Origin of the sequence: Viridibacillus sp. NPDC096237 (genome assembly GCF_050278625.1) — a bacterium.
Taxonomy (GTDB): Bacteria; Bacillota; Bacilli; order Bacillales_A; family Planococcaceae; genus Viridibacillus.
Genome location: NZ_JBNNTI010000018.1, coordinates 1 through 57,671 on the forward strand (window position 1 = coordinate 1; position 57,671 = coordinate 57,671).

Below are 57,671 nucleotides of genomic sequence, written 5' to 3' on the forward strand. Positions count from 1 at the left end.
GAAATAACCCACCAAGCCCAATTCCAAGTAAAATAGAAGGGATCCATGCTGTAGTCAATGGATATATCATGAGTGACAAACCTATTACCACAAAAACCTTAGGGGGAACAAACAGATGAAAAACTGGAAGTACTTCATGATGACATCAATCGTAGGCTCGGCACTTTTGTTAGGAGCATGTAGCAGTGACAAAGAAGAAGGAAGTAAAACGTCAAACAGCGGTGCTACTAGCCAAGAAACAAATTCTGGTGCAAGTGAGCAACTAGAAGGAAAAATCGCAGGAGACGGTTCTTCAACTGTAGCGCCAATCATGGAAGCGATCGTAGAGGAATATACAGCTGTTCAACCTAAAGTACAAGTTTCAGTAGGTGTCTCTGGAACTGGTGGAGGATTTGAGAAATTCATAGCAGGTGAAACTGATTTTTCAAATGCATCTCGTGAAATTAAAGAAGAAGAGGCTGCTAAGTTAAAAGAAGCAGGCATTGACTATACAGAAATGAAAATTGGCTATGATGGTTTATCTATCGTAGTAAATAAAGAGAATAATTGGATAGAAGATTTAACGGTTGATCAATTAAAACAAATTTGGACTGAAGATGGTAAAGAAAAGAAATGGTCTGATATCAATCCATCTTGGCCTAAAGAGAAAATCGTCTACTACTCACCAGGTACTGACTCAGGAACATATGACTACTTCGATGAAGTTATTTTAGACGGTAAAGATTTAGCAAAAAAAGCAACTCTATCAGAGGATGATAACGTACTAGTAAAAGGTGTTACAGGCGATAAAAATGCTATCGGATACTTCGGTTACGCTTATTACTTAGCGAATAAAGATAATCTTAAAATCGTAAAAGTAGGCGGAATTGAGCCAACAAATGAAACAATCAAATCTGGTGAATACTCACCGCTATCTAGACCGCTATTCACCTATGTGAAGAATAGCGCAGTAAAAGAAAATGCAGCATTCTATAACTTTATGAAATACGCTCTTGAAAATGCTGGTGATATGGCAGAAGCTGTAGGCTATGTTAAAACACCAGACGAAGATTACAAAAAAGACTTAGATGCATTAGAAGGCTTGAAATAATCACTAAAGCTAGGGGAGCGAGTAGCAAAACGCTACCTGCTCCCATTTTTACTGAAGGGGGACTTCAAATTGGCTTTAAAAGAATCGACGGAGAAGCTGTCTGTTCAAGATTTAATCGCACAATCACGAGGTAAGGGATCAAAAAAAATGATAGAGAAAGTGATGCCAAACTTATTATTCATCACTGCTCTAATCTCAGTTTTAACAACGTTTGGTATAGTCTTTACGCTCATTTTTGAAACGTTTGAATTTTTTAAGGAAGTACCTATCCTTGATTTCTTATTTGGAACGGAATGGCTCCCATTCTCTGGAAAGGAGCCAATGTACGGTATCTTGCCACTTATCTTAGGAACATTAAAGGTAACTGTTATTGCAGTTTTAGTAGCTGTTCCACTAGGTATTGCAGCAGCAATCTACCTTAGTGAATATGCAAGTGATCGTACACGACGCGTGATTAAACCAATACTAGAAGTGTTAGCAGGTGTTCCGACAATTGTTTATGGATTTTTTGCTCTGACATTTGTTACACCTATGTTACAAGAACTGATTCCAGGACTGAAAATCTTCAATGCACTAAGTCCGGGAATTGTCGTAGGTATCATGATTTTACCGATGATTGCATCGCTTTCTGAAGATGCAATGACATCTGTACCAAATGCGATGCGAGAAGGTGCTCTAGCACTTGGTTCAACAAAACTAGAAGTAGCATTAAAGATTGTTTTACCAGCAGCATTATCAGGGATATTGGCTTCGGTAGTACTTGCGGTGTCTCGTGCAATCGGTGAAACAATGATCGTATCTCTTGCTGGAGGTGCAACGCCTACATTTGACTTTAGCGTGACGGATTCAATCCAAACGATGACCGCATATATTGTTCAAGTTTCGACAGGTGATGCAGGTTATGGAACTACGATTTACTACTCAATTTACTCAGTAGGATTTACATTATTCATCTTCACGTTGCTAATGAATCTACTCGCACATTTCATTTCAAAACGCTTTAGGGAGGAATACTGATGGTGAAATATGTTGATCATACGCAAGTTGTGAAACGCATGAATGGACGACTAGTTGTAAACAAGCTTTTGAAAACAGTCTTCCTCCTAGCAACACTTTTTGCCTTAGCAACGCTTGGGGTTTTAGTTTACCGTATGTTTGATCAAGGTTGGGGTTATTTAACGGCAGATTTTATTTCAAACTTTGCTTCTAGGTTCCCAGAAAAAGCAGGGATAAAGGCTGCACTTGTTGGTTCCATCTTTTTAATGTTAGTTGTGGCACCAGTTTCTCTATTCCTTGGGGTAGGAACGGCTATTTATTTAGAAGAATATGCGAAGCAAAATAAAATAAATGCTTTCATCCGCATGAATATCTCAAATTTAGCAGGAGTTCCTTCTATTGTATTCGGGTTACTCGGTTTAACGATTTTTGTTCGCTCGCTCGCTTTAGGAAAAAGTGTATTAGCAGCAGGACTTACGATGAGTTTGCTTATCTTACCGGTCATTATCGTAGCATCACAAGAAGCGATTCGATCTGTACCAAAGGAATTACGGGAAGCATCATACGGTATGGGTGCGACAAAATGGCAAACCATTTTAAAAATAGTCTTACCATCTGCGGTGCCGGGAATTTTAACAGGAAGTATTTTGGCGCTATCACGAGCTATAGGTGAAACTGCTCCTCTTGTTGTGTTAGGTATTCCAGTGATTGTACATTTCTTACCGAATGGCATTTTGAGCGAATTCACTGCTTTACCAATGCAAATCTTTGACTGGGCAAAACGCCCGCAAGAGGAATTTCAATATGTCGCAGCGGCCGGTATTCTAGTCTTGATGACATTCTTGGTCATCTTAAATTCCATTGCCGTCTTTATTCGAAATAAATTTCAGCGTCGTTATTAAAAACTAGGGGGCTTCAATGATGGTTAAACTTCCAGTAAATGAAGTATATGAAACAAAAGGGAAAAACTTAAAAGTAATATTAAACGAAGGCAAACGAACGGTGTATCATTCTAAAAACTTGAATTTATGGTACGGCGAGCATCATGCCTTAAAAGATATAAATCTAGAAATGAAGGAAAATGAAGTAACGGCCATTATTGGGCCGTCTGGTTGTGGTAAATCAACGTATATAAAAACGTTAAATCGTATGGTAGAGCTTATTCCATCTGTTCGTACAGAAGGTAAGATTTTATATCGTGAGCGTAATATTCTAGATAACAAATACCAAGTTGAAGAGTTACGCACTAAAGTCGGTATGGTATTCCAAAAACCAAATCCATTTCCAAAATCTATTTACGATAACATTGCTTATGGTCCTCGTATACATGGTATTAAAAATAAGAAAATCCTTGATGAAATTGTGGAAAAAAGCTTACGTGGTGCAGCGATATGGGATGAAGTTAAGGATCGTCTGAACCAAAATGCATATGGGTTATCAGGTGGGCAACAACAACGTATTTGTATCGCAAGATGTCTTGCAATTGAACCAGATGTTATTTTAATGGATGAGCCAACGTCAGCACTAGATCCGATTTCTACATTAAAAGTAGAAGAGCTAGTGCAGGAATTAAAAGAAAACTATTCGATTATTATTGTGACACATAATATGCAACAAGCAGCGCGTATTTCTGATAAAACGGCATTCTTCTTAAATGGAGAAGTTATTGAATATGCGGCTACGAACCATATTTTCTCTACACCAACGGATAAAAGAACTGAAGATTATATTTCTGGTCGATTCGGTTAAGGAGGAATAGTATAGATGACGGTTCGTGAAAAATTTGAAAATGATTTAAAGCGAGTGCAAGGTCTCATGTTAGATTTATGCCACATGTCCATTTATGCTTTGGAGAAATCAGTTGAGGCTCTTTTTGACCAAGATATAGATGCAGCATTACTATTAATAGATCAAGATCGTTTTATTAACAGGTTAGAGGAACATTTAAATGATGAAGTCATTTTATTAATCGCCAAACAACAACCTGTCGCGACTGATTTACGTCGCTTAATTGTCATGATTAAAGCCGCTTCTGATATGGAGAGAATTGGGGATTATGCTGTGAATATTGCCAAAGAGACAATTCGTCTTGGCGATACGAAAGTGGTTTATCCTACAGAGAAGATTGCTCAAATGCGTGATCAAGCAATTGCTATGTTAAAAAATATGGTACAAGCATTTATCGAAGAAGATATGAATAAAGCAAAGGAAATTGCGCTCTTAGATGATCAAATCGATGCTTTATATGGAGAGGCAATTGTTGAAATCCTTAATACGCCGACAGAAAATATGAAAGATATTGGCCAAGTTGCTCAGCTATCATTTGTTTGTCGTTATTTAGAGCGTTCGGCCGATCATGCCACTAATTTAGCAGAGTTGTTATTTTACCTAGTAAAGGGTAAACATTATGAATTAAATCAATAGCCAGTTCATATCAAAAAGCAAGCTGACTAACTTGTCTGCTTGCTTTTTGATATCGTTATTCTAAAAGTACTTCTATTATGAAAGTTCGATTGGATAAAATTCGACCTTTTTAACTTGATACCTATTTTGTTTCAATTCGTAGGAAATATGAAAGCTACCTATATATCCACCAACCGGGGTAATTTGCGCGCCTAGAATAGCGGTCAATTCATTATCCAAAACTTTAAAGCGAATTAAATTGCCTGTGACGATATCTGGAAATAAGTTTTTAGGGGCAATATCTAATTTATCGATTTTAATAACGTTTTTTTTATTTCCTATAGTAATAATTGCTTCTGATTTTGTTATATCTGTTTCTACAGTTTTTAGAAGGGTGCTCATTGGGTTATCAACGGATACTTCTCTGTAAACATCGCCGATATTGGTTTTAGTTTTATGAAGTACATGGACATTTTGGTGAATAATCCTAGAACCATAACTCGTTGTTAATATTATTATTAATTCTTTTTCTCCATTTTGATTGATATCATTATAAATAAGTTGTGGGCTATACGCCTCGTTAGATACATTCTTCCAAAAAGGAAAATACTGAACTGCACCATTCACGTCTAATCTGAACTTTTCTAAATGTCCTTTTCTCTCGGTAGCGTATAAATTAACATTCACATCTGGTGATTTTCCGACAACTAGTTCTTTTGCTCGATGATTAAAGGCTTTGGTCGTTAGCGGAACTAGAATAACTAACATAATGAAAAATAAAGAGAGCTTTTTTATCAGCCTATCCCTAATATACTCCTCCACTTCAATTGCATTTGAATAGTATGGATAGAATGTCCTTTAATATTTATAAGAAAATGCAATTTCAATGTCATTCATATTTTCCTCATGCTCTTTCTAATTTCCGAACAAAATGAAATGAGACTTTAAATAGAAGAATGCCCATTAAGTTAATTTTACACTTAATGGGCATTCTTCTATTTAGATAATTTTATTAATTACTATACATGCAGTTATTTACTACGGGTAATTTTCTTGACGATTTCAGCAGTACTCATTTTGACGTTTATATCGTAAGAGCCAATTTGAAGATTAGATGCCTTGTCGTTTTTGATGACATAAAGCTCAAAGTCACCAGCGTCTTTGATCATACCGGCTTTCTCTAGAGCTGAACTTACTTCTGAAGTACCCATGCCTTTTTTGATAACGAGTGTAAAAGACTTTACTGATTTCTTAGCTGAAGCATTTACAGCTACGGTATTATTTTTTAATGCACTGTAATCTGTTTGGATTTTAGCAAGCTGTTCTTTTGCTTCCGCTGCTTCTTTATTGATCGCCTTTAGTTCGTCTTTTTTAATAAGGATAGTACCTTTAGGAACATTAATATTTGCAGCTTCCGTGTTAGCATCTTGTGTTAAGAAATCCGCGAAAGCAAAACTAGCACCCGCTACAAAAAGAGCGATGCCAAATGCTCTGATGGATGATTTTCTCATACGCGACTGCCTCCACTTTGAAGGACTTCTTGAACTTGCTCTATTGATAGAGAAGAGCGCTTACTAATTTCTGGGATAGTATAGCCCTGTTTATGTAGCGTCTGCACTTGACTGACAATAATTTGATGAATACGAATACCTTTAGTGGGTGCAATTACCGGAGACGCTGTTTTTTTAGGTTTTCCTATCAATTTTGGCTCTAATAATAATTCTTCCTCAATTACTTTTAAGCGACGCTTTAATTGATGTGTTTCTTGATAAAAATTAAGAGAAAGTTCTTCAACATCTCCCTCGATTTGTGTCGAATGATCTTTGATGAAAAACGAAGCGATTATTACGATAATCCCAATAATCATTAATATAGATGATAATTCCAAAATCCTTCACCTCAATAGGTTTAAATAGTTGTGATTCTATTTTATCATAAAGTAGTCCATAATACTCCCACTCATGAAACAGTATCCCACGTTTAGCCATGGATTAGACGAAATTTCCAAAAGAAATGACAGTAGATTTTTTTCGAAGTTATGATATAATAAATTAGTCGTATAAATCATGCTCACTAAAGACATTTTATTCTTGATATAGAGTGGGAGGGGTAAAGATGCGCGTTAATATTACATTAGCTTGCACTGAATGTGGCGAACGTAACTACATTTCTAAGAAAAACAAGCGTAACAATCCAGAACGTCTTGAATTGAAAAAATATTGCTCTCGTGATAAGAAGAACACTCTTCACCGTGAAACGAAGTAATAACTGTTGCCAAAACCACGAGTGGTTTTGGCTTTTTCCGTTCTATGGACTAAAAAGGAGTGAACCCCTTGGATAAAAAAACACTACGTCAAGATATGAAAGCACAGCTTGCCCAAATGTCAGGAGCACAATATAATACAAACTCTTTGCAAATTCACGATCAATTATTAAGAGAATCTTCTATTAAAAAAGCAAAAATAATTGGGTTAACCATATCTGCCTTTCCTGAAGTGAATACAATGCCGTTAATTGAAAAACTCTGGTCACAAGGCAAACGAGTAGCGGTTCCTAAATGTGAACCTAAAACACGTGCTATGATATTCTATGAAATTACATCATTCGATCAATTAGAGACGGTCTATATGCAACTGAAAGAGCCAATTTCTGCTTTAACAAAAGAGATGTCAAAGGAAGAAATCGATTGTTTGATTGTTCCGGGTGTTGTATTTGATCCGTTTGGTTATCGTGTTGGCTTTGGTGGCGGTTACTATGATCGGTATTTAGCCAATTACAACGGTGAACGAATCACTTTAGCATTTGCTTTGCAGCTCATACATAAAGTACCGACAGATCAATTTGATTTACCGGTGCATAAAATAATTACTGAGACAAGCATTATTAATTGTCTTGAAAATCGAAAGGAGTCACAATCAGTCGATGAAAACAGTATATGATGTGATGCAATTTTTGAAACGCTTTGGTACATTTATTTATACAAAGGATCGAATTGCGGATTTAGAACTAATGGAGGATGAGATCCGAGAACTCTACTCTTCACATTTAATAGACATAAAGGATTACCAAATGGCTTTGGTAATTTTACGCCAAGAAATTTCGAAAGAGAAAAGGAATAGACAATAAATGTAATAAAGTGGTAGAATATATTTTCTACTACTTTTTTAAAAGTTAATGAAACTTTTACATGACTCATCCGTCTAATAAAGAGTCGGTAATAAAAGCGAGAAATTGGCTATATAATATTGGATGTAATAATTAGATGTAACATTTTTGTTGCGTTGTTGTAAAAAAAGGATTATGATATATTTTGTTTCTTTCATATATGAAACTAAAATTGTAAAGAAAGAAAGTAGGAGGATGTATAGGAATGAATTTTAAAAAAGTACCTAAACATTCAATTTTGGCTTTTGCGATTCTGGCCACTTGGATTAAAACGTATATAACCTATCAAACAAGTTTTGATATGAAAATTGAAAATACAATGCAACAACTAATTTTGTTTATCAACCCACTTAGTTTCTTGCTGTTTATATTTGGGTTATCTTTATTCTTCAAAACTGCAAAAGCGCGTAATCGTTATTTAATAATTACAAGTAGTATACTAGCAATTATTTTATATGCTAACGTAGCAGTGTATCGATTCTTTGATGACTTTATAACATTACCAATGCTGTTCCAAACTAATAATTTTGGTGATCTAGGAAACTCTGCATTATCTTCAATGTACTTTACCGATGTTTTCTACTTTACTGATGTTATTTTGTTAATATTAGCAATTAAGTTTTTACCTGTTGCTAAAGAATTTTTCGAAGTTAAACCAAAAATACGTCGTACGTATTTTGTCTTATCATGTGCAATGTTATTCTTAAACCTAGGTTTAGCTGAAACAGAACGTCCACAGTTATTAACACGTAGCTTTGACCGTGAAATTTTAGTAAAGAATATTGGTACTTACAATTACCATTTATATGATATTTACATCCAATCAAAATCACATGCGCAACGTGCATTAGCTGATGGTAGTGAGTTAACAGAAGTAACAAACTACGTAAAATCAAATCAAGCTAAAGCAGACGATAAAATGTTTGGAATTGGAAAAAAACGAAACGTCATTATTATTTCAGTTGAATCAACCCAAAATTTTGTTATTAATAATACAATGAATGGTCAAGAAATTACACCATTCTTAAACTCTTTAACAAAAGATAAAGATACATTCTACTTCGATAATTTCTATCACCAAACTGGTCTTGGAAAAACGTCGGATGCTGAATTTATTGTTGAAAACTCATTATTCGGAACAGGTCGAGGTGCTGTTTTTTTCACAAACAGTGGGAACACATTCAACTCAATGGCTGAACGTTTAAATGGTGAAGGCTACTATACTTCAGTGCTTCACTCAAATAACAAAAGCTTCTGGAACCGTGATATGATGTATCATGCATTTGATATTAAAAAGTTCTATGACATTGATTCATTTGATGTAAATGACGATAATACCGTTAACTGGGGATTAAAAGATATTCCGTTTATGGAACAGTCAGTAGATATTATGAAAACAATGCCACAACCTTTTTACACACGTATGTTAACTTTAACTAACCATTACCCATTCACTTCTGATAAAGAGGATCAATTGATTGAACCTTATACATCTGGAGATGGTACTGTTGACCGTTATTTCCAAACAGTACGTTACACAGACGAAGCAATTAAAAAGCTGTTTAATGATTTAAAGGAAAAAGGTTTATATGATAATTCAATTATCGTAATGTATGGTGATCACTATGGTATTTCAGAAAACCATAATAAAGCGATGGAAAAATATTTAGATAAAGAAATCACACCACTTGAAACAGCACAATTACAACAAGTACCATTCTTCGTGCATATTCCTAACTCAGGTGTTGGTAAAGTAATGCATGACGTATCGGGTCAAATGGATATTCGACCAACAATTTTACACTTATTAGGTGTTGATACATCTAATGACTTACAATTAGGTGCAGATTTATTCTCGAAAGACCATGAAGATTTCGTCACATTCCGTGATGGTCGTTTTGTAACTGATAAGTTGGTTTATGCTGGTGAAGTTTGTTACGATAAAGAAACTGGAGAGAAAACGGATCAAGCAAAATGTGAACCATTTATCGAAAGGGCAAATAAGAAATTAGAATACTCCGACCGTATTATTAATGGTGATTTACTTCGCTTTTATGATGAAAAAACTGGAGCTCTAAAATCAAAATCAGAAGAAACTAAATAAATTCTATTTGAAAACCTACATGAATCTATTCATGTAGGTTTTTTTCATTAAATCCATATTTTTCTACATATGACGAAACCTTTTTAGTTTATAATCGTATAATAGATAGGTGAAGAGGAGGCACAATATGAAAAAAATTATTATATATCTAGTCCTCGCTTGTGCCATTTTCCTAGTTGGGTGTAATAAAAAAGAAGGTTCACAACCAAATTTAGATGATTCAAATAACCCTGAAGCGGTTGAGAAAAAAAGGGTTGCATCAGAAGTTCTTGATTATTCTATGAAAACAGAAGATTTACATAGTATTGTTGGATTTCTATCTGAAACAACGATTTTGTATGTTGCTTATGAATCAGACAATTTCCATCTAGTAACTTATAATTTAATTACAGGTGACAAAGAGACGATTTATTCAGAAAAGGACCAAATTATCCAAGTGATGATTCACCCTTCTAAAAAGCAAATTATCGTTCAATCTTCAGCAAACTCCTCATCTGCAACAGTTAAGATGATTTCGTTAAAAGGGGACGTCCTTCATAATGTCAATATTCTATCCTCTGAGTTGTCAATTATGTGGAATCCTAACAACCCTCAATTAGTCGCCTTTACAGCATTTCAAGGAGATTTCTCGTACCAATGTTATGTCTTTGATGGTGAACAAGAAAAGTTGCATGAGATAGATCCAAGTAATCCGTTTTTAGTTTGGCAATCCGATGATATTTTACTGTATAACCGTTGGACAGCTCGTCAGCTTAATGGAGGTAAAATAGTAGAATTGAATTGGAAGACTGGTCAGGAACAACCGACTGATTTGAAAAAAGTAGTCTATTTAGATACGGACAAGGATGCTAGATTAACAGTTCAAATTGATTTTGAAACAGAACAGTTTTCTTATTTACTAAAAAACAAAAATAAGGAAGTCACTTGGCAAGCACCTGCTTTAAGTAATTATTCACAATGGTTTGTACCAGATTTAGTTTGGTTAAAGGATCAATCAATGATATCTATTGTACCAACTGAAGGTGGTTTGCTGGATAATTATTCCGGGAAATTTAAGTTAATGAAAGTTTCAGAAGAGAAAGTAGAAGAGCTAATAACACTTGATGAGTATGCAATGATAAGTTGCTCTCCTAAAGGCTCACTTTGTTTATATGGCAATGATTTAGAACAAGTTATGTCGTTTGAACCTTTTAAAAAGAAAAAATGGTTAACCCTTGAATAGAAGACAAAAAAAAGCTGTGGTATAAAAACCACAGCTTTTGTTGTCCCACTTAGTATTAGTGAAGAGTTGGTGGGTAACCTTGATTTAAGACAGTCATAAATACGAACCATCCAAACACTACAAATGCAGCAAAGTTAAAAGCAATTCCTAGAATGCTTTTTTCTTTGATAGCTTGTACAGTGCCAACTAGACCTAGAATTGCGACTAGGCCAAAAATAACCATTAATAAGTTCAATATAGACACTCCTTTCGACATCCGAAAATGAATGCCGCAAACAATATTCCTCTTCTATTGTAAAGCTAATTGGTACGTTTGTCGAGGTTAAAAAGTGACGGATATTTGAACGAACGATGACAGTGTATGTATATCATTTCGTTGCGAAATCTGTATAATATAGTGGAGGTGAAATGAATGTTAAATATTCGAACATATACATTAGGACCAGTGCAGACGAACTGCTATATTATTTCAAATAAACAAAAAGAATGTCTTGTGATTGATCCAGGTAGTGAAGGCGAGAGACTTGTACAGCAATTAAGAACATTGAATTTACGTCCGTTGGCTATTTTGTTAACACATGCTCATTTTGATCATATTGGTGCTGTGGATGCTGTAAGAGATGCTTTTAAAGTACCTGTTTATGTACATAAGGCGGAAACTGATTGGTTACTAGATCCAATGAAAAATGGTTCTGGCCGTTATGCTGAATTGCCAAATATCACAGCGCGTCCTGCAGATCATGTGATTGATCAACCGCAAGAATTAACTATAGGACAGTTTGAATTTGAAATTGTGCACACTCCAGGTCATTCTCCAGGCAGTATATCATTTATATTCAAAGATGAAGGATTTGCAATTGTTGGTGATACATTATTTCAAGGGAGTGTAGGTCGCACAGATTTATTAGGTGGTAATGAAAAATTGTTATTAAAGTCTATCCATGATAAATTGTTATCGTTAGATGAGGATTTAATCGTGTATCCAGGTCATGGTGACGCTTCTACTGTTGGAACTGAGATGGAGCAAAATCCATTTTTGAATGGGTTTTTGTAAAAGCTTAAGTACTGAAATTAAGAAGACCGATTTGTAAGTAAAAACCTTACTAGTCGGTTTTTTTGTATTTTTTTAGTACAGTAATGAATATCAATAAATGAAAAGTGTTTGTAACTACTGTTAAGTATAAGTTTGAATGATTTATGATTATAAACAATTAGTGGATTTTTCAAAATGCATGGCCAATTTATTGCTTTTTGGAGAGAAGAGAGCAAGGCTCCAAATATGAGTAAACTAGAAAGAATGGCAAAAAAAGAATCATGCATTATTCTTAAAGGAAGCTAATTATCAGTGGGTTCTTTTTAATGAAAATGATGCATTACGTGGTATGGAATAATTTGTTTTACAGATGAAAGGAACAATGAAAAAGTTTAAAGGTATGGTTATTGACATACGAGTAATAATCAAGCTGAGGTATTTTACGAACTATTGATAAAACGAGTTGGGGAATTAGTTTCAAGACTATTTACAATTGAATAATGATGCTTATAAGGAAATAGTTGAGTACATTAATTAATGGAGAAAAGTCATGAATCATTAATTGTTAAAATTTATTTTACAGTATAGGGTACTGCTTAAGCCTAGAAAATATCGAATATAAAGACGTAAATATTCTGTTAAATAACAAATGATTGAGTTAGCGCAACAAACATCCGGGTTAGCGCAACAAATATCCGAGTTAGCGCAACAAACATCCGGGTTAGCGCAACAAACATCCGAGTTAGTGCAACAAACATCTAAGTTAGCGCAATAAACAAATGTATGTATAGGTTTTTCACTAATTGACGGGTCTCCTTCAGCTTTTAGGTGCATAAAAAAAAGAGGCTATGGAGGCCTCTTAAATAGAAGATATTAATCTTCTTCATCTAGGGGATGTTTCTCACCATATATATGGAGAGGGTTAAAGTTAAGCTACAACTATAATTATAACAATCATTAATAAGGTGTCAATAGTGAAAATGCACAAAATAAAAAAGACAGCTTTGAGACTGTCTTTTCTATTTACTATTAATGTCCAGCACCTGCAACATGAATGAATGTAGTATAGTACGAGAAGCCTGCGAAGAAAACTGTTAAGTAAGCACCGAAGATGTACATATACATACGTTCTGTTAGGTTTAAATATCCTAATAGAAGGAAAAACCCTGTGTTAGCTAAGAATAATAGTGAAACTTCTGGCATATCACCTAAATAAAACATAACTGCGAAAATCCCTGTCCAGAAGCCCATTACTTTATACATATTATCCATGTATGATTCCCTCCTTTTGCGACGACACAATAATCTCTTATCCATTATAAATGATTTGAAACCAACATGTAAACCGCAACTTAGGTTAACTTTGTGACAAAGCCGTGTAAAAATTAAATATCAATTCGATATGTACAGTATTTACAGCTTTCGACCATGCTATCAATTTGACCGAATTCTTGTACATCAAATAAGTATTCAAATTGGCCTTTTAAAAATGATTCATGCAAGTCACAAACTAGTGTTGCTTGTTTCTCGATTTGACTATGGAAAGGACAATTGTATACTGCAAAATTGATTGTTTTTCCATCGGGCTTATCGAGAATTATTGGAACATAACCAATTAATGAGGCTGCTTCTGTAATAATTTCTACTCGCTCATCAAATGATAAGAGCGATTTGTCCCTTTGGTGTTTAGATAAAATTGATTGAATTTGTTCGGCACCTTTTTTGTAACAAATCTTTTTACCAATAGTATTAGCATCTTCACCTAGTTCTATAATTATTTCTAGAACCCAACCTAACAATTCTTCATAATTTCGTTGAGGGAAAGTTAGAGCGACTCCATTAGAAACCGCTTTATATTTTCTTCCAGGACGTCCACCCCTTCCAGTTTTTTCATATTCAGACGTAATGACATCTATTTCGTTTAATTTCGTTAAATGAAGGCGTGCTACGTTTGGATGAATTTGAAAGTGGTCGGCGATGTTTTGTACTGAGAAAGAATCTTTTTCTTGTAACATGTATTGATAAATTGAAAATCTTGTTTCATCTGCTAGTGTACTTGTAATTTTTAATGGATGTAACATGAAAAGGTTCCACCTCCTGTATAGTTATCTTTTATTATAAAACAATATGAAATATCCACCAGTATAAAAACTGATAAATATAAAAAAATAAGTAGAATAATGTAAATTAGTGAAAGGTTATTAGTCTTTTTTCATTGAAATTTCATTTTTAGCTAGTAGAAAAGCTTTGAAATTGAGTTTTGAGCACTTTCAACAGTGTACAATATTAATTTGAATAATTGTATATATTTTCTTGTTTTTGCGGTGTATAATTTCGCTAACGGATAAGGAGCGGTCGTTATTCGTCGTGGTAGAAAGGGGGCAATATGTCATTTACTGAGACAGTTGTGGAGCGGAAAAGTGAGCATCTATTGTTGAAGGCAATACATTTTGGCGCATCTGACTTACATCTAATGCCTAGTGAAAATGACTATTTACTATACTTTCGAAAATATGGCCAGCTCGTGTCTGCTGGACAACTTCCCCTAGAATTGGGTGATCGTATGATTTCCTACTTTAAATTTCTCTCCTCTTTAGATATTAGTGATAAGCGTAGACCCCAAAGTGGTTCGTTTCAGCAAGTTTTAAATGAACAGCCAATTGCTTTTCGTGTCTCCACTTTACCTTCCAATTTTTCTAAGGAAAGCTTGGTCATTCGTATAATGTTACAAGATCATGCCATTCCAATATCTGCCCTATGCCTATTCACTGAATCAGCAAAACATTTATTGCAATTAGTGAAAAAGAGACAAGGCATCTTATTTTTCACTGGGCCAACTGGATGTGGCAAATCTACATCATTATACTCACTTCTACATTATTGCTCGAATGAATTAAAAAAGCACGTCATATCCTTAGAAGATCCAGTGGAAAACAGTCAATCCAATTTATTGCAAATTCAAGTAAATGAAAGAGCCGGTGTTACATATGCAACCGGATTGAAAGCTATTTTAAGACATTCTCCAGATATTATTATGATTGGAGAAATTCGCGATCGAGAAACAGCTAAAATCGCTATTGAAGCTGCGTTAACAGGGCATCTTGTGTTAACAACCATTCATTCAATGGATACAGTCGGCTGTTTATTCCGTTTACTAGATTTAGGTGTGACCTTAGAAGAGTTAAGGCAAACAGTAATTGGAGTAGTAGCACAGCGTTTAGTAAAGAAAGTAAAATCTCAAGGCGAAGAAAAATTATCAGCTATTTATGAAATATTATCAGAAGAAAATTTAGCAGAAGCTATAATACACGTTAAGAACGATAAAAAATTCAGATTACCACTAGAACTCTCTTTAGAAGGACAGATGAAAAAAGGGGTGGGTTTAGGTGCAATTACGGCTCAACCTTCACTGGTTTAGTAAGAAGAGTGAAACTTTACCAAAGATGAAAGATAAGGCAAGCTTTTTGAAAAAGATGAGTGTATTGCTAGGGGAAGGTTATATATTTCGAGATTCCTTGTCGATGTTATTGCCGCATCATGTTGAAGAACTTTCAGAAGTTGAATCTATGGTAGAAGAAAAATTTCGAAATGGCTCTAATATGAGCGAAATTCTGCAATTGCTTGGCTTTCAGAAAAGCTATTTAATGACCATTCATGTAGCTGAGCAACAAGGAAGAGTTGTAAGAGCCCTTGATTCTATAGCAAGTCAAATGATAACGAAAGAAGAAACTCAAAAAAGACTACAAAAGTTATTGGTCTATCCTGCTATTTTGTTTGTCTTTTTAGTTCTGCTCTTTTTGGGGTTTCGAACCTACTTTTTACCAAATATGACTTCGATGATGCTTTCTAGAGAAGGCGATGCAAGTATATTTAAATTAACACTATCCTCTTTTTTCTTGCATATTCCAGATGCCTTGATTATCTCAGCCTGTGTAAGTATCTTTCTTGCATTTATAGCATGGAAGAAAATAAGCAAAAAAGAGATTGGTCATCAAATGATTGTGTATTTGAAAACCCCCATTATTTGTCGATGGTTTCGTCTACAATTGACACGCCAATTTGCTTATGAATTGGGAGGGCTTTTAGAAAGTGGTCTTTCGATGCAAGAAAGTTTAGTCATATTACAGCAACAAGATTTACAACCATTTATGTCGAGAATAGCAGGTGAAATACGTGAACGTGTTATTTTTGGTGATTCACTTTCTACAGCAGTAAACCATATGAAGATTTTTCAAAAAGGTTTTAACTCACATATCTTACATGGAGAAGAAGGTGGGAATCTTGGTAGAGAACTTCAAATCTATAGTGATTTTTTAACGGATAAAACCGAAACGAATATGACTAGAGTGCTGGCTATTATTCAACCATTACTTTTCTGTATTATCGCTGTTTGTATACTTGGAGCTTATTTAGCAATTTTATTACCAATGTACGAAATGATGGAGATGGTTTAAGAGAGGAGAACTAACATGCAATTGTTAAAACAACAGAAGGGATTTACTTTAATTGAAATGCTCATCGTTTTGTTTATCATTACTGTATTGATTTTGATTGCAATACCAAATGTGACAAAGCATTTTAGTACAGTAGATGATAAAGGATGTAAAGCATATGTCAGTATGGTGCAGGGACAAGTTGAAGCGTATCGTATTGACGAAAAAAAGTACCCAACTTCAATTGAAATGTTGGAGGGCGCAAAGTATTTAAAGCGAGATTCAAATGCATGTACAGGGAAAAAGATTCAAATTTCGGATGGAGAAGTTACTACAATAAATGATTAACAAAGAAGCTGGGTTTACTTTCATCGAATTGTTACTAGTGTTAACGGTAACGATGATAATTTGTTCTTTAAGCATTGCATTGGGTAAAGCAAAGTTGGATGAACGAATGGTTAATCAGTTTTTATATCAATTAATGCTTGATATTGAACAGGTGCAAAGCGAGTCAATTGGTAGTGGGGTTTTTTCATATCTGGAGTTTATCGAAGGTGGAAAGAAATATAGGGCGTATACGCTGGTCGGTTCAGAAGGGGGAGAAAATTCGCATCTTATTACAAGACGCATTTATTTTACACGTGAACTACCAGAGGGAGTTACTTATAGTTACAGTAGTCCTTTACGTCAGATTAAAATTGATCCCCAAGGTACATTCTCGAGTTTTGGCACATTGGTTTTTGTAACACCAACCGGAATTAAATCACTTATTATTAATATTGTTAAAGGAAGGATGAAAATTGTGGAATGATAAAGGGAACGCATTACCAGAAACATTACTAACTTTAGTTATAATATTGACGTTATTCGGAACTCTTTTGCCGGCATTGCAAATGATGAAGGCTACTTTGAATAATAAGAAAATGGCGATGCATGCGGCTGAAACGGCATACCAAGCTACTTTGCGTGTCGATCAGGGTGAGCAACTTCAAGGTAATCGAACTATAGAAAATGTTAACTATCAATGGTATTTCACAAATAATGAAATATGTGTGTTTTATGATAATTTAAAAGGACAACAGCAAAAATGTATCCAACAATAAAACGTCTACTGGAAAATTGCTCTGGTTATACATTAGTGGATGCCCTTCTGCAACTGATGATCCTTATATTGTTTTCGCAGTTATTTATGCTTTTCTACCCGTGGTATGAGGAGTCATATAGAACTTTCTATCAACGGCAAGAAATTGAGTGGGAGCTGTTTACGTATGACTTGCAATCGTATTTATTAGATATAAAAACCATTGGTATAGGTTCAAATGCTAACTTATACTTAGGGAAAAATAATCGAAGTATCGCTATTAATAGATCTAGCGCTGTCGTGCGCATGCAAAAGGAAAGGCAAGGAAATGAGCCAATGCTAATGAATGTTTATGAAATTCAGTTTTTTATTGATGCAAATCGTACAACTTTAACAACTAAAGTTTTGTTTACAAATGGCTTGAGGAAGGAGAAAGACTTTGCTATTACGTATGTTAAAGAGTGAGAAAGGTATGCTCCTTCCGGTAGCGATGATTCTGTTGTTTTTTTGTACGAGCTACCTTTTGGGAACTGTAATGTCTTATGAATCTCATTTTCGAACGTATAATTCATTGGAATCAGCGTATGTTCGTGCTACTATAAATAAAATACAAGAAATTGAAAATAGCACAGAGTAACAGTCGTCGTTGATGAGAAGGTGAAAAAATGAGAAAAGTATATTTAGTAGGGTTTATGGGTTGTGGTAAAAGCGCAATTGGTAGACGTTTAAGCTACTATCTGAAAATGCCCTACTATGATATGGACCAAGAAATTGTAAGAAGAGAGAAAATGACGATTCCTGAAATATTTGAAAAGTACGGAGAAGAGCACTTTCGTCAACTGGAGACAGATTTTTTAAGGAATTTCCGAGATGAATTTTGCATTATTTCTACTGGTGGTGGTGTAGCCATGAATCCTCAAAATCGTAAAATAATGCGTCAGACAGGACTTGTCCTCTTTTTAGATGCGACATTTTCAGATATTTGGAAGAGAATCCATAAAGATAAAAACCGTCCAATCGTCCAACGTTCTACAAAACAAGAATTAGAAGATTTATTTTATAAACGCCGAAAATTTTATAGAGAAGCAACTCATATCACAATTCGGACAGAAAATCGTTCACTGAAACAAATTGTTGAATATACAGCTTTTCAAATAAAACGACTAAAAGGCGAATGAAATAGAAAGTAACGCCATTTAATGTTCGTCTATAAACTATTTTACGAAAGTTATTGCATGATACCCCTATTCAATGTTAGGATATAGACGAGACGTATTGTTATAGAACAATGACATGGAAATATAACCAAGATTCCATCTTGGGCGGATGATTGTACGGGGAGAGAACGTCTGGAGACGTCGCCGAAGGAGCAAATAACAAAGGTTATGAATCTCTCAGGCAAAAAGACTCGTACGGGACGCAACTCTGGAGAGAGCTGTATTGAATACAGCCACCAAAGAGGACAGCCGTAATGGTAAAACTTTCAGGTGCATGGACAGAGAATCCTAATTATAGGATTTCTCTGTCCATTTTTTTATGTCCTAAACAAATGAGGAGGAAGATTAGTGGCTAATGAATTAAAAAGAACGCCGTTATTCGAAGAGTATTCGAAGTATGGTGGGAAAACAATTGATTTTGGTGGTTGGGAATTGCCTGTTCAATTTTCTTCTATTAAAGCCGAGCATGAAGTGGTGCGCACAAAAGCTGGACTATTTGATGTATCTCATATGGGGGAAATCTTCGTTGAAGGTTCAGAAAGTTTAGCATACTTGCAAAAGCTTGTTACTAATGATGTATCGAAAATTGCCATTAATCAAACGCAGTATACTGCGATGTGCTATGAAAATGGTGGCGTTGTAGATGACTTACTCATTTATAAATTAGCAGAAGATCGTTATTTATTAATCGTTAATGCGTCGAATATTGAAAAAGACTTTGAGTGGATGAAGACATTAGTTTCAGGTGATGTAAAGTTAACAAATGCATCAAATGAATACGGTCAATTAGCATTACAAGGTCCACTTGCAGAAAAAGTATTACAAACATTAACTGAAACACCATTACAAGACATCAGACCATTCCGTTTAGAACAAAATGTAACGATTGCGGGTTATGACACACTTATTTCACGTACAGGTTACACAGGTGAAGACGGCTTTGAAATTTATGCAGCACCTGAAGCAATTATCGCTTTATGGAGAGGGATTTTAACAGCAGGCGAAGCTGACGGCGTTGTACCATGTGGTTTAGGTTCACGTGACACATTACGCTTTGAATCTTGCTTACCTCTTTACGGTCAAGAATTATCAAAAGATATTTCACCACTTGAAGCAGGTATTAATTTCGTTGTGAAATTAAATAAAGAAGAAGATTTTGTTGGTAAATCTGCATTACAGGCTCAAAAGGAAAATGGGGTACCACGTAAGAGTATCGGTATCGAAATGATTGATAAAGGTATTCCGCGTCACGGCTATCCAGTGTTTAAAGGTGATACTCAAATCGGTGAAGTAACAACTGGTACACAATCACCATTAACGAAACGTAATATCGGTTTAGCGTTAATCGATAGTGAGTATGCGGATCTTGGGCAAGAGCTTGAGATTGAAATCCGTAACCGTCGCTTAAAAGTGATTACTACGGCAACACCATTTTATAAACGCCAAAAATAATTTTCATGAAGAGAGGGTTTTTTCGAATGAAGCATCGGTATCTACCTATGACTGAGCAGGATCAAAAAGAAATGCTAAATGTAATTGGCGTTTCTACTGTTAATGAATTATTCTCAGACATCCCAGAAAAAGTTCGTTTTAAAGGAAACTACAACATTAAACCTGCAAAATCTGAATCAGCATTGTTAAAAGAGTTAGCTCAACTTTCTAAACAAAATGCAAATAGCGATGAATATGCATCGTTCTTAGGTGCTGGAGTTTATGATCACTATAAACCAGTTATTGTTGACCACGTTATTTCACGTTCAGAGTTCTATACAGCTTATACACCTTACCAACCAGAAATTTCACAAGGTGAATTACAAGCTATTTTCGAATTCCAAACTATGATTGCAGAGCTAACTGGCATGGACCTAGCAAACTCTTCTATGTATGATGGCGGAACAGCTCTTGCTGAAGCTGGTATGCTTGCAGCGGCACATACTCGCCGCAAAAAGTTATTAGTTTCTGGTGCAGTTCATCCAATCTCAAATGATGTAGTTAAAACATATGCACTTGGTCAATCAATTGAAGTCGTGAATGTTCCTTTAAAAGATGGTGTCACTGATCTAGATGCTTTAAGAGAATTAATCGATGCAGATACAGCTGCTGTGATGGTTCAATATCCTAACTTCTATGGTCAAGTAGAGAACGTACAAGCAATTGCAGACGTAATCCACGAAGCAAAAGGCTTATGTATCGTATCTTCTAATCCATTAGCACTTGGTATTTTAACACCTCCAGGTAAGATGGGTGCGGATATTACTGTTGGGGATGCTCAACCATTTGGTATTCCAGAAAGTTTTGGCGGACCACACTGTGGTTACTTCGCTGTTACAAAAAAACTAATGCGTAAAGTTCCAGGCCGTTTAATTGGCGAAACTATCGATGATGAAGGTCGTCGCGGTTATGTATTAACATTACAAGCACGCGAGCAACATATCCGTCGTGAAAAAGCAACTTCAAATATTTGTTCAAATCAAGCGTTAAATGCACTTGCAGCTTCAGTTGCAATGACGGCTCTTGGCAAAAAAGGTGTACAAGAAATCGCTACACAAAATATTTTGAAAACACACTACGCAAAAGAAGCTTTTGAAAAAGCAGGTTTCACTGTAGCGTATAAAGGAGCACATTTCAACGAAATAGTTGTGAAGTGTAATACATCTGTTTCTACTATTAATAAAGGGCTTTTTGAAAAAGGCATTATTGGTGGCTTTGATTTAGGTAAAGTAGATGCAGTACTTGAAAATCATGCACTAATCGCTGTTACTGAACAACGTACAAAAGAAGAAATCGATGCACTTGTGCAAGAAATGGGGGCTCTCCATGCATAACGACAATCAACCACTAATTTTTGAACTAACTACAGAAGGTCGCGTAGGCTACAGCTTATCAGAACTTGATGTACCAGCAGTAGATTTAGCTGCCATTTTACCAAGCGAATTTATTCGTACAGAAGAAGCGGAACTTCCTGAAGTATCAGAACTTGATATTATGCGTCATTATACAGCGCTTTCTCGCCGTAACCACGGTGTGGATTCAGGTTTCTATCCACTTGGTTCATGTACGATGAAATATAATCCGAAAATTAATGAATCAGTTGCACGTTTTGCAGGTTTTGCTAATATTCACCCACTACAAGATGAGTCTACTGTACAAGGTGCACTCGAGTTAATGTATGATTTACAAGAGCATCTAATTGAGATTACTGGTATGGATGAAGTAACGCTTCAACCAGCAGCTGGTGCTCATGGTGAATGGACAGCATTAATGATGATTCGTGCTTTCCATGAAGCAAACGGTGACTTCCAACGTACGAAAGTACTTGTTCCAGACTCAGCTCATGGTACAAATCCAGCATCAGCAACTGTTGCAGGATTTGATACAGTAACTGTGAAATCTGATGAAAACGGTCTTGTAGATTTAGAAGACTTACGTCGTCTAGTTGGGGACGATACAGCAGCACTTATGTTGACTAACCCGAATACATTAGGTCTTTTTGAAGAGCATATTCTAGATATCGCTGAAATCGTCCACTCGGTTGGCGGTAAAGTATATTATGATGGTGCAAACTTAAATGCAGTAATGTCAAAAGCACGCCCTGGTGACATGGGCTTTGACTGTGTTCACTTAAACTTACACAAAACTTTCACTGGTCCTCACGGTGGTGGTGGTCCTGGTTCAGGTCCAGTTGGCGTAAAAGCAGACTTGATTCCATACCTTCCAAAACCAGTTTTAGTGAAAACAGAAAAAGGCTATCAATTCGATTACGATCGTCCACAATCAATTGGTCGCGTAAAGCCATTCTACGGTAACTTTGGTATCAATGTTCGTGCATATACTTATATCCGTTCAATGGGTCCAGATGGTCTTAAAGCAGTTACTGAAAATGCAGTAATTAATGCAAACTATATGATGAGAAGATTAGAACCATACTTTGATCTACCTTACAACCGTCATTGTAAGCATGAATTCGTATTAAGTGGTAGCCGTCAGAAAAAACTTGGCGCTCGTACACTTGATATGGCAAAACGACTGTTAGATTTTGGCTATCATCCACCAACAACTTACTTCCCATTAAATGTGGAAGAAGGTTTAATGATTGAACCAACTGAAACAGAATCAAAAGAAACTCTAGACGCTTTCTGTAACGCAATGATTCAAATTGCGAAAGAAGTGGAAGAAACACCAGAAGTAGTACAAAATGCACCACATACAACTGTTATTGGCCGTCTTGATGAAACAAGAGCAGCTCGTAATCCAGTGTTACGATACGAAAGAGAAACAGTAGAAGTATAATATATTCGTATATTGAAAACCTCTAGCACTTTGCTAGGGGTTTTCTCAAATTTGTATATAAATAGCTTAATGAAAAGATCATGTTAGTTATGGAAAAAATCGCTTGGACATAGACAGATGACTTTAAAATTGCTATGCTAACATAGATGCAGTATGAATCAATGTGTGAAAAAAGGGGAGTTTTCATGGCTTACTTTAAAAGTATTAATGATACAACTAATGATCAAAATGACTTGCTAAAATCCTTAGAAGAGGATTATAAGGAATATACGGTTGATGAATTAATTTCTGAATTGTACATAAAGCAACAAAAAGAACAAAGTACATTAATCTATTTCACTCCAGATGCGCATACAAAAGCGCTGATGGAGTACGAAAAGAAAATTATCTATGATTTGTTACATAAACATGGTTTAACGAATCGACAAATTTTGCAAGAAATTAATAAGCAAAAAACGGTTATTGATTAATACTGCAAGCTTGGTAATCAAACCTGTTATTAAACCATATCCGTAAAAAACACCCTCCTAGAGATTGATTGGACCTTTCTCTAGGGGGGCGTTTTCTTAGAATCCTATATTTACTTCATTTCTTTCCCAATCATTACTTAAGGCATTTTTACGTTGTTTTTGTAAATCCTTAATACATTTCTCGTAATCGAGTTTTTTATCATAATGCCAATTTAGAGCGACCGACATATATAATTCATTGAGTTGTGAAATAGAAAGACCTTTTGCTAGTTTAGCAGCATCCACTAGCTCGTCTTCTGTGAAAATATGCTGAATATCTAACTTGCGTAAATATGTAGCACGTATTGCAGCTGTTGGATTCATAATCTCGTAAGCTCTATCAAATCGACCCGCACGATTGATTAAAGCGGGATCGATGCGGTCAGGATAGTTGGTTGTACCAATTAAGAAGATACCCTCACGTGATTGTGCGCCGTCTAGAGTATTTAAAAATAATGAGCGTGTATATTCTGGCATCGAGTCAATATCTTCAATAACTAGTATTGCAGGAGCTAGACTTGTTACCATGCGGAAGACCTCTTCTATCGATTCACTTGATGTATGCTCTGTAATTTGCCAATACACTACAGGAGCTGTTACAGAGCCTGTGATGGACTTTACAAGCGTAGTTTTACCGTTTCCTGGTGAGCCATATAATAGTATTCCTCTTTTATAAGGAAGACCATAATGTTTGAAGAAATCGCCATCTCCCTTAAAAAATTCATCAATCGAACGGAAAATCTCCCGTTTAAGCGAAGGTTCTAAGAATACATCATCTCTTGTGATTTGCTTTCCTTCGCCATAGCTCCGCCGTTTTATACCAGCCTGAACATCAACTAAGTAGGTGACGGTTTCCATTAGCATTTGACGTAACTGTTCTTGAATAGCTTCGATAAAATCCATCATTTTCTCTGCACTTGTTGTGAAATAGAAAAACTCAGGCCATTCTGAATCGGAGCGGAATACAGGTATATTAGTAATAGCTACTTCATAATCAGGGAAGTAGATTAAAGAATTACTAAATGTCTTGATTGATTTCAACTTATTATCTAATTGATCTTCTGCGACAGAATTTAAGACAATACTAGGTAATGCAGCATATATATAACTCAAATTTTCGTAGCGGATTAATTCTTTGTCCATCATTTCAAGTAAATGATGATGAAATTGTGAATTATTCAGTTCGACAGTCACACCACGAAAATTGCATAGGTGTACTTCATTTAATTTTTTTGAGATGCGTTCAAAAACCTCTGATACATCTGCATAGTTAGGGATATCGGGTCGTAAATCTTCGTGAAAAGTATATAAGAATTTTGTCATTATATCCTCCTTTATAGACGTAGCTATAAGCATGTATAATTAAGAAAAAAGAGAGCCATTTCTGTTTAATATAGAAATGACTCTTTTTATTTGCAACGTAATCAACTTTATTTCACTTTGATTTTGCCTGTCCAATTTTTATATCCACCTTGTAATTGGTATACTTGATCATAGCCTTTTTTCTTTAATAACATAGCGGCACGTGCACTACGGCCTGCATTTTGGCAATACAAGTAAACAGGTTTGTCTGGGCGAATTTCTTTATGACGTTGACGAAGTTGTGAGGTTGGGACGTTACGAGCGCCTAGAATATGACCACTGTCAAACTCTTTAGGCTCACGCACATCTATTAATTGTGCTTTACGATAACCCTCAATAAATTCTTCTTGTGTTAAAGTTGTAACTGCTTTTTTGAAACGAAGAGCGTTCACTAAAGCGTATACAATTACCACAAATAAAACAATTGCTAATGTATATAACCAACTCAAATCGTCTTACCCCTTTCTATCTACAGTAATATTATAAAAGAACATCTAGCGATAGTCCAATGAGTTTGTTAAAATAGATAAGTTGATTATAAGGAGGAGACCAAATGAAAACAACATGGTATTTTATTAATTCAGGTCCGTGTAGCCCTGCATTCAATATGGCATTAGATGAAGCGCTCCTACATTGGCATAGTAAAGGTTTAATTCCACCAGTAATACGATTTTACGAATGGAATCCAGCAACACTTTCTATTGGTTATTTTCAACGTGCTGAAAAAGATATTGATTTTGAACAATTACATAAATTAAATTTAGGGTTTGTTCGTCGTCCGACTGGAGGGCGTGCAGTTTTACATGAGCATGAATTAACATATAGCATTATCGTTAATGAAGACTACCCAGATATGCCTAAAACGGTAACAGAAGCTTACCGAGTATTAAGTGAAGGCTTATTACTAGGCTTCAGAAACTTAGGGTTAGATGCATATTTTTCAATCCCTGATTCAGAAGAAAAACGAGCAGACTTGAAAACACCGAAGAGTGCAGTTTGTTTTGATGCACCAAGTTGGTATGAATTGGTAGTAGAAGGTAAAAAGGTAGCGGGTAGTGCGCAGACGCGTAAAGAAGGTGTCATTTTACAACATGGAGCAATCTTAATTGATCTCGATGATGAAAAATTGATCTCCCTTTTTAAATTCCCATCAGAAGCTTCAAAAGAACGCATGCGCAAACATTTACCACAAAAAGCGGTGGCTATTAATCAGCTAGCTCAAAAACCTGTCGATGTTGAAACGTGTATATCTGCTTTCCACAAAGGATTTGAGGACGGATTAGACATTGAACTTGTACCTTACACATTGACTGATGAACAATTGGATTTTGTTAATAATTTAGCTAAAACGCGCTATGAAAGTGATGAATGGAATTTTAGAAAATAGTAGTCTTTTTGACTTATTTTAGTTTGATGGAAATTGAAAAATCGCTTCCAATGTTGTTAAATCAACATTTTGCTCAGAATCACCCTATTTGCTTTTCTTATCAATATATAGTATCGTAATGTCTTGAATAAACACCATATGTAGTGTTTAATGCGCGATTTAAATAGGGAGGCGAATGATAATGGTACTTGCTTCACAGCATCATAATCAGACGATTAATGTACAACAACTAAACAATGATATTCAACAATTTCCACAAGTTCATGCCATCACAGAGGACATGCATATAACACATAAAGGTGTGTCTCGCTTAGTCATGATCGACCGTTATTCTTTTAAAGATACAGAAAAGAAAACGCTAAAAGCAGGAGATTTTGTTGTTTTAACGGTCAAAGCTGACCCTAAATTCCCAGCACGTGGTCTTGGTTATATCGTTTCAGTTAACTCAGAAAAGAAAACAGCAGAAGTGCTGATTGAAGCAGATTATAGAAGTGCTATTGATGATGATGCTGAACAACAAACAGGTATTGTCACACGTTCTTTAGACGTTATAGAAAAGCCTCTTGAAGTCTATTATGAGCAAATTGCAAAACGTAATGCAACTGGCCTAGCAGCCGTTGAAAAAACAGCAGAGAAACGCCAAGAATGGTATGAGAAATTTTACGAGCAATTAGTGAAGTTAAACTTTATTCCAGCGGGACGTGTTATTTACGGAGCAGGCGCAGGAACAGATGTTACTTACTTTAACTGTTACGTAATGCCATTTGTAGCAGATTCTCGTGAAGGCATTAGTGATCACCGTAAACAAGTAATGGAAATTATGAGTCGCGGTGGTGGTGTAGGAACAAATGGTTCTACATTACGTCCGCGAAATACGCTAGCTCGTGGTGTTAATGGTAAATCATCAGGATCAGTGTCATGGTTAGATGATATTGCAAAGCTAACTCATCTTGTTGAACAAGGTGGATCACGTCGTGGTGCACAAATGATTATGTTAGCTGATTGGCATCCGGACATTATTGAATTTATCATTTCAAAAATGCAAAATCCTCGTATTTTACGTTTTTTAATCGAAAATACAACGGATGAAACAATCCAACGTCTAGCACAAGAAAAACTGAAATTTAAACCCTTAACACAACAAGAAGAAGCGATGTATCAAGGTATCACTAACTATAAAACAATCCCAGGTGTCGGTGGTTTTAATGAAGCGATTATTCGCGACGCTGAAACGAAATTACGCGACGGTGGAACATACAGCGTGCATAACTCTGAATTCCTAACTGGTGCAAATATTTCTGTTACAATCACAAATGAATTCATGGAAGCTGTAGAAGCTGACGCTGAATTTGATTTACGATTCCCAGCGGTTGAATCATATAATGCAGAAGAAATGAAAGTTTATAACGATACATGGCATGAAGTCGGTGATGTTCGTGAATGGGCAGAAATGGGACATGCTGTACGCACATACCGCAAAGTGAAAGCTCGTGAACTTTGGAACTTGATTAATATCTGTGCTACTTACTCAGCAGAACCAGGTATTTTCTTCATCGACAATGCAAACGACATGACAAATGCAAAAGCATACGGTCAAAAAGTTGTAGCTACTAATCCGTGTGGTGAACAACCACTTGCACCATATTCGGTTTGTAACTTAGCAGCTGTAAACTTAGCGCAATTCGCTCAAAAAGACACGAAAACAGTGGACTTTGAAGCGTTGAAGGAAACAGTTCGTGTCGGAGTACGTATGCAAGATAACGTAATCGATGCTACACCTTATTTCCTTGAAGATAACCAAGTGCAAGCATTAGGTGAACGCCGTGTTGGACTTGGTGTCATGGGAATGGCCGATTTACTAATCTACTGTGAAAAAGAATACGGCTCTGAAGAAGGTAACATCCTTGTCGATGAAATCTTCAAAACGATTGCGACAACTGCATACGAAGCTTCTACTGAACTAGCAAAAGAACGTGGCAGTTTCCCATTCTTAACAGGTGAAACAGAAGCTGAAACATTAGCTCTTCGCAAATGCTTTACAGAAACAGGCTTCATGCAAAAAATGCCTGAGCATATCCGTGAGGCAGTACTTGAGGGTGGTATTCGTAACTCGCACTTACTAACTGTAGCTCCTACAGGCTCAACAGGAACAATGGTTGGTGTTTCTACTGGATTAGAGCCATACTTCTCATTTACTTACTACCGCAGTGGTCGTCTTGGTAAATTCATTGAAGTAAAAGCTGATATTGTACAAGAATATTTAGCTGCTAACCCAGGTGCAGATGAAGCAAATCTTCCTGAATGGTTTGTTACTGCTATGGAGTTAGCTCCAGAAGCACATGCAGATGTACAATGTATTATCCAACGCTGGATTGATAGCTCAATCTCTAAAACAGTAAACGCACCACGCGGTTACACTGTAGAGCAAGTACAGAAAGTGTACGAACGCTTATACAATGGTGGCGCAAAAGGCGGTACAGTTTATGTAGATGGTAGCCGTGATTCACAAGTATTAACTCTAAAAGCAGAAGAAAACGTTATGGACGAGGACAATCTACAAGAAGAACAAGTAGCTGATAAACGTCCAGTTGTTTTAATCGACACTATTCAAGACTTACGTTCAACAAACGTAACAATTGGCTCTGAAGTCGGTAACACATGCCCAGTATGTCGCAAAGGAACAGTCGAAGAACTAGGTGGCTGTAACACATGCACAAATTGCGGTGCACAACTTAAATGTGGCCTTTAAGTTCTAAGGATGACGTTTCTATGTCGTCTTTTAATAAAGATTGATAATTAATGATATAGTTTGATTAATATCATCTCACCTCTATAGATTTCTAGAGGTGAGATGATTTTTTTGTTGGATATTTATGTTAATATCACTATAAAGATTGTGAAGAAATGTACTTTAACTACCATGAAAATTAATTTCTTCAAGAAAAGAAAAATGACAATACTTAAGAAGACCCTTGCCTAATCGTTAAAAAAAGAGGAGAGCGGACATTAATAAGACTATTGTTTTCGGTAGACTATTAGTATTGACTCCACTAACCATTTTCATTCTCTGTGGTGCAGGACTATTTTGTGCTGCATGGATGGCTAACGGGACAGTTTACTTGAAGAAGAAGGTTCAACTCAAAAAAAATTGGCACTACTTTTGTTGAACTTACTAAATTAACGGGGTGGTTAGTAGAAGACCGTTGAGCTGTTCAGACAGCTCTTTCTTACCTCCAGTCAAGGACTTTTGAAAGAATTTTATAGATGATTTTAGTTTTTCGTAAGGTCAAATATGAAATAGTTAACGAAATCAATTACGAACAGGTTGATGCTGTTTTGTAGTCATAGGTTATTTCGTGTGTAATAAGGTGAAATGCCACTTTCAAGAACTTATTCATACACGCTACGGACGCAACTTTATGAGGTTTCCTCTGAGGTTGCGTTTTTAATTTGTCGTAATACTCCACAAAATGGTTCATTGTCTTTTGGCGAAGTGTAATCATCGTTTGAATCATAAAACAGAATCTTTCGTTGTTGAACTTTTTAAGGTTAAGATACTAGAACAAAGCACGGTCTTTTCACGGCTGTGCTTTGTTTCGGCTGTATCCATTACTCAACTATTATCTTTCCAGAGTACATATTCATTCCACAATGAAACGTATATAAACCTGGTTTTTCTGGTGTGAATTCCACCAGGTTATCACCTTTATCGAGATTTTTTTCTAATTGGAAATCTTCTATAATTAGGAATGATAAGCATCCACCTGTAAAATTCTTTTGAAAATGGAGTTTGACAGGGATTCCAGCTTTTACTTTTACATTCTCGGGTGTGTATCCAAATGGTTCTACCTACCATTATGACAGCTTCTTGATAGTCTTCTTTTTGCTCTGCTTGTACTTCATTTATTTTTTTAGAAGAATCGTCTGAAACCTGAGCAGTATCCCCAAAAAGATCTCTGAAGTAATGAGAAATGGGTTTAAAGAATACAACAGATACAACTAGTAATAGGGTTATCATACACAAAAAAGTTTTATTCCAATTATTTTTTTGGGAAGTTAACGTTTTTATATCAGTTCCTTTAACTTCTTGTCTAATTAATTTCAATATAAGAGCCATGACAATGATGAAAATTACATACGCAAATATCAACATTGCGATAGGATCTTGAGAAAAAACCCTTACCCCTAACATTGCACCCATCATACCACCCATGACAATAGTCCATCTAATGAAGCTAATAAACTAAATGGGCGCCCAATAATATATCCAATAATCATACCAAAACGAAATATCTATAGTAACTCTATGTTTTATTTGATATATTTTTTAGAATGACATCGTAAGGGAATGACCTAATTGAAACTAATTAAACGATTTATTTTAAACCGCCCCGCTGAAAAGCGACTTGCATATTTTTATGGTATGGTTGCAACGGATGAACAGGTGTGGTTACTACGCGACGAAAATGGCGACTTATTACTAATAGAAGACGAAGACGACTATCCATTATTACTACCTGTTTGGCCAAGCCGAAGCTTTGCTGAAATGATGGGTGCCAATTTAGAAGAGTCATACGAAGCGTTCAACATATCACTTTCGATTTTTCTAGACTATTTACTTGTTGATGTTGAAAATGATGGTGGTACCGCATCGATTTTCCCAAACGAAAACGATACAATCATTCAAACACGTGATGAAATAAAAGAAATGATTCTCAATTTATAACAAGCAGGATACTGCCTCAAATAGACCAGTAACGAGTTGTGATTGTGTAATAAAAGCAGTCGTTTATTTCGTTAACGGGGCAGCATAGTTGAAGAATAAATGATAATATTTGTATAGCAAATTGAACATTGGGACGTGATTAAAATGGATAAAAGGTTATTGGAGATATATGTGGAATGGGAAGATAAATTAGACAAGGATGAGTGGTATTTTAGTAATTCTTTTGAATCAATTACAAAGGAAATGTCTTCTGACGAAGCATTTAACTATATTCCGATTGTCGTTGAGGTCTTAATGAAGTTAGATGATGACTTTTTGATATGGGAAACCTTTTATTTTTTAATTAAACTGTATGGTATTGCTGATACCACTCAAATACATCCATTTCTTGATGAAAATTGGTCTATTCTAACAAATCATAATCAAGAAATTTAAAGACTCCTATGCTACTCCATTTGCGGAGTTCAAAAGGAATTTAAGGATTAAATAATAACTTTATTCTTATTGTGCTAACGGAGCAGGTTAACAGGTAAGATGAATATGGTCTTTGCATTATCTATTAACTATAGAGATTGATGGTCAAAATAGAAGTAATACAATTTAATATTAGCTTCGATGAACCGTACTATTAGTAAGTGCGGTTAGCAAAAATAACCACCTAGAACGTTGATCTTCCAATGGTTTAGGTGGTTATTTAAGTATCAGTAAAGAATTATCCAAATTCTACGATTTCGACTGTTATAAAATGAGGAAGCATAGAAATGATTCTAAACCAACACTACTTGTAGGTTTGAAATAAAGTCGTACCGTTTATAAAAAAGATGTACCGTTTTAAATAAAGTTATCCCGTTTTATCCCTTTTTAACGGGGGCTATAGTGCAACAAAGGGTTTCAAAAATAATTTTTTTATAAAAAATTTAATCTACCAAATTAAATAAGAGCATGTTTTGATCAAACTTTATTACAAACCTACATGTTGTGTACCTATACATAAAAATAAAAACAGCCCATAAATGCCTAAAAATACTTTTATTTTTTCTACGATCCCGGTGGTAATCAAAACAAAAATACCCCATCCTATAACAAACAAAAGCAAAAAAGCTTTTGGTGTATAAGATGGGGGCTTATAAGCATCTACAAATATAACTTCCCTTGTCATTATTGAAAATGGGTACCCATGCAAACCGGCCCAACTTCTTATCAATATTTACATGAAAAATACCGTTTAGATGTAGCAATTGGAGACAGGGAACTCGATTTAATTCCGGCGAAGAAAATCGGTCTCAAAACTTTTATTTTTGAAGGTAATTGTAAAGCAGACGACTTTCAAATAAATGATTATCATGATTTTATTAACATAATAAAAATAAACAATTAAACATTTTTGCTTATAATTTCTCTAAAATGCAAATATTCATGATAAAATGAAGAGAATTTGTTAGGAGTGATTATGTGGGTAATAAAATTGCGGGTATTTTTTTCCCGGCGTTTGCGATGTTAGGTGTTATCGCAATGACTTTGACAGGAGCTTTTGGAAGTGATGAGGCAAACAAAGCCTATTTCCTTCTTAGTCTAGTCATTATTTTTCCTTTAACTTTTCTAGTGCAGGGAATATCATGTGCTTTAAATAATATTAATCCTTGGATTGCATTGGCAGTTTCTTATATTGCTTTTATCATTATCCTATTCACGGTATTAAACAGCTCTGCATGGGGATATGGCTTATACTTTCTTGTGTTTTGGGCCATTGGTTATTTTGGAACAAAAGGCATTAAAAAGCTACGCGCTAATAAAAACAAATAAATCTGTGCAAATTCTGCGCAGATTTACTTCTTATAGGCATTTGCGCAAATTTCTTCACTATGTTTTCCCTTTTTAAAGGATCGAACAACTACTGGATTCTCTTTGCAAAATTGAATGATTGTTTTATCTTCTTTATGTAGTCCGTAATAATAAGTAATTTGAGGTTCATCTTTGAATTCCAATTGATATAACCCTTGATAATAATCTTTGTGAATTAATTGTTTGGGTTCTAAGTAACCAGAGTTATCCGGAATTAACATATCTCTCGTGATCTCATTTCTATCCATATGTTTATTCATATGATATTGTACTAGAAGATTCGTATAAGGATTGCCTTTTATAATAACTAATAAATATAGAAAGGATAGACTACTAATAAATATAACCACAGCAAAAATAAGAAAGAGTCTTTTCTTCAATCTAAAGAACCTCCTTTATTAAAATGTACCAAAAAAATACATTTATGTAAATGTGTTTTCGAACAAAAATAGAAACGCAGAAGAACTCTTGAGCTCTTCTGCGTTTTTTGTTAATTTACTGTTATATTCTTAGGGTCTTTCTCGATTTCTAATAATTTATTAAATGAAGCGATAGCGACTTCTACTTGATCGTCTTTCGGTTCTTTTGTTGTAAGTAGCTGTAGCCATAATCCAGGATAACCTAAATAGCGTAGTACTGGTACATTACGACAAGCATTTGTCCACTGTAGAACTTCAAAAGCCACTCCGAGTACAACTGGAATTAATAAAATACGATCTACAATTCTTAGCCAAAACGGATCTGTTGGTACTAGGAAGTAGATGAACATACCTACGATAACTGTAAATAACATAAAACTACTACCACAACGGTAGTGTAAACGAGACTGCGCTTGTACATTTTCTACTGTTAAAGGTAGGCCGTTTTCATAACAGTTTATGACCTTATGTTCAGAGCCGTGATATTGGAAAACACGTTTAATAAGTGGAGTCAGAGATACAAAATAAATATAGCCAAGTAGCAATACTAATTTAAAACCACTCTCTAACAAAATTTGTGCTACTTTTCCTGGAAACCAAGTATGAAGAAGTTGTGCCAAAAATACAGGGATTAATGTGAAAATAAATTTACCGAAAAGGAAGGATAGTACGCCGATTGCAGCTACACCTAATATCATTTGTAGCTTCGAACCTTCTTCAGTCGGTTCTTCTACTTCTTCGCCTGGATTTACATCATAACGATCACCGGCAAATTGCAAGTGCTTGGAGCCATTAGCAGCAGATTCAATAATGGCAACTATTCCCCGAATAAATGGAATCTTCTTTAGCCTTTGAAGTGCTGGCTTTTTCTCTTTTTTGACATAGAAATATTCAATTGAGTCATCATTACGGCGGATTGCGGAAACAGTATGTTCTTTACCGCCCATCATAACGCCCTCAATCAGTGCTTGCCCCCCGTAAATCGGAGTCTTAGGTTGATCCTTCACTTGCTACACCGCTCTCTTTTTGTTTATTCAACTGTTCCTATTGTACTAAAAATTATAAAAAAGCTCTAGGAAAAGAATAGCTTTTGAAAATGAGGCAATGCTTGTGAAAAAGGAGTGTTGTGTTTTGAAAATTCATGTCTTGTTTTGGACATCAGTTTTAAGTGCAATATCATTCACGTTTTGTCTGCGATTTCTAAAACTATTTTCAATAATTCATTGGAGTCCAATCGGTTGGTCTAAGCGATGGCACTTATTTAGTGGGCATACGCCATTATTTAAATGGACTACATTAGCAATCATGTTGTTTGTTTTAGCAATAATAATTTTTTATTTAAGCCAACTATGTATAGCTATTCGAGCGGATATTGCGGCGATTGGACTGAGTATCATTATGCTTTTTGGGTTACAGTGGTGGATGTTCGGTACGGTAGAGTTAAAAAAAGTATCGATTCCAATCTTCGTAATAATTGCTATGCACTTACGTTTTATAGTAGAAACTGCTATGTATCATAAAAAAGCAAAAAGTTTAGACTCCCGAAGTAAAATGCCGTATAATACTGATGTGGTAGAATAAATTTATCTCATTGGGAAGGAGGAGAGATATGAAGTACTTATGTTTAAATGGACCTAATTTAAATCGATTAGGCAAGAGAGAACCAGGTATATATGGTTCGGAAACTCTTCAAGATATCGAAAATGACCTTCAAAAGCTAGCGGGCGAGTTTGGTGCCACAATTGAGTTAAAGCAGTCGAATCATGAAGGCCAGTTGATAGACTGGATTCATGACGCTGAAGACACTGAAACTGCAGGCATTGTCTTTAATCCAGGTGCATACACACATACAAGCGTGGCGATACGTGATGCCATTGCCGCTGTAAATGTACCTGTCATAGAGGTGCATATCTCGAATATACATAAACGTGAAGAATTCCGTCACCACTCATATCTAGCGCCAGAGTGTGTGGGACAAATTTCGGGATTGGGGACTAAGGGGTATCAACTTGCATTACGTATGTTTTTAGAAAAATAACGGGGGGATTTGATTATTATGGAGAAACTAAAAAAAATAAGAGTAGCATTACAAGAACAGGGGCTTGATGCAATACTTATTACAAATGACTATAATCGCCGTTACATGACAGATTTTACAGGAACTTCTGGAGTAGCAATTGTTTCTCAAAATGATGCAGTATTTATTACAGATTTCCGATACACTGAACAAGCTGCAAAACAAGTGCAACATTATCGAATTGTACAACACCAAGCTACAATCATTGAAGAAATTGCTAATCAAGTACAAGAGATGGGAATCAAAACATTAGCATTTGAGAAAGAAGACGTTAGTTATAGCACTTTTGAAGTATATTCGAAACATCTAAAAACCGATTTAGTAGGTGTATCAGGTTTAGTAGAAAAAATCCGCTTGATTAAGACTGAACAAGAGATTAATATTATAAAGGTCGCTTGTGAAATAGCGGATGCGGCATTCGAGCACATACTAACATTTATTAAAGCAGGCAAAACAGAATTAGAAGTATCAAATGAACTGGAATTCTTTATGCGAAAACAAGGAGCGACTTCATCTTCTTTTGATATAATTGTTGCATCAGGTGTACGCTCGGCATTGCCACATGGCGTTGCAACTGATAAAATAATAGAAAATGGTGATTTTGTCACTTTAGATTTTGGTGCGCTCTATAATGGCTATATCTCTGATACAACACGTACAGTTGCAGTTGGAGAGCCTTCAGATCAATTGAAGGGAATTTACAACATTGTATTAAATGCTGAGTTACTTGGATTAGCCCAATTTAAACCAGGTATGACAGGTATTGAAGCTGATGCAGTGACACGTGATTATATTAAAGCACATGGATATGGTGAGGCATTTGGCCACTCAACAGGTCATGGAATTGGTTTAGAAGTACATGAAGGTCCTGGATTATCATTCCGTTCATCTACTGTATTAGAACCAGGTATGGTTGTGACATGTGAACCTGGTATTTATCTACCAGGAATCGGTGGTGTCCGTATTGAGGACGATACATTAATCACAGAGACAGGTAATGAAAAACTAACTCATTCCACAAAAGAACTAATCATTTTATAAAGTAATATTGGAGGAACATTCATGATTTCAGTAAACGATTTTCGTACAGGCCTAACAATCGTAGTAGACGGTGGACTTTTCCGTGTACTTGATTTCCAACACGTAAAACCTGGTAAAGGTGCAGCTTTTGTACGATCAAAACTTCGTAATCTACGTAACGGTTCAGTAATGGAAAAAACTTTCCGTGCAGGTGAAAAAGTAGAAAAAGCTCAAATTGACAACAACAAAATGCAATATTTATATGCTTCAGGTGATAATCATGTGTTCATGAACACTGAAACTTATGACCAAATTGAAATAACTGAAAACCAAATTAAAGATGAATTAAAATTCTTACTAGAGAACATGGAAGTTTCAATCATGTCTTACGAAGGAGAAATCCTTGGTGTAGATCTTCCGAATACAGTTGTTCTAGAAGTAATTGAAACTGAACCAGGTATTAAAGGTGATACTGCTTCAGGTGGTTCTAAACCAGCAACAGTTCAAACTGGATTAGTTGTACAAGTACCATTCTTCGTTAACGTTGGTGACAAATTAGTTATTAACACTGATGAAGGTTCATATGTATCTCGTGGCTAATTTAGCCTTTCTTTATAAGAGACTCTTATAGCTTATGCTATAAGGGTCTTTTTTTGTTTATTCGGATGTTTATATGAATAAAAATCATATCTCTCCTTGACCTTGCATAGATTAAGTTATACAAGAGGAGGGGCAGCTACGGAACTTCAGGACATTCTTCGCATAGCCGGAATTGGACTTGTGATTGCGCTTTTACATATCTTTTTTGAACAAACCGGCAAAAAGGAGTTTTCTTTTTTTCTTTATTTTCTAGCCTATATGTATATCGCAGCGGAATTACTTCATTTTTTACGTTTGTTCTTTGATGAAATTCTTACCTTCTTCCAATGGTTAACGGCTACCTAAGCTTATGACGATATTATTTTACGCTGTGATTATGCTAATTCTTTTAATGTTCATTCAAATGGCAATTCCTGCACTGCATCGTGTCTTATATACGGTGTTTTTTTTCTTATTAATGAGCTTTTTATTAATGCGTTTATTCATCCCGTTTCTTCAAAGGTTATTGCATGCATTTCCAATTGAGATTCCATTTTTATCGCTCATTCTAGGCAGTGCATTTATATATTTCGTTTCAACGGCCGTGTCACAACATTTAACGGACCAGGATTATGAAGCACTTGCCTTGTTATCACATACAGCGGTAAAACTGATTATTTTATCTCTTTGGTTAAAAGAGATAATTGAATTATTTTCAATTTGGCAACGTTTAATAGAGCCTTAGCAGATGAAGATTGTCATTTTTATGGACAAACTCAATTTAATAGATGAAGATATTTTGGATAAACGTCAATAAAGATAGGAGGGTAAGATTGGATTGGTTACAGGAGATTTTGGTCGCTCCCTTCAAGGACACATTATTCGCACTCATTTCATTGCTTTTTTACGCAATACTTTTTTTGATATTAAATTTTATAATGCCACAATTTAAAGAGTGGACAAGGGTGTTCTTTTTTATCGCTATACTTACTACTACATTAAAGCCTGTTTATCAATCCTTTACCATGATGCAGGCATTATCTGAGAATATGATTGCATTCTTTAGTGCCCTTTATCCAATATTAATGTCTGCAATGGCCATTTCAGCTGGTGCTATGTCATTAATGGCGTGGCATCCTATGCTATTATTACTCATTCAATTTGCAGTGTTTTTGACGGGGCGGTGGTTAATCCCTCTGTTAACGGCATCCTTGATTTTTGATTTTCTATCGCGTTTTATGCCCGAGATATCTTTTGCAAGAATGGCTGATTTTATACGAGTACTTGTATTAAGTGTCGTTTCAGCTACGGTCATGTGTTATTCGATGTTTTTAGTAATGAATAGTGTAGTTTCAGTATCTTTTACCGGAGCTGCACTCGGACCTTTAAAGAAGATGATCCAGCAAAATATTCCGTTTATAGGTTCTTTCATAACTGAGAGTTTAAGCACTTTTAGAAAATATTCATCTACTACTGCAACGGTAACGAGTACAGGCTTAATGATAGGTATATTTACTGCTGCTATCATTCCAACATTAAAAATTTTAATGACAGGACTAAGTTTTCGGTTCCTGTCCGCATTAATGGAGCCTTTTTCGGATAAAGATATTGCAAGTTTTTTAGATGATATAGGTAAAACACTATTTGTTTTGTGTGCAGTATCTTTTATTATCGCATTTGCTTTCTTTTTCACTGCAATTTTAGCAGTTATACTTCTGAAACTACAAATACAAGAAGGATAGGATTGGGGTTGTGGAAGCATTTTTACTTGGTTTAGTCGTCATTATATTCGTTGGTAAAATTGTAAGTTTGCTACTAGAAGACCCGGAAGAGTGGGTTATTCTATTGAAAATGATCGTTGCAATATGGGTTTTACAGTTTGTTTTTAATTTTTGGCGTTAGTATCTCATAGATTAGGATTGTGCTTCATATAATGATGTAGATAACAGGAAAGATGTGAAGAGGGGGATGACTAGCTCGGGCGGTGCAGAATATGAAAAAAACGTCAATTTACTATGTAGGAATATTGATGGCAATTGTCATCATTATCGTGGGTATGTTTTCATATAATAATGCAAATCCTATGAAAACATCGTCTAAAGGAGAAAATGTATCAACTAATGAAGCGGAACAGCTAGCGACCATTTTATCTAGGATTGACAAAGTTGGAAAAGTTGAGCTCTATTTTTATGCAGGTGGACAAACGGAACAAAATGTAAAAAAAGATTCTACATCCTTAGAGAATTATTTCAGCTGGTCTAATACAGCTGGACAAGAAAGTGGTCAAATAACTGGAGTATTAGTTGTTGCGGAAGGAGCGAGTGACAGCGCGGTAAAGAATGAATTAGTAATTACGCTGACAAAAGTGCTGGAAATACCAGCACACCGAATTGTTGTAATGCCTATGGAAAAGAGAGGGGAAATAAAATGAGAGTAAAAAAGAGAGCAGTTTGGTTTTTAACATTATTGAGTTTAGCAGCTGTAATTTCAGTGTACTACCTAATGAATCCAGCACAACCATTTAATGGACTGAAAATATTCTCAGATAGAACGTTAACTAATACCGCAGTTGATGATATTGCTAAACTAACAGGTAATGATAAAACACCTGTCACAGCACGGAGTGACTTATTTGAAGAAATGCGTATGGAGTTACTAAATGAACGTAGTCAATTGAAAAAAACACTAACGCTAAAAGCAGCTTCTGAAAAGTATACGGCTGAAGAAAAGAATGAAGCGTTTAATGATATTGATGTTATTGTAAAGAAGGAATCCAATGAAGCGATGTTAGAAATGCTCATTAAAACTTTAGGCTATTCAGATGCATTTGTAAAAGCTGAAGATGATCGAATTCGTGTTACAGTACAGTCTGCTGAATTATCAAAATCTAAAGCTGATGAAATTGTTTACACTGTGAAAAAAGAGATACCTACAGCTGGTGAAATAGTAGTTGATTTTAAATCTGAGTCTTTTTAACGAAAAAAGAGTGATCTTATCTTGAATAACTCCTATTTTCAATTATCTATTTAAAAAAACCCCAAAACAAGATAGAATATGTAGTGTATTATATTTCACGAAATTAAGGGGAGTAATGTATGTTGAAAATTCAGGAAATTCGAGAGATTATTAAACTAGTAGATTCATCTTCAATTGACGAGTTCGTTTATGAGGTAGCAGATACAAAAGTTAAACTTAAAAAAAATGGCGGTGTGGCAGTTGTAACTGAAGCGCCAGTAGTAAAAGTAGCTCCAGTAGCAACGCCAACACCAGTCGTGGCTCCAACAGCACCAGTAGCAGAGCCAACTGTAGTTGCTGAAACAGCGCCAGTAGCTGTTGATGCATCATTATACAAAATCACTTCACCAATGGTAGGAACTTTCTATCAAGCTCCAAATCCTGAATCACCAGCTTTCGTAAAAGTTGGAGATAAAGTTGGCGAAGAAGCAGTAGTATGTATCGTTGAAGCAATGAAACTATTTAATGAAATCGAAGCAGAAGTGAATGGCGAAATCGTTGAAATTCTTGTTAAAGACGGCGATCTAGTTGAATACGGTCAACCTCTGTTCCTAGTAAAAGAGAACTAAGGGAGGCCTATCCAAATGAAAAAAGTATTAATTGCAAACCGTGGAGAAATCGCGGTACGTATTATTCGCGCTTGTAAAGAATTAGATATTCAGTCTGTAGCAGTATATTCAGAAGCGGATCGTGATGCACTTCACGTTCAATTAGCTGACGAAGCATATTGCATCGGACCAAAACTTTCAAGTGACAGTTACTTGAAAATTAGCAGTATTTTAAGTGTTGCTCAAAAAACTGGCTGTGATGGGATTCACCCAGGATATGGCTTCTTAGCAGAGAATGCTAGTTTTGCAGAGGCTTGTGAAGATGCAGGCATTACTTTTATTGGACCAACTTCTGACGCCATCAAGATGATGGGGATTAAAGATATAGCAAAAGATTCAATGATTAAAGCGGGTGTACCAACAGTTCCCGGTTCAGCTGGTATCGTTGCAGATGCAACTGAAGCAGCGGAAGTTGCAAAAGGTATTGGATACCCAGTTATCATTAAAGCAACTGCCGGTGGTGGTGGTAAAGGGATCCGTGTAGCACGCACTGAAGAAGAATTGATTAAAGGTGTTCAAATCACTCAAAAAGAAGCGGCTGCAGCATTCGGTAACCCAGGCGTATACTTAGAAAAATTCATCGAGGATTTCCGTCACTGTGAAATCCAAATTTTAGCGGACAACTATGGCAATACAATTCATCTAGGTGAACGTGATTGTACAGTTCAACGTCGTATGCAAAAACTTGTTGAAGAAGCTCCGTCTCCGGCACTTTCTGAAGAACGTCGTGCTGAGATGGGTGAAGCTGCAGTTAAAGCTGCACTAGCTTGTGGATACCGCGGTGCTGGTACGGTAGAATTCATTTTTGATTATCATGAAGACAAGTTCTACTTCATGGAAATGAATACACGTATTCAAGTAGAGCATCCAGTAACTGAAATGATTACAGGTATTGACCTAGTTCAACAACAGCTTAAAATTGCTTCAGGCGAGAAATTGGTGTATAAACAAGAAGATGTGAAAGTGAATGGTTGGGCGATGGAATGTCGTATCAATGCAGAAAATCCGTCTAAAAACTTTATGCCTTCACCGGGTAAAGTAGAGGATTATATAGCACCAGGTGGTTACGGAGTCCGTATCGACTCTGCTATGTATCCAGGATATAGTATTCCTCCGTTCTACGATTCAATGGTTGCAAAATTGATTGTACATGCAGATACACGTGAAGAAGCAATTGCTAAGATGAAACGCGCATTAGGTGAGTTCATTGTTGAAGGACCAGGCATTCAAACAACAATTCCTTTCCACGCTAAATTAATGGATCATGAGGTATTCAAAAAAGGTGATTTCAATACGAAATTCCTTGAGGAAAATGACGTCATGAATTCATAAGAAAGGGGCGAATTCTATGGCTGAAAAAGTCATACAATCATTACCGCAAAGTACTCCTGCTGGTAAAGAGGAGTTAGGTAAGATTGAATTAGCGCCTGAAGTTATTGAAGTTATTGCAGGAATTGCTACTACAGAAGTAGAGGGCGTTTCTGGTACAAGAGGAAACTTTGCTACAGGCGTAGTAGAAAAATTCGGTAAAAAGGTTCATGGGAAAGGTATTAAAACCGAATGGACTGAGACGGGCTTAATCGTAGATGTTTATTGCTTTGTGCAATATGGTGCATCTGTTGCGAAAGTTGCGCATCAAGTTCAGACCCAGATCCGTGAAGCTATCTTTAATATGACATCTCTTTCAACACAAGAGGTAAATGTACATATTACCGGCATTCAATTTGATCAAGTGAACGATGCAAAAACTGAATAATGTCAAAAAGCACCACTTCTTAGGAAGTGGTGCTTTTTCTGACTATTCAAAAGTTAATGGAATCAATGAATTGAATCGAAAAATGTGATAAGATAATGCTACATGCATATTTAATGAAACACTTCACATTTCGGGTTTATTTTGAACATATTGGCCTGTTTACATAGGTAATATGTCAGAATATCCCCAATGTAGTAGTATAAAGGAGAACTATATAAATGAAGCGACGAGAAGCGCGTGAAAAAGCGATACAAGTACTTTTTCAACTAGAAAATACAGAGTTAACAGTTACAGAGGCAATTGAACATATCGTAGGTGAAGAGAGTTCGCCATTCTTCGATCAAATAATACAAGGTACTGTTCTACACATGGAAGAAATCGATAAATCTTTAGTTGAAAAGTTAGAAAATTGGTCATTACCTCGCTTAGCGAAAATTGAACGCACAATTTTACGCTTAGCGGTTTATGAAATTTTATATACACCAGAAACACCTAAGAATGTCGTTTTAAACGAAGCTATTGAGTTAAGTAAAACATATGGCGATGAGAAATCTAGCCGCTTCGTAAACGGCGTATTATCAAAATACGCAAAATAATAAATTCTAAGTTAAATTTGGGAGTGTTATTAATAATGTCAGGTAAGCTAATTAATGGTAAAGAAATTGGAGATACAATTCGACAATCTATTCAACAAGAAGTGAATGATTTACAAGAACAAGGTATTACACCAGGTCTAGCGGTTATATTAGTAGGGGACAATCCAGCTTCTAAAACATACGTTTCAAACAAACAGAAATCATGTGAACAAATGGGTATTCACTCAGTACTTATCGAGTTATCAGCAGATATTTCAGAAGAAACATTATTAAGCGAAATTGACAGACTAAATGCTGATTCAGCAATTGACGGCATTCTAGTACAATTACCACTTCCAAAACACATTGATGAACAAAACGTCATCGCAGCTATTTCTCCTGAGAAGGATGTAGATGGCTTCCATCCAGAAAGCGTAGGGAAAATGATGCTTGGTCAACCAACGTATTTACCTTGTACGCCGTATGGTGTGATGAAGTTATTAGAATATGCGAATATAGACGTTGCAGGTAAACACGCTGTCATCGTTGGACGAAGCCATATTGTTGGTGTTCCAATGGGACAACTATTACTACAAAAAGACGCAACAGTGACTTATTGTCACTCTAAAACTCCTAATCTAGCTGCAATGACTACACAAGCTGATATTTTAGTAGTTGCCACAGGCCGTGCGAAAATGATTGGTGCTGAGCATGTAAAAGAAGGCGCTGTTGTTATTGATGTAGGTATTAACCGCGACGAAAATAATAAACTTTGCGGCGATGTTGATTTTGACTCAGTTATTGATAAAGTTTCAGCAATCACACCAGTACCTAAAGGTGTTGGCCCAATGACGATAACAATGTTGTTATTTAATACATTGCAATCGGCGAAAAAGAAGTTTATTCAAGACAAATGAGCTCAAAACAGGTAATATAGTAACGCAGAAGCTGTTTTTCTGATGAAAGACGGCTTTTTTTATGAAATCAAATTTTTGATAAAACGTTCGGATAAGGAGTTTGAGGCTGTTGACAAGTACACCTTATTTATCTGTCCAAGCACTAACAAAGTATATTAAAAAGAAATTCGATGCTGATCCTCATTTACGTGATGTTTTTGTAAAAGGAGAGCTATCAAATGTTAAAAAACATACAGGATCTGGCCATATCTATTTCACATTGAAAGATGAAAAAACACAAATTGCAGCAGTGATGTTTGCGAAGAGTGCCAATCGTCTGAAATTTGAACCTGAAAATGGCATGAAGGTTTTTATTCGTGGAGATGTAAATGTCTATGAAGGTAGTGGACGTTATCAGTTGTATGCAGTATCAATGGAACCAGACGGTGTAGGTAGTTTACATATCGCCTTTGAACAACTACAAGCAAAACTCTTAAAAGAAGGATTGTTTGATGAAAGTCATAAAAAAGCGATACCAACATTCCCACGCAAAATTGGTGTCATTACAGCGCCAACTGGAGCAGCCATACGAGATATTTGTACAACGATTACGCAACATTACGCTCTAGCAGATGTTGTGATTTTCCCTGCACTCGTGCAAGGAGAACAAGCAGCACCTAGTATTGTAAAAGCAATAAAGCAAGCAAACCTTATGGACGAAATCGATGTTTTAATTGTCGGACGTGGTGGAGGTTCAATTGAGGATCTTTGGGCGTTTAATGAAGAGATTGTTGCTAGGGCCATTTTTGAAAGTGACATACCTGTCATTAGTGGTGTAGGGCATGAAACAGATACTACTATTGCGGACCACGTATCAGACTGGCGGGCAGCGACGCCTACAGCCGCTGCAAAAAAGGCTGTACCGAATAGCGAAGACTTAATGAAGCATTTATCGACACGGAGGTCACAACTATTTCAACTGACACAATCGCGAATTCGACATGAAAGAAGTCAATTAGAGCGGTTACAGAAATCTTATCCGATCGCATATCCAGACCGTCTATTTCGTCCGTTTGTAGAGAAGTTAAGTCGTACAGATGAGCAGTTACAAGCACAAATGACGAACTATATCAAAGGTAAGAAGGCAATTTTGCAACAATTAGCAAATCGTGTACAAATGAATACGCCACTACAAGAAGTGAGATATAAACAGCAACATGTAGCAAGGTTGAGCACGCAGCTTGATAAAAGTGTTGTGCAGTCAATCAATAAGCAACAAGATGCATTCAGGTCCATCATTCGTACTTTAGAAGCTTTAAATCCTTTAACAATCATGAACCGTGGATATAGCATCGTTTATCAAGACGGAAAAGTAGTAAAATCAGTACAGCAAATAGAAGAAAAACAAAATTTGACCATTCATTTTCCAGATGGTCAGGCGAATGCTGAAATTACGTCCATAACAATGAAAGTGAGGGGAGAAGAATAATGGCTGAAAAGAAACAATCTTTTGCAAAGTCAATTGAACAACTAGAAGAAATCGTTCACCAACTTGAACAAGGTGAAGTACCTTTAGAAGATGCAATCGATTTATATAAAAAAGGGATGAAATTATCCCAGTTTTGCCACGATCAATTACAAAATGCAGAGCAGCAACTGATCTCGATTATGGATGACAATGGCAACGAAAAGCCTTTTAAACCAACAGGGGAAGAGGGACAAAGTAAATGACAGAGCTTTTAAAAGAATTTATGGCAACCAATATACCAACAGTTGAAAAACGTATGCAAGAACTGGTTAAGAATATTGAAGCGCCAGCAGTGTTAAAAGAATCCATGCTGTATTCATTAAATGCAGGTGGTAAAAGAGTAAGACCACTTTTTGTACTTGCTGTTATGGACCATTTCAATGTTCGCAATGATGATGGATTTACAGTAGGTGCTGTCATTGAAATGATTCATACGTATTCACTGATTCATGATGATCTACCGAGCATGGACAATGATGATTACCGCAGAGGCAAATTAACAAACCATAAAGTATATGGAGATGCATTTGCAACACTAGCTGGAGATGCTCTTAATACACTATCATTTGGTATACTTGCTCGTATGCAACAAATTCCAGCGGTATCACGTTTACTGTTAATAGATAAATTAAGTGAAGCAGCTGGAGCTGAAGGTATGGTCGGAGGACAAATCCTAGATATCGAAGGCGAAACAAAACAATTAACATTGTCAGAACTAGAAAAAGTTCATGTCAATAAAACAGGAGCTCTTCTTCGTTTTAGTATCGAGTCAGGTGCCATTATAGCAAATGCCACAAAAGAAGAACGTGCAATCTTAGTGGAATATGCTCATCATATCGGTCTTGCTTTCCAAATTCAAGACGATATTTTAGACATTGAAGGTACAACAGAACAGCTAGGGAAAACAGCTGGTAAAGACGTTGCAAGTGATAAAAGCACTTACCCCGCACTCCTTACATTATCAGGCGCCAAAGAAAAGTTGCATGAGCATTACAACCTTGCGATAAAAGCGCTTGAAAAACTGCCTTCGGAAAGCAGTCTACTAAAAGACTTAGCTGATTATATTGTTCATCGTAACAAGTAATGGCTGTTTTAGTTTGTACAATTGTTTAACACTGTTATAATAGGTGAAACATTGTGCGATGAATATTTTAATGAAAAGGTGTGTGATGGCGATGGATTTAAACAAAATATCTAGTCCATCCTTTTTGAAAGACTTAAATACGAAACAACTTCAAGATTTAAGTGAAGATGTTCGAAAGTTTTTAATCCAAAAATTATCTGTAACAGGTGGTCATATTGGTCCGAATCTTGGCGTAGTTGAGTTAACTATTGCTTTGCATCGTGCGTTCAATAGTCCACAAGATAAATTTATTTGGGATGTAGGACATCAAGCATATGTCCACAAAATTTTGACAGGTCGTGCCAATCAATTCGATACGCTACGTCAGTATAAAGGGTTATGTGGCTTCCCAAAACGCAATGAAAGCGAACATGATGTTTGGGAAACCGGACATAGTTCAACATCTCTTTCAGCAGCGATGGGTATGGCAGCAGCTCGAGATATAAAAGGCGATAAAAACTTTGTTGTCCCTATTATTGGTGACGGTGCTTTAACAGGCGGTATGGCTTTAGAAGCTCTAAATCATATTGGCCATGAGAAAACAAATATGATTGTTATTTTAAATGATAATGAAATGTCAATCGCACCAAATGTAGGTGCACTGCATAATGTTTTGGGACGTTTACGTACTGCGAATAATTACAACAAAGCCAAAGATGAATTAGAACAGCTATTGAAAAAAATCCCTGCAGTTGGTGGTAAATTAGCTGCTACAGCAGAACGGGTTAAAGATAGCTTAAAATATTTACTCGTGTCGGGTGTGTTTTTCGAAGAACTAGGTTTCACTTACCTTGGTCCAATTGATGGTCATAACTTTGAAACTTTAGAAGAAACATTACAAAACGCAAAAAGAATGCAAGGCCCTGTAATAATCCATGTTATTACAAAAAAAGGGAAAGGTTACTTGCCAGCTGAAAACGATACAGTTGGAACTTGGCATGGAACTGGCCCTTATAAAATGGAAACAGGCGATCTTGTAAAGCCAAAAACAACTGCTCCAGGTTGGTCTAGTTTAGTTGCAGAAACTGTTCGAAAATTGGCTCGCGTCGATGAACGAATCGTAGCAATTACACCTGCAATGCCTGTTGGTTCTAAATTAGAAGGCTTTGCTAGTGAATTCCCAAATCGTATGTTTGATGTTGGTATCGCAGAGCAACATGCCGCAACAATGGCAGCTGGTATGGCAGCAGATGGAACGAAGCCATTTTTAGCAATCTACTCGACATTCCTACAACGAGCTTATGACCAAGTATTACATGATATTTGTCGTCAAAATTTGAATGTGTTTATTGGAATTGATCGTGCTGGATTAGTAGGTGCAGATGGCGAAACTCATCAAGGCGTCTTTGACATTGCCTTTTTACGCCATATGCCAAACATGGTCATTATGATGCCAAAAGACGAAAATGAAGGCCAGCATATGGTGCAAACAGCTATTGACTATAATGAGGGTCCTATCGCTCTGCGTTACCCACGTGGTAATGGCTTAGGAGTACCAATGGACACTGAGCTTACAGCTTTACCAATTGGTAGTTGGGAAGTACTTCGTGAAGGTAAGGATGCAACGATATTAACGTTCGGTACGACCATTCCAATGGCACAAGAAGCCGCTGATGTTTTAGCTGAACAAGGTATACAAGTTGAAATCGTCAATGCACGTTTTATCAAACCAATGGATGAAGTAATGTTACATTGCATAATGCAAAGTAAAAAACCAATCTTAACGATTGAAGAGGGCGTATTGCAAGGCGGCTTCGGTAGTGCAGTATTAGAATTTGCGAATGACAATCATTATTCAACCACACAAATTGATCGTATCGGTATTCCTGATATGTTCATTGAACATGGTAGTGTCGATATGTTACTTCAAGAGATTAATTTAACTGCTGAAGAAACCGTACTACGCATTCAACAATTAGTTAATGAAGACAATAAAGAGCAAGCAGGTTTAAATGCATAATGACAACAAAAATACAAAAAGAGCGTGTCGATATTCTTCTTGTTGAAAGAGGACTATGTGAAACACGTGAAAAAGCAAAACGTACCATCATGGCAGGGCAAGTGTATTCAAATGAAGTGCGCCTAGATAAACCTGGTGAGAAAATACCGGTCGATTCTGAGCTCACTATTAAAGGCTCACAGTTACGCTATGTAAGTCGTGGAGGCTTAAAACTAGAAAAAGCATTAGATATTTTTGATGTTGCTGTACAAGATAAATTAATGTTAGATATCGGTTCATCTACTGGTGGATTTACTGACTGTGCCCTACAAAATGGTGCGAAGCATTGCTACGCACTTGATGTAGGCTACAATCAACTGGCGTGGAAAATCCGTCAAGATGGGCGAGTAACTGTAATGGAACGTACAAATTTCCGTTATGTCACAGCACCTGACTTGGAAGAAGGTTTACCTGAATTTGCAACAATTGATGTATCCTTCATCTCTCTAAAACTGATCTTACCTGTGTTGAAATCGTTGTTAGTACCTGGTGGAGATGTTATTGCACTAGTGAAACCACAGTTTGAAGCTGGGAAAGACAAAGTTGGAAAAAAAGGTGTCGTCCGTGAACCGAAAATACATTTAGAAGTATTAGAATCTATTGCAACATTCGCTGAATCAGTTGGATTTGTGGTAAAAGATGCTTCCTATTCTCCGATTACAGGTGGAGAAGGGAATATTGAGTTTCTATTCCATCTGTACAACCCACACCAAGGAGAAGAGCTGCAATCATTTACAGACTTCAATACCTTGGTGAGTGAGGCACATCAACAACTTAAATGACGCGGCCCATTCTTTTGGGCCGTGTTTTTTTCTTGTGATTTTACATAATCGATGTTACGGTTATAAAAAGAAGAGCATAATTATTCATAGAGGTGAAAAAATTGAATAAAAGCCAACGTCATATTCGAATCCGCGACATGATCGCTAATAATGATATTGAAACACAGGATGATTTGGTGGATTTACTAAAAGAAGCAGGTTATCATGTAACGCAAGCGACAATTTCTAGAGATATTAAAGAATTACATTTAATCAAAGTACCTCTTCAAGATGGTCGTTATAAATACAGCTTACCAGCAGATCAACGCTTCAATCCAATTCAAAAGCTACACCGTGCGTTAGCAGATGCGTTTGTAAGCATTGATGGTGCGAGTCACTTCCTAGTGATGAAGACATTACCAGGAAATGCACATGCAATAGGATCATTACTGGACCATTTAGATTGGACAGAAATATTAGGAACTATTTGTGGGGATGACACAATCATGATTTTATGTCGTGAGGAATCCCAACGCGAATCAATAAAAAATCGCTTACTTGAAATGTTGTAATCTGAGGTGAGTTGTCTTGTTACGAGAGCTATCGATTAAAAACTTTGCAATTATTGAAGACTTAACAGTGGGTTTTGTTGAAGGGTTAACAGTTTTAACTGGTGAAACAGGTGCCGGAAAATCAATTATTATTGATGCAGTTCAGCTATTAGCTGGTGGTCGTGGTTCTCAGGAATTTATCCGACATGGTGCTAAAAAAGCCGAGCTTGAAGGGCTCTTTGCGATATCCTCTGAAAACCACTCTGCTTATCAAAAATGTGCAGAAGCTGGGATTGAAATTGAAGAAGGAATGGTTATTTTACGTCGAGATTTAAATGACAATGGGAAAAGTGTTTGTCGTGTTAATGGAAAACTCGTTCCTCTTTCATTATTGCGTGAAATAGGCGCAACATTAATCGATGTTCATGGTCAGCATGAAAGCCAAGAATTAATGGATGATAAGAGACATATTTCTTTATTGGATCAGTTTGCGGGTCCAGACATTGATTCATTGAAAGATCGTTATAGTGAAGAATACTCAGCTTATCGTGAACTGAAAAAGGAACTTGCTGCAATATCTCTCGGTGAACAGCAAGTAGCTCAAAAAATCGATCTTTTTTCATTTCAGATTAAAGAAATTGACGCTTGCCAATTTACAGCAGGAGAAGAAGAGGAATTAGCAGAAGAACGTCGTCGATTGATGAACTTCAATAAGATCTATGAACGGTCCAATACAGCGCATGAAGCCATTCTGGGTGAATCTAGAGGACTGGACTGGATTGGACAAGCTATGACCGATTTAGAAGAAGTTGCTACATTAGATGAAGGCTTTAGAGAGCATTCTGACAATGTATCAGCTGCCTTTTATTCTTTACAAGAAGCAGCATTTCAAATTAAAAACATACTAGATGACCTTGAGTTTAATCCGGAGCGTTTGAACGAAGTAGAGCAACGTTTAGCCTTAATCCAATCGATGAAGCGTAAATACGGTGCTACACTTGAGGACATTCTAACTTATCGTGAAAAAATTGGAGAAGAACTGGAATCTCTAATCAATCGCGATGAAAATATGCAAAAAAACGAACAACAATTAAATGAATTGAAAGAAAATTTACTGCAAACAGCAGAGAAATTAACAGCTGTTCGTAAAAAAGCCGGTCGTAAACTTAGTGATGCCATTATGCAACAGCTACGTGCGTTATATATGGAAAAAGCAGACTTTAGTGTGCATTTTGAACCTCTAGCTGCAGATCAGTTTGATCATAATGGGTTAGATCGTATTGTATTTTATATTGCAACTAATGTTGGTGAACCACCAAAACCATTAACGAAAATTGCTTCAGGCGGGGAATTATCCCGTATGATGCTAGCATTAAAAACCATCTTCTCTTCAACCAATGGTATTACATCAATAATTTTCGATGAAGTAGATACAGGTGTCAGTGGACGTGTTGCTCAGGCAATTGCTGAAAAAATTTCAGCTATTTCGATGCATTCTCAAGTGCTCTGTATTTCGCACTTACCACAAGTTGCAGCGATGGCTGATCACCATTATTATATTAAAAAACATGAAGAAGCTTATCGAACAGTGACATCACTTACTGAAATTTTTGATAATGCGCGAATCGATGAAATAAGCCGTATGATGTCTGGCGCAGAAGTGACAGAGTTAACATTCCAACATGCAAAAGAATTGGTGGAAATAGCTAATTGTCGCAAAGAAGCAATGACCATTTAATTAGGAAACTGTCTGTCCCAACCAATTGGGCGGGCAGTTTTTTACATATGTATTGTTTTTAAAAAAATTTCGATGTAAAACCTTCCACCTTCTCCAATCATCCAATTCACCTCAAATATTTACCGTACATAACATGCTAAAACAAAGCCATAGTAAAAGGACGATGAGGAGGTGAAAAATGAAAAATCAAATGCGTTATGTCATGCAGTTTGTCGCATTGTTATTTGCCATTTTGCTACTACCATTTGGTGTTTCTGCCGAAAAAAGCTTAATTCCGATGGGACATTCAATAGGTGTGGAACTACAGCTTCAAAATGTCTATTTAACAAATGATGTGCTCCTGAAAAACGGTACTTGGTTGAAGGCTGGAGATACTATTCAGACGATCAATTCTCAACAAGTGAGAACGCTTGAAGAAGTAAAATCGCTATTTGTTAGTTCTTCAGGTAAATTAATGGATGTGAAGCTAAAACGTCAGCAAAAAACAGAACATATTAAGATAAAGAAGGAAGAGCTTAAACCTATGTTATCCTTCTTTAGAGATCAAACTGACGGTATTGGTACATTAACCTTTATTGACCCAGAAACAAAGGAATACGGAGCATTGGGTCATCAAATTATCGACTCTGTTGTTTCAGCACCACCTAAATTTTCGTCCGGATCAATTTTCTATGCATCCATCGAACAAATAAAAAAGAGTGTACCTGGTGAACCAGGTTATAAAATATCATCAATTGAACATAATGCTGGACAATTAGGTAGTATAGCCGAAAATAATGTGTACGGTATATTTGGAAAATGGTCGAATGCTTTAGAACAAGGTTTACCTAAACCTATGGAAATCATGCAACCTTCTGAAATAAAAGCTGGTAAGGCACAATTGCTCACGACTATTGAAGGTAAAAAAGTAGAGGCATTTGATGTGAAAATTACCAAAATAGATGACAAAACATTGCAATTTGAAGTGACAGATGCGCAGTTGAAAAAGAAAACAGGAGGCATCTTACAAGGTATGAGCGGAAGTCCGATTATACAAAACGGGCGATTTGTAGGAGCTGTCACACATATGTATATCGAAACTCCGGAAAAGGGAGCAGCTATACCTCTTACAGAGATGTTGAAAAAGCAACCATCTTAAAGAAAGTGCTTTTATAAATCCATAAAAATACGCTGCACCGGGGAAGGTGGTGCAGCAATTTTTTATAGAAATTTTTATATTGAAAAGAATATGTGATAAAAAGCATTCTTTTTCACTGTTACTTTTGTTACAATAAAAGTGACAAATAATCGACAAATTGTTTAGTATGAATGAATACTGTCGAAATACATAGTATCTCTATGTCTACATACTTATTTTTTTAAGAATAAAAGGTATTCATGCAAAAAAGTCGAATTATCCACTTTGTATCAAAAACGAGTTTACTTTAATTCATCTTGTCGGTTTTGATCGTGTTTAACGGAAGCGCAAGCACAAAGGAGGAAATAATAATGCGAAAAGTAAAAGTTGCAATTGCAGATGATAATCGGGAGTTAGTTCGTACATTAGAGATGTATCTACAAAATAACCCAGAAATTGAAGTCATCGGAACAGCCCCTAACGGCAAACTTTGTTTGAAAATGTTAGAGGAACAAGTACCGGATGTTCTATTATTAGATATTATCATGCCTCACCTGGATGGTTTAGCGGTTTTGGAAGTTATGCATGAAAACGAAATTTATAATAATGTTCAAGTCATTATGTTAACTGCATTCGGACAAGAGGATGTTATGAAACAAGCGGTGGACTTAGGTGCTTCTTATTTCATGTTAAAACCTTTTGAATTTGATCGTCTTGTTTCAAAAGTTTTACAATGCGCGGGTCATAAAACAGAAAAAACAAAACGTGTAAGCGTGCTGCAAGGGTCACAACCACAACAAATGGATCAACGTCAACTTGATGCAACGATTACAGGTATTATAAAAGAAATTGGTGTGCCAGCTCATATCAAAGGCTATGCATATTTACGAGAAGCTATTCAAATGGTATATATGGATGTCGAGTTACTAGGTTCAATCACTAAGATTTTATATCCAGATATAGCGAAAAAATTTGATACAACGTCATCACGCGTAGAGCGTGCAATTCGTCATGCCATTGAGGTCGCTTGGAACCGAGGAAACTATGAATCTATTTCCAAAATGTTCGGTTATACTGTCCATCACTTAAAGAGCAAACCAACTAATAGCGAATTCATCGCCATGATTGCCGATAAAATTCGTATTGAAATGGTTGCTAGTTGAAAGGGTTAGGACATTGATAAATCTGGGTCATAAGGTAGTTGTCAGTTGTCACTGCAAAATTATTTACAGATAACCTATAATTAACTGAATATAAGCGTGTAAATACTAGCGCACTTTCATTTATTGAGTTTACAAAAATTCGATTAAGTTGGAGGTGTGTTTTTTGCATTCAAAAGAGAGGCGGATTACAGAATTCGATTTACAATTAGATAATTTTACATTACGATGCTAAACCTTTATTAGCATAGACATTAAATTGCTTGAGTAGATATTAACATTATTCGTCAACTATCTAAAATAGGAGTTGGAAATTGTGGATGTTGAAAAGGTTAAATCATTATCATTACATATAAGGCAGTGCATCAAGTGTTTGAGGAATTAGAGGGGAAATGATTTTACAGGGAATGTTAGCTATAATCAGGTGATTATAGGTAATATATAATGGAATTGAAAGTGCTATCCTACTAGGAAAATGTATTAAAAAACAAGTTCATCCAGACGTGGAAATCTGATGTGACTTCTTTTAATAGAAAAATTATTGGATACATAGTATTATTTTGTAAATTGATACGCTAATATTCTAAAAACATGATACTATAACACTATATATGTTTGGTGTTATAAAATACCTAAATAGTTACTGATCCACCTTCGCAACTTCGATTTAGTATAAATCTATAGAGGATCTATTTATTTTATTGATATAATAAATAGAAAGATAGGGTCTATTTCTCTAGTACTTTATAAAGAATCTTACGAAAGTATGCCTATTTAATAATATTTATGTTATCAAAGTCCGTTTTTAGAGCGGTTTTTTGGCGTTGTTCTGTAAAAAAACAATATGAAAACGATAATAAGTATAGATATATATTATCGTTTTGAAGGACGGGGAAAAAATGTGTTAATTTTTGAAAATGATTATATTTTTTTAAAAGAAGAAAATGAAAAAGTATATTTAAAGACAGTGGGGGAAGGATTTCCTCTAAAAGAATTCGACAGTATTTTGAAGAAATATCCACGTATTAAACTGTCGAGCTTTGCTATTTTAAGAAAAGTCACTGCAACAGTGACAGAACAATTTGAGGAAATTGGTAATTGGTTGCCGCCTATTGAAATTGTAACTTCTCGGGATCGTATGACAGCAACCATGTATGTCCATGAAGATCCAGCAACAGTCTTTAAAGATGGTACTAAAATGCAGGAACAAATTAAAGAATTTGCTAATAATATGGGAATAGTGCATGGTTTTGTAGATTTAACTCTAGATAAAGTTTTATCAGGAAAACCAACTGTAGTTGCAATTGGGACACCAGCTAAACCAGGAAAAAACGCAAAAATTACATATATAGAACAGCCAGAGAGAAAACCATCAATCCGCGAAGATGGGAAAGCGGATTATTTTGATATGAATTTTATCTCTGAAATAGAAGCTCATGAATGGTTAGGAGAGAAAATTCCCGCAGATTTAGGCGAACAAGGAAAGAATGTGTTTGGCGAAAGCATTCCTGCATTACCAGGTAAAGACGCTCCGATAAAATATGATCAGAAAACTGTGTATGAAAAAGTTGATGAGGACGGAAAAGTGACAATCTATGCAACTGAGGGTGGGGTTTTGGATGATTCAGATGGATTCATGTCAGTTCAAAAACATCTACCGGTTCCAAAGGATGTTGGAGTTGGAACAGGAAATTTAAATTTCGATGGATCTATTAGCATTAGAGGTACGGTACTTTCTGGCTATTCTGTAGTAGCAACAGGTGATATTTCAATTGATGGTCCTGAAGGCGTTACAAGTCCGAAATTAATCGAATCTTTATATGGTGATGTGTATATTCGTGGCGGTATTTTTGGTAACGGTGAATCTGTAGTGCGCGCAGGTGGAAATATCTTTGTTAAACATACAAATGAGAGTACGTTAATTGCAAAAGGTGATATACATATTGGATCATACGCTCTTGGATCCAATTTAAAAGCGAGTAGTATACTAGTTAATGAGTACAAAGGTAAAATTATTGGTGGGCGTGCAGAAGCGACTAATACTATTACTACTGCTATTTCTGGCAATCGTTTAGAGCGTAAAACAGAATTAGTTATTACAATGCCGGACCGAAAAGAAAGTATGCAAATAGTGAAAGAAAAAGCTGAAGAGATGAAAGTTTTAGAAGCGAATATTTTAAATATTAAAGCTCGCATCACGCCATTGTTAGATTTCGTAGATAAGATGAATGGTGCGCAGCGAAAAGCGTTTGAGGATTCAAAAGTACAGTTGCAAGAAAAAGAAAACGAGTTAACTAAGATTGATAAAGAGGTGCAAACTATTTTACAATCATTAAAAAGTATGGGAACGGAAAAGATTCAAGTTACAAAAGAAGCTTATCCTGGAACATTTATTCAACTTGGTAAAAAATCAACGACTTTAAATACACAAACTTGTGGTAATTTTAAATTAGAGCAAGGCGAAATCAATGCCTAGACCCCTAGTGTTTGCACATCGAGGCGCTTCTGCTTGCGAGATGGAAAATACACTCAAAGCATTCAATAAGGCTATTGAGTTGAATGCAGATGGTATTGAGTTAGATTTGCAAATTACAAGGGATGATGTTCCTGTTGTGACGCACGATTTAGATTTACGTCGAGTGACAGGAAAACGCAGTTTAGTAACAAATGTTTCTTTAGCAGAAATAAAAAGACTGCGAGTAGGTAGACCTTTTACACGTAGATACTCAGGTCAGGAAATGATGACATTAGATGAACTGATCGCATGGGTAGAAAAAAATCCAATCGCGTTAAATATCGAATTAAAAGAATCCTTTATCGACAATCCTTTTGTGCTAGAAATTGTGATAAAGAAATGTGCCCACCTACCAAATGTGCATTTTTCATCTTTTTTCTTGGAAGTTCTAGAACAAGCAAAAAAAGTGAACAAACATATTGAAACAGCACTAATTGCCACAAGAAAGTTAAATTGGCATCAGCTAAAAAACCTTCCATATATAGATGCTATTCATGCCAACAAATCACGCTATTATAGACCTGATTATTTGGCTGCTTGTCTATTAGCTAAAAAAAAGTGCCGTTTCTACAATATTACGGGTGATGAAGAATTTTTGAAAAATCCACATAAAGTTGTTGTTGGCTGGATTACGGATTTTCCTGAAAGAGTACGAGGAGTACAAAAAAAGAACGCTGACCATTAACGGTCAGCGTTCTTTTGGTTTGCAAATTTAGCTGAAACTTTTCCTTTTTTTCGATCGCGATGCAATAGAAAACCTGCAAAAAAGCCGAATCCAATGACAAAAAGGACAATGCCAATGATGAATTGCAACCAAAGAAATGGTATTGGATCCACAAGCTTAGCAAATAATGTGTCGCGCATTAATTTAATTCCACCTGCAGCCATTAAACCAGGTATAAGTAATACGATAAACGCTGCAAAACGTGCCATATACTTTCACTCCTCTAATCTATACTCATTTTTACCTGTTGGAGAAGCGTTGTCAAGGAAAGAAAGTTCAGATATGATGAACTTACATAGAATTATGCAATAAATTGCACGATATTGTGAAAGGAAGTGAAGTTCCTTGCAAAGTATACTAATTATAGGTGCCGGTGCTGGCGGAACAGCTATACTACAACTATTATCCAACTCAGAACAACTTCGCACGGTTGCGATTGTAGATATACGTAAGGATGCACCAGGAATTGTGCTAGCTAAAGAGGCTGGTATTGCTACGGAGCAGGATTGGCGAACCATTTTAACAGATAAGATTGATATGGTGGTTGATGTCACAGGGGAGCCTGCTGTATTTGAAGAACTGCTTCTGGTATTGCCGAAACGTACAGCACTTATTCCTGGAGCTATTGCTTACTTAATTGTACAATTGTT

General features: G+C 36.0%; 67 protein-coding genes, 1 pseudogene and 2 riboswitches (1 of these 70 running past the window's edge). Of the genes and pseudogenes, 54 read left to right on the forward strand and 14 right to left on the reverse strand.

From position 1 onward, the window contains the following. Nucleotides 1–115: 115 nt before the first annotated feature. From ACQKMD_RS11440 to phoU, 5 genes are all read left to right on the forward strand, one after another. Nucleotides 116–1,090, forward strand: coding sequence for a PstS family phosphate ABC transporter substrate-binding protein (locus ACQKMD_RS11440; protein WP_427752155.1), 975 nt, complete (start codon nt 116–118; stop codon nt 1,088–1,090). Between the two features lie 147 nt (nt 1,091–1,237). Then, complete coding sequence (pstC, locus tag ACQKMD_RS11445; RefSeq protein ID WP_427752289.1) at nt 1,238–2,107, forward strand: phosphate ABC transporter permease subunit PstC; 870 nt, start codon at nt 1,238–1,240, stop codon at nt 2,105–2,107. Beyond that, the gene (gene pstA / locus ACQKMD_RS11450; RefSeq protein ID WP_427752156.1) at nt 2,107–2,988 is read left to right on the forward strand and encodes a phosphate ABC transporter permease PstA; all 882 of its coding nucleotides are present in this window, start codon (nt 2,107–2,109) and stop codon (nt 2,986–2,988) included. The genes pstC and pstA overlap by 1 nt, the downstream gene beginning before the upstream one ends. Before the next feature lie 19 nt (nt 2,989–3,007). Further along, a complete protein-coding gene (gene pstB, locus ACQKMD_RS11455) occupies nt 3,008–3,835 on the forward strand; it encodes a phosphate ABC transporter ATP-binding protein PstB (RefSeq protein ID WP_427752291.1) in 828 nt (275 codons plus the stop codon). A gap of 15 nt (nt 3,836–3,850) precedes the next feature. Beyond that, nucleotides 3,851–4,510 (forward strand): phosphate signaling complex protein PhoU, encoded by a 660-nt coding sequence (phoU, locus tag ACQKMD_RS11460; protein ID WP_427752158.1) that lies wholly within the window; start codon nt 3,851–3,853, stop codon nt 4,508–4,510. 75 nt (nt 4,511–4,585) lie between these two features. Here the strand turns inward: phoU and ACQKMD_RS11465 are convergent, their stop codons facing one another. The 3 genes from ACQKMD_RS11465 to ACQKMD_RS11475 form a co-directional block, all read right to left on the reverse strand. Further along, entirely contained in the window at nt 4,586–5,311 is a 726-nt protein-coding gene (locus tag ACQKMD_RS11465; protein WP_427752160.1) for a hypothetical protein, read from the reverse strand. Between the two features lie 209 nt (nt 5,312–5,520). After that, nucleotides 5,521–6,000, reverse strand: coding sequence for an endolytic transglycosylase MltG (locus tag ACQKMD_RS11470; protein ID WP_427752162.1), 480 nt, complete (start codon nt 5,998–6,000; stop codon nt 5,521–5,523). Continuing rightward, complete coding sequence (locus ACQKMD_RS11475) at nt 5,997–6,377, reverse strand: hypothetical protein (RefSeq protein ID WP_427752165.1); 381 nt, start codon at nt 6,375–6,377, stop codon at nt 5,997–5,999. Before ACQKMD_RS11475 ends, ACQKMD_RS11470 begins: the two co-directional genes overlap by 4 nt. A 227-nt stretch (nt 6,378–6,604) precedes the next feature. Here ACQKMD_RS11475 and rpmG point away from each other — a divergent pair, with 227 nt between their 5' ends. From rpmG to ACQKMD_RS11500, 5 genes are all read left to right on the forward strand, one after another. After that, nucleotides 6,605–6,754: a 50S ribosomal protein L33 gene (gene rpmG, locus ACQKMD_RS11480; RefSeq protein ID WP_038186828.1), complete on the forward strand. Its 150-nt coding sequence runs from the start codon at nt 6,605–6,607 to the stop codon at nt 6,752–6,754. 68 nt (nt 6,755–6,822) lie between these two features. Next, entirely contained in the window at nt 6,823–7,428 is a 606-nt protein-coding gene (locus ACQKMD_RS11485; protein ID WP_427752166.1) for a 5-formyltetrahydrofolate cyclo-ligase, read from the forward strand. Beyond that, the gene (locus ACQKMD_RS11490) at nt 7,412–7,615 is read left to right on the forward strand and encodes a YqgQ family protein (protein ID WP_427752169.1); all 204 of its coding nucleotides are present in this window, start codon (nt 7,412–7,414) and stop codon (nt 7,613–7,615) included. The genes ACQKMD_RS11485 and ACQKMD_RS11490 overlap by 17 nt, the downstream gene beginning before the upstream one ends. 244 nt (nt 7,616–7,859) lie before the next feature. Continuing rightward, nucleotides 7,860–9,758 (forward strand): LTA synthase family protein, encoded by a 1,899-nt coding sequence (locus tag ACQKMD_RS11495; protein WP_427752171.1) that lies wholly within the window; start codon nt 7,860–7,862, stop codon nt 9,756–9,758. A 127-nt stretch (nt 9,759–9,885) separates the two neighbouring features. After that, nucleotides 9,886–10,980 (forward strand): hypothetical protein, encoded by a 1,095-nt coding sequence (locus ACQKMD_RS11500; RefSeq protein ID WP_427752173.1) that lies wholly within the window; start codon nt 9,886–9,888, stop codon nt 10,978–10,980. Nucleotides 10,981–11,035: 55 nt separating this feature from the next. Here ACQKMD_RS11500 and ACQKMD_RS11505 read toward each other — a convergent pair whose 3' ends face one another. Next, complete coding sequence (locus ACQKMD_RS11505) at nt 11,036–11,215, reverse strand: DUF2759 domain-containing protein (protein ID WP_427752174.1); 180 nt, start codon at nt 11,213–11,215, stop codon at nt 11,036–11,038. Nucleotides 11,216–11,392: 177 nt separating this feature from the next. Here ACQKMD_RS11505 and ACQKMD_RS11510 point away from each other — a divergent pair, with 177 nt between their 5' ends. Then, nucleotides 11,393–12,034 (forward strand): MBL fold metallo-hydrolase, encoded by a 642-nt coding sequence (locus ACQKMD_RS11510; RefSeq protein WP_427752176.1) that lies wholly within the window; start codon nt 11,393–11,395, stop codon nt 12,032–12,034. A 1,008-nt stretch (nt 12,035–13,042) separates the two neighbouring features. Here the strand turns inward: ACQKMD_RS11510 and ACQKMD_RS11515 are convergent. Together ACQKMD_RS11515 and ACQKMD_RS11520 are read right to left on the reverse strand one after the other, a co-directional pair. Next, on the reverse strand, nt 13,043–13,285 hold the full coding sequence (locus ACQKMD_RS11515; RefSeq protein ID WP_427752178.1) for a DUF2626 domain-containing protein: 243 nt from the start codon (nt 13,283–13,285) through the stop codon (nt 13,043–13,045). A 113-nt stretch (nt 13,286–13,398) separates the two neighbouring features. After that, the gene (locus tag ACQKMD_RS11520; RefSeq protein ID WP_427752180.1) at nt 13,399–14,094 is read right to left on the reverse strand and encodes a helix-turn-helix transcriptional regulator; all 696 of its coding nucleotides are present in this window, start codon (nt 14,092–14,094) and stop codon (nt 13,399–13,401) included. A 305-nt stretch (nt 14,095–14,399) separates the two neighbouring features. Between ACQKMD_RS11520 and comGA the strand changes: the two genes are divergently transcribed. From comGA to ACQKMD_RS11575, 11 genes are all read left to right on the forward strand, one after another. Then, complete coding sequence (gene comGA, locus ACQKMD_RS11525) at nt 14,400–15,431, forward strand: competence type IV pilus ATPase ComGA (protein WP_427752182.1); 1,032 nt, start codon at nt 14,400–14,402, stop codon at nt 15,429–15,431. Further along, entirely contained in the window at nt 15,400–16,467 is a 1,068-nt protein-coding gene (gene comGB / locus ACQKMD_RS11530) for a competence type IV pilus assembly protein ComGB (protein ID WP_427752184.1), read from the forward strand. Before comGA ends, comGB begins: the two co-directional genes overlap by 32 nt. A gap of 15 nt (nt 16,468–16,482) precedes the next feature. Beyond that, nucleotides 16,483–16,794 carry a competence type IV pilus major pilin ComGC gene (comGC, locus tag ACQKMD_RS11535; protein ID WP_427752186.1) on the forward strand — a complete coding sequence of 104 codons (312 nt, stop codon included), beginning with the start codon at nt 16,483–16,485 and terminating at the stop codon, nt 16,792–16,794. Further along, entirely contained in the window at nt 16,787–17,257 is a 471-nt protein-coding gene (locus tag ACQKMD_RS11540; RefSeq protein WP_427752188.1) for a prepilin-type N-terminal cleavage/methylation domain-containing protein, read from the forward strand. Before comGC ends, ACQKMD_RS11540 begins: the two co-directional genes overlap by 8 nt. Beyond that, nucleotides 17,247–17,549, forward strand: a complete 303-nt coding sequence (locus ACQKMD_RS11545) for a hypothetical protein (RefSeq protein ID WP_427752190.1) — start codon at nt 17,247–17,249, stop codon at nt 17,547–17,549. Before ACQKMD_RS11540 ends, ACQKMD_RS11545 begins: the two co-directional genes overlap by 11 nt. After that, nucleotides 17,534–17,992, forward strand: coding sequence for a competence type IV pilus minor pilin ComGF (gene comGF, locus ACQKMD_RS11550; RefSeq protein ID WP_427752192.1), 459 nt, complete (start codon nt 17,534–17,536; stop codon nt 17,990–17,992). The genes ACQKMD_RS11545 and comGF overlap by 16 nt, the downstream gene beginning before the upstream one ends. Nucleotides 17,993–18,192: 200 nt before the next feature. Continuing rightward, the gene (locus ACQKMD_RS11555) at nt 18,193–18,705 is read left to right on the forward strand and encodes a shikimate kinase (RefSeq protein WP_193740439.1); all 513 of its coding nucleotides are present in this window, start codon (nt 18,193–18,195) and stop codon (nt 18,703–18,705) included. Nucleotides 18,706–18,853: 148 nt separating this feature from the next. Beyond that, nucleotides 18,854–18,947: riboswitch (glycine riboswitch) on the forward strand. A gap of 3 nt (nt 18,948–18,950) precedes the next feature. Then, a riboswitch (glycine riboswitch) is annotated at nt 18,951–19,028 on the forward strand. Nucleotides 19,029–19,092: 64 nt separating this feature from the next. Continuing rightward, entirely contained in the window at nt 19,093–20,196 is a 1,104-nt protein-coding gene (gcvT, locus tag ACQKMD_RS11560) for a glycine cleavage system aminomethyltransferase GcvT (RefSeq protein WP_427752194.1), read from the forward strand. Between the two features lie 26 nt (nt 20,197–20,222). Then, entirely contained in the window at nt 20,223–21,569 is a 1,347-nt protein-coding gene (gene gcvPA / locus ACQKMD_RS11565) for an aminomethyl-transferring glycine dehydrogenase subunit GcvPA (protein ID WP_427752196.1), read from the forward strand. Beyond that, a complete protein-coding gene (gcvPB, locus tag ACQKMD_RS11570; RefSeq protein WP_427752198.1) occupies nt 21,562–23,034 on the forward strand; it encodes an aminomethyl-transferring glycine dehydrogenase subunit GcvPB in 1,473 nt (490 codons plus the stop codon). Before gcvPA ends, gcvPB begins: the two co-directional genes overlap by 8 nt. Before the next feature lie 185 nt (nt 23,035–23,219). Next, complete coding sequence (locus ACQKMD_RS11575; protein ID WP_427752201.1) at nt 23,220–23,504, forward strand: hypothetical protein; 285 nt, start codon at nt 23,220–23,222, stop codon at nt 23,502–23,504. 96 nt (nt 23,505–23,600) lie between these two features. Here the strand turns inward: ACQKMD_RS11575 and ACQKMD_RS11580 are convergent, their stop codons facing one another. Continuing rightward, nucleotides 23,601–24,866, reverse strand: coding sequence for an AAA family ATPase (locus ACQKMD_RS11580; RefSeq protein ID WP_427752203.1), 1,266 nt, complete (start codon nt 24,864–24,866; stop codon nt 23,601–23,603). Nucleotides 24,867–24,973: 107 nt separating this feature from the next. Next, a complete protein-coding gene (locus ACQKMD_RS11585; RefSeq protein ID WP_427752205.1) occupies nt 24,974–25,354 on the reverse strand; it encodes a rhodanese-like domain-containing protein in 381 nt (126 codons plus the stop codon). A 104-nt stretch (nt 25,355–25,458) separates the two neighbouring features. On the opposite strand from ACQKMD_RS11585, the gene ACQKMD_RS11590 reads away from it, so the two are divergent. Continuing rightward, nucleotides 25,459–26,292 carry a lipoate--protein ligase family protein gene (locus tag ACQKMD_RS11590; RefSeq protein ID WP_427752207.1) on the forward strand — a complete coding sequence of 278 codons (834 nt, stop codon included), beginning with the start codon at nt 25,459–25,461 and terminating at the stop codon, nt 26,290–26,292. A 175-nt stretch (nt 26,293–26,467) separates the two neighbouring features. Beyond that, the gene (locus ACQKMD_RS11595) at nt 26,468–29,041 is read left to right on the forward strand and encodes a vitamin B12-dependent ribonucleotide reductase (RefSeq protein ID WP_427752209.1); all 2,574 of its coding nucleotides are present in this window, start codon (nt 26,468–26,470) and stop codon (nt 29,039–29,041) included. A gap of 565 nt (nt 29,042–29,606) precedes the next feature. Here ACQKMD_RS11595 and ACQKMD_RS11600 read toward each other — a convergent pair. From ACQKMD_RS11600 to ACQKMD_RS11610, 3 genes and pseudogenes are all read right to left on the reverse strand, one after another. After that, a pseudogene (locus ACQKMD_RS11600) lies at nt 29,607–29,807 on the reverse strand (IS110 family transposase); the annotation flags it as partial. Nucleotides 29,808–29,901: 94 nt separating this feature from the next. Beyond that, on the reverse strand, nt 29,902–30,093 hold the full coding sequence (locus tag ACQKMD_RS11605; protein ID WP_427752293.1) for a cupredoxin domain-containing protein: 192 nt from the start codon (nt 30,091–30,093) through the stop codon (nt 29,902–29,904). After that, complete coding sequence (locus ACQKMD_RS11610; RefSeq protein WP_427752211.1) at nt 29,999–30,505, reverse strand: hypothetical protein; 507 nt, start codon at nt 30,503–30,505, stop codon at nt 29,999–30,001. Before ACQKMD_RS11610 ends, ACQKMD_RS11605 begins: the two co-directional genes overlap by 95 nt. A 144-nt stretch (nt 30,506–30,649) precedes the next feature. Here ACQKMD_RS11610 and ACQKMD_RS11615 point away from each other — a divergent pair, with 144 nt between their 5' ends. From ACQKMD_RS11615 to ACQKMD_RS11625, 3 genes are all read left to right on the forward strand, one after another. Further along, on the forward strand, nt 30,650–31,018 hold the full coding sequence (locus ACQKMD_RS11615; RefSeq protein WP_427752212.1) for a DUF2750 domain-containing protein: 369 nt from the start codon (nt 30,650–30,652) through the stop codon (nt 31,016–31,018). 144 nt (nt 31,019–31,162) lie between these two features. Further along, nucleotides 31,163–31,453: an ABC transporter gene (locus ACQKMD_RS11620; protein WP_427752213.1), complete on the forward strand. Its 291-nt coding sequence runs from the start codon at nt 31,163–31,165 to the stop codon at nt 31,451–31,453. Between the two features lie 1,017 nt (nt 31,454–32,470). Continuing rightward, entirely contained in the window at nt 32,471–32,821 is a 351-nt protein-coding gene (locus ACQKMD_RS11625; protein ID WP_427752215.1) for a hypothetical protein, read from the forward strand. 23 nt (nt 32,822–32,844) lie between these two features. Here the strand turns inward: ACQKMD_RS11625 and ACQKMD_RS11630 are convergent, their stop codons facing one another. Both ACQKMD_RS11630 and ACQKMD_RS11635 read right to left on the reverse strand, forming a co-directional pair. Beyond that, nucleotides 32,845–33,240, reverse strand: a complete 396-nt coding sequence (locus tag ACQKMD_RS11630) for a DUF3139 domain-containing protein (protein WP_427752216.1) — start codon at nt 33,238–33,240, stop codon at nt 32,845–32,847. A gap of 110 nt (nt 33,241–33,350) precedes the next feature. Then, on the reverse strand, nt 33,351–34,229 hold the full coding sequence (locus ACQKMD_RS11635) for a DUF1385 domain-containing protein (protein ID WP_427752295.1): 879 nt from the start codon (nt 34,227–34,229) through the stop codon (nt 33,351–33,353). 181 nt (nt 34,230–34,410) lie between these two features. Between ACQKMD_RS11635 and ACQKMD_RS11640 the strand changes: the two genes are divergently transcribed. From ACQKMD_RS11640 to ACQKMD_RS11765, 26 genes are all read left to right on the forward strand, one after another. Continuing rightward, nucleotides 34,411–34,860: a hypothetical protein gene (locus ACQKMD_RS11640; protein ID WP_427752217.1), complete on the forward strand. Its 450-nt coding sequence runs from the start codon at nt 34,411–34,413 to the stop codon at nt 34,858–34,860. Between the two features lie 28 nt (nt 34,861–34,888). After that, entirely contained in the window at nt 34,889–35,317 is a 429-nt protein-coding gene (aroQ, locus tag ACQKMD_RS11645) for a type II 3-dehydroquinate dehydratase (RefSeq protein ID WP_427752218.1), read from the forward strand. Nucleotides 35,318–35,335: 18 nt separating this feature from the next. Then, nucleotides 35,336–36,397, forward strand: coding sequence for a M24 family metallopeptidase (locus ACQKMD_RS11650; protein ID WP_427752219.1), 1,062 nt, complete (start codon nt 35,336–35,338; stop codon nt 36,395–36,397). A gap of 21 nt (nt 36,398–36,418) precedes the next feature. Continuing rightward, a complete protein-coding gene (gene efp / locus ACQKMD_RS11655; protein ID WP_427752221.1) occupies nt 36,419–36,976 on the forward strand; it encodes an elongation factor P in 558 nt (185 codons plus the stop codon). Nucleotides 36,977–37,078: 102 nt separating this feature from the next. Beyond that, a complete protein-coding gene (locus ACQKMD_RS11660) occupies nt 37,079–37,321 on the forward strand; it encodes a SpoIIIAC/SpoIIIAD family protein (protein WP_427752296.1) in 243 nt (80 codons plus the stop codon). Between the two features lie 4 nt (nt 37,322–37,325). After that, nucleotides 37,326–37,700 carry a hypothetical protein gene (locus ACQKMD_RS11665; protein WP_427752222.1) on the forward strand — a complete coding sequence of 125 codons (375 nt, stop codon included), beginning with the start codon at nt 37,326–37,328 and terminating at the stop codon, nt 37,698–37,700. Nucleotides 37,701–37,788: 88 nt separating this feature from the next. After that, nucleotides 37,789–38,697, forward strand: coding sequence for a stage III sporulation protein AE (locus ACQKMD_RS11670; RefSeq protein WP_427752223.1), 909 nt, complete (start codon nt 37,789–37,791; stop codon nt 38,695–38,697). A 10-nt stretch (nt 38,698–38,707) separates the two neighbouring features. Then, nucleotides 38,708–38,857 (forward strand): hypothetical protein, encoded by a 150-nt coding sequence (locus ACQKMD_RS11675; RefSeq protein ID WP_427752225.1) that lies wholly within the window; start codon nt 38,708–38,710, stop codon nt 38,855–38,857. Between the two features lie 91 nt (nt 38,858–38,948). Next, on the forward strand, nt 38,949–39,386 hold the full coding sequence (locus tag ACQKMD_RS11680) for a hypothetical protein (protein ID WP_427752227.1): 438 nt from the start codon (nt 38,949–38,951) through the stop codon (nt 39,384–39,386). Further along, on the forward strand, nt 39,383–39,931 hold the full coding sequence (locus tag ACQKMD_RS11685) for a SpoIIIAH-like family protein (protein ID WP_427752230.1): 549 nt from the start codon (nt 39,383–39,385) through the stop codon (nt 39,929–39,931). Before ACQKMD_RS11680 ends, ACQKMD_RS11685 begins: the two co-directional genes overlap by 4 nt. A gap of 119 nt (nt 39,932–40,050) precedes the next feature. Beyond that, nucleotides 40,051–40,539 carry an acetyl-CoA carboxylase biotin carboxyl carrier protein gene (gene accB / locus ACQKMD_RS11690; protein ID WP_427752232.1) on the forward strand — a complete coding sequence of 163 codons (489 nt, stop codon included), beginning with the start codon at nt 40,051–40,053 and terminating at the stop codon, nt 40,537–40,539. Between the two features lie 15 nt (nt 40,540–40,554). After that, the gene (gene accC / locus ACQKMD_RS11695; protein WP_427752233.1) at nt 40,555–41,910 is read left to right on the forward strand and encodes an acetyl-CoA carboxylase biotin carboxylase subunit; all 1,356 of its coding nucleotides are present in this window, start codon (nt 40,555–40,557) and stop codon (nt 41,908–41,910) included. 16 nt (nt 41,911–41,926) lie between these two features. Further along, a complete protein-coding gene (locus ACQKMD_RS11700; protein ID WP_427752234.1) occupies nt 41,927–42,334 on the forward strand; it encodes an Asp23/Gls24 family envelope stress response protein in 408 nt (135 codons plus the stop codon). Nucleotides 42,335–42,552: 218 nt separating this feature from the next. After that, entirely contained in the window at nt 42,553–42,930 is a 378-nt protein-coding gene (gene nusB, locus ACQKMD_RS11705) for a transcription antitermination factor NusB (RefSeq protein ID WP_427752236.1), read from the forward strand. A gap of 35 nt (nt 42,931–42,965) precedes the next feature. After that, nucleotides 42,966–43,826 carry a bifunctional methylenetetrahydrofolate dehydrogenase/methenyltetrahydrofolate cyclohydrolase FolD gene (gene folD / locus ACQKMD_RS11710; RefSeq protein ID WP_427752238.1) on the forward strand — a complete coding sequence of 287 codons (861 nt, stop codon included), beginning with the start codon at nt 42,966–42,968 and terminating at the stop codon, nt 43,824–43,826. A 109-nt stretch (nt 43,827–43,935) separates the two neighbouring features. Further along, the gene (xseA, locus tag ACQKMD_RS11715; protein ID WP_427752240.1) at nt 43,936–45,294 is read left to right on the forward strand and encodes an exodeoxyribonuclease VII large subunit; all 1,359 of its coding nucleotides are present in this window, start codon (nt 43,936–43,938) and stop codon (nt 45,292–45,294) included. Continuing rightward, entirely contained in the window at nt 45,294–45,536 is a 243-nt protein-coding gene (locus ACQKMD_RS11720) for an exodeoxyribonuclease VII small subunit (RefSeq protein ID WP_427752242.1), read from the forward strand. Before xseA ends, ACQKMD_RS11720 begins: the two co-directional genes overlap by 1 nt. Further along, nucleotides 45,533–46,417: a polyprenyl synthetase family protein gene (locus ACQKMD_RS11725; RefSeq protein ID WP_427752243.1), complete on the forward strand. Its 885-nt coding sequence runs from the start codon at nt 45,533–45,535 to the stop codon at nt 46,415–46,417. Before ACQKMD_RS11720 ends, ACQKMD_RS11725 begins: the two co-directional genes overlap by 4 nt. Nucleotides 46,418–46,508: 91 nt before the next feature. Then, nucleotides 46,509–48,416 (forward strand): 1-deoxy-D-xylulose-5-phosphate synthase, encoded by a 1,908-nt coding sequence (gene dxs / locus ACQKMD_RS11730; RefSeq protein WP_427752245.1) that lies wholly within the window; start codon nt 46,509–46,511, stop codon nt 48,414–48,416. Next, nucleotides 48,416–49,237 carry a TlyA family RNA methyltransferase gene (locus ACQKMD_RS11735; RefSeq protein ID WP_427752247.1) on the forward strand — a complete coding sequence of 274 codons (822 nt, stop codon included), beginning with the start codon at nt 48,416–48,418 and terminating at the stop codon, nt 49,235–49,237. The genes dxs and ACQKMD_RS11735 overlap by 1 nt, the downstream gene beginning before the upstream one ends. 101 nt (nt 49,238–49,338) lie before the next feature. Continuing rightward, nucleotides 49,339–49,788, forward strand: a complete 450-nt coding sequence (gene ahrC, locus ACQKMD_RS11740; RefSeq protein WP_427752249.1) for a transcriptional regulator AhrC/ArgR — start codon at nt 49,339–49,341, stop codon at nt 49,786–49,788. A 16-nt stretch (nt 49,789–49,804) separates the two neighbouring features. Further along, on the forward strand, nt 49,805–51,505 hold the full coding sequence (gene recN, locus ACQKMD_RS11745; protein WP_427752250.1) for a DNA repair protein RecN: 1,701 nt from the start codon (nt 49,805–49,807) through the stop codon (nt 51,503–51,505). Between the two features lie 178 nt (nt 51,506–51,683). After that, complete coding sequence (locus ACQKMD_RS11750) at nt 51,684–52,643, forward strand: SpoIVB peptidase S55 domain-containing protein (RefSeq protein ID WP_427752253.1); 960 nt, start codon at nt 51,684–51,686, stop codon at nt 52,641–52,643. A 350-nt stretch (nt 52,644–52,993) separates the two neighbouring features. Beyond that, complete coding sequence (spo0A, locus tag ACQKMD_RS11755; protein ID WP_427752254.1) at nt 52,994–53,785, forward strand: sporulation transcription factor Spo0A; 792 nt, start codon at nt 52,994–52,996, stop codon at nt 53,783–53,785. Between the two features lie 898 nt (nt 53,786–54,683). After that, nucleotides 54,684–56,258 carry a DUF342 domain-containing protein gene (locus tag ACQKMD_RS11760; protein WP_427752257.1) on the forward strand — a complete coding sequence of 525 codons (1,575 nt, stop codon included), beginning with the start codon at nt 54,684–54,686 and terminating at the stop codon, nt 56,256–56,258. Beyond that, nucleotides 56,251–56,982: a glycerophosphodiester phosphodiesterase gene (locus ACQKMD_RS11765; RefSeq protein WP_427752259.1), complete on the forward strand. Its 732-nt coding sequence runs from the start codon at nt 56,251–56,253 to the stop codon at nt 56,980–56,982. The genes ACQKMD_RS11760 and ACQKMD_RS11765 overlap by 8 nt, the downstream gene beginning before the upstream one ends. Here the strand turns inward: ACQKMD_RS11765 and ACQKMD_RS11770 are convergent. Continuing rightward, on the reverse strand, nt 56,979–57,230 hold the full coding sequence (locus ACQKMD_RS11770) for a DUF2627 domain-containing protein (protein ID WP_053416226.1): 252 nt from the start codon (nt 57,228–57,230) through the stop codon (nt 56,979–56,981). The two genes, ACQKMD_RS11765 and ACQKMD_RS11770, sit on opposite strands and share 4 nt — an antisense overlap. Before the next feature lie 136 nt (nt 57,231–57,366). Between ACQKMD_RS11770 and ACQKMD_RS11775 the strand changes: the two genes are divergently transcribed. Continuing rightward, nucleotides 57,367–57,671, forward strand: partial view of a sigma 54-interacting transcriptional regulator gene (locus tag ACQKMD_RS11775; RefSeq protein ID WP_427752262.1) — the 5' end (the start) only. 1,744 nt of this gene lie beyond the right edge of the window; the window shows 305 of its 2,049 coding nt (coding positions 1–305); its start codon is at nt 57,367–57,369; the stop codon falls past the right edge of the window.

Bases quoted from the DNA above. Each gene is read 5' to 3' on its own strand.
- ACQKMD_RS11440 (WP_427752155.1), top strand. From the start codon at position 116: ATGAAAAACTGGAAGTACTTCATGATGACATCAATCGTAGGCTCGGCA.
- pstC (WP_427752289.1), top strand. From the start codon at position 1,238: ATGATAGAGAAAGTGATGCCAAACTTATTATTCATCACTGCTCTAATC.
- pstA (WP_427752156.1), top strand. From the start codon at position 2,107: ATGGTGAAATATGTTGATCATACGCAAGTTGTGAAACGCATGAATGGA.
- pstB (WP_427752291.1), top strand. From the start codon at position 3,008: ATGGTTAAACTTCCAGTAAATGAAGTATATGAAACAAAAGGGAAAAAC.
- phoU (WP_427752158.1), top strand. From the start codon at position 3,851: ATGACGGTTCGTGAAAAATTTGAAAATGATTTAAAGCGAGTGCAAGGT.
- ACQKMD_RS11470 (WP_427752162.1), bottom strand. From the start codon at position 6,000: ATGAGAAAATCATCCATCAGAGCATTTGGCATCGCTCTTTTTGTAGCG.
- rpmG (WP_038186828.1), top strand. From the start codon at position 6,605: ATGCGCGTTAATATTACATTAGCTTGCACTGAATGTGGCGAACGTAAC.
- ACQKMD_RS11490 (WP_427752169.1), top strand. From the start codon at position 7,412: ATGAAAACAGTATATGATGTGATGCAATTTTTGAAACGCTTTGGTACA.
- ACQKMD_RS11495 (WP_427752171.1), top strand. From the start codon at position 7,860: ATGAATTTTAAAAAAGTACCTAAACATTCAATTTTGGCTTTTGCGATT.
- ACQKMD_RS11500 (WP_427752173.1), top strand. From the start codon at position 9,886: ATGAAAAAAATTATTATATATCTAGTCCTCGCTTGTGCCATTTTCCTA.
- ACQKMD_RS11510 (WP_427752176.1), top strand. From the start codon at position 11,393: ATGTTAAATATTCGAACATATACATTAGGACCAGTGCAGACGAACTGC.
- ACQKMD_RS11515 (WP_427752178.1), bottom strand. From the start codon at position 13,285: ATGGATAATATGTATAAAGTAATGGGCTTCTGGACAGGGATTTTCGCA.
- ACQKMD_RS11520 (WP_427752180.1), bottom strand. From the start codon at position 14,094: ATGTTACATCCATTAAAAATTACAAGTACACTAGCAGATGAAACAAGA.
- comGA (WP_427752182.1), top strand. From the start codon at position 14,400: ATGTCATTTACTGAGACAGTTGTGGAGCGGAAAAGTGAGCATCTATTG.
- comGC (WP_427752186.1), top strand. From the start codon at position 16,483: ATGCAATTGTTAAAACAACAGAAGGGATTTACTTTAATTGAAATGCTC.
- ACQKMD_RS11540 (WP_427752188.1), top strand. From the start codon at position 16,787: ATGATTAACAAAGAAGCTGGGTTTACTTTCATCGAATTGTTACTAGTG.
- comGF (WP_427752192.1), top strand. From the start codon at position 17,534: ATGTATCCAACAATAAAACGTCTACTGGAAAATTGCTCTGGTTATACA.
- ACQKMD_RS11555 (WP_193740439.1), top strand. From the start codon at position 18,193: ATGAGAAAAGTATATTTAGTAGGGTTTATGGGTTGTGGTAAAAGCGCA.
- gcvPA (WP_427752196.1), top strand. From the start codon at position 20,223: ATGAAGCATCGGTATCTACCTATGACTGAGCAGGATCAAAAAGAAATG.
- gcvPB (WP_427752198.1), top strand. From the start codon at position 21,562: ATGCATAACGACAATCAACCACTAATTTTTGAACTAACTACAGAAGGT.
- ACQKMD_RS11575 (WP_427752201.1), top strand. From the start codon at position 23,220: ATGGCTTACTTTAAAAGTATTAATGATACAACTAATGATCAAAATGAC.
- ACQKMD_RS11580 (WP_427752203.1), bottom strand. From the start codon at position 24,866: ATGACAAAATTCTTATATACTTTTCACGAAGATTTACGACCCGATATC.
- ACQKMD_RS11590 (WP_427752207.1), top strand. From the start codon at position 25,459: ATGAAAACAACATGGTATTTTATTAATTCAGGTCCGTGTAGCCCTGCA.
- ACQKMD_RS11595 (WP_427752209.1), top strand. From the start codon at position 26,468: ATGATAATGGTACTTGCTTCACAGCATCATAATCAGACGATTAATGTA.
- ACQKMD_RS11610 (WP_427752211.1), bottom strand. From the start codon at position 30,505: ATGGGTGGTATGATGGGTGCAATGTTAGGGGTAAGGGTTTTTTCTCAA.
- ACQKMD_RS11620 (WP_427752213.1), top strand. From the start codon at position 31,163: ATGGATAAAAGGTTATTGGAGATATATGTGGAATGGGAAGATAAATTA.
- ACQKMD_RS11635 (WP_427752295.1), bottom strand. From the start codon at position 34,229: ATGATGGGCGGTAAAGAACATACTGTTTCCGCAATCCGCCGTAATGAT.
- aroQ (WP_427752218.1), top strand. From the start codon at position 34,889: ATGAAGTACTTATGTTTAAATGGACCTAATTTAAATCGATTAGGCAAG.
- ACQKMD_RS11650 (WP_427752219.1), top strand. From the start codon at position 35,336: ATGGAGAAACTAAAAAAAATAAGAGTAGCATTACAAGAACAGGGGCTT.
- efp (WP_427752221.1), top strand. From the start codon at position 36,419: ATGATTTCAGTAAACGATTTTCGTACAGGCCTAACAATCGTAGTAGAC.
- ACQKMD_RS11665 (WP_427752222.1), top strand. From the start codon at position 37,326: ATGACGATATTATTTTACGCTGTGATTATGCTAATTCTTTTAATGTTC.
- ACQKMD_RS11680 (WP_427752227.1), top strand. From the start codon at position 38,949: ATGAAAAAAACGTCAATTTACTATGTAGGAATATTGATGGCAATTGTC.
- ACQKMD_RS11685 (WP_427752230.1), top strand. From the start codon at position 39,383: ATGAGAGTAAAAAAGAGAGCAGTTTGGTTTTTAACATTATTGAGTTTA.
- accB (WP_427752232.1), top strand. From the start codon at position 40,051: ATGTTGAAAATTCAGGAAATTCGAGAGATTATTAAACTAGTAGATTCA.
- accC (WP_427752233.1), top strand. From the start codon at position 40,555: ATGAAAAAAGTATTAATTGCAAACCGTGGAGAAATCGCGGTACGTATT.
- ACQKMD_RS11700 (WP_427752234.1), top strand. From the start codon at position 41,927: ATGGCTGAAAAAGTCATACAATCATTACCGCAAAGTACTCCTGCTGGT.
- nusB (WP_427752236.1), top strand. From the start codon at position 42,553: ATGAAGCGACGAGAAGCGCGTGAAAAAGCGATACAAGTACTTTTTCAA.
- folD (WP_427752238.1), top strand. From the start codon at position 42,966: ATGTCAGGTAAGCTAATTAATGGTAAAGAAATTGGAGATACAATTCGA.
- ACQKMD_RS11720 (WP_427752242.1), top strand. From the start codon at position 45,294: ATGGCTGAAAAGAAACAATCTTTTGCAAAGTCAATTGAACAACTAGAA.
- ACQKMD_RS11725 (WP_427752243.1), top strand. From the start codon at position 45,533: ATGACAGAGCTTTTAAAAGAATTTATGGCAACCAATATACCAACAGTT.
- dxs (WP_427752245.1), top strand. From the start codon at position 46,509: ATGGATTTAAACAAAATATCTAGTCCATCCTTTTTGAAAGACTTAAAT.
- ACQKMD_RS11735 (WP_427752247.1), top strand. From the start codon at position 48,416: ATGACAACAAAAATACAAAAAGAGCGTGTCGATATTCTTCTTGTTGAA.
- ACQKMD_RS11750 (WP_427752253.1), top strand. From the start codon at position 51,684: ATGAAAAATCAAATGCGTTATGTCATGCAGTTTGTCGCATTGTTATTT.
- spo0A (WP_427752254.1), top strand. From the start codon at position 52,994: ATGCGAAAAGTAAAAGTTGCAATTGCAGATGATAATCGGGAGTTAGTT.
- ACQKMD_RS11765 (WP_427752259.1), top strand. From the start codon at position 56,251: ATGCCTAGACCCCTAGTGTTTGCACATCGAGGCGCTTCTGCTTGCGAG.
- ACQKMD_RS11770 (WP_053416226.1), bottom strand. From the start codon at position 57,230: ATGGCACGTTTTGCAGCGTTTATCGTATTACTTATACCTGGTTTAATG.